The sequence below is a fragment of the Nocardiopsis sp. NPDC049922 genome (assembly GCF_040660275.1).
Taxonomy (GTDB): Bacteria; Actinomycetota; Actinomycetes; order Streptosporangiales; family Streptosporangiaceae; genus Nocardiopsis.
Genome location: NZ_JBFAME010000007.1, coordinates 278,806 through 327,298, shown reverse-complemented (window position 1 = coordinate 327,298; position 48,493 = coordinate 278,806). Strand labels below are relative to the sequence as shown.

At 72.9% G+C, this 48,493-nt stretch carries 34 protein-coding genes (1 of these 34 cut by a window edge); 17 read left to right on the top strand and 17 right to left on the bottom strand.

What is annotated here, in order from left to right; all coding sequences use genetic code 11:
• Positions 1-158: 158 nt before the first annotated feature.
• Together AB0I72_RS16065 and AB0I72_RS16060 are read left to right on the top strand one after the other, a co-directional pair.
• Entirely contained in the window at positions 159-938 is a 780-nt protein-coding gene (locus AB0I72_RS16065; RefSeq protein ID WP_358568452.1) for an FCD domain-containing protein, read from the top strand.
• Positions 939-1,277: 339 nt separating this feature from the next.
• Positions 1,278-3,038 (top strand): TIGR03767 family metallophosphoesterase, encoded by a 1,761-nt coding sequence (locus tag AB0I72_RS16060; protein WP_358568449.1) that lies wholly within the window; start codon positions 1,278-1,280, stop codon positions 3,036-3,038.
• 105 nt (positions 3,039-3,143) lie between these two features.
• On the opposite strand, the gene AB0I72_RS16055 is transcribed toward AB0I72_RS16060, so the two are convergent.
• Complete coding sequence (locus tag AB0I72_RS16055; protein WP_358568446.1) at positions 3,144-5,333, bottom strand: hypothetical protein; 2,190 nt, start codon at positions 5,331-5,333, stop codon at positions 3,144-3,146.
• 409 nt (positions 5,334-5,742) lie between these two features.
• Here AB0I72_RS16055 and AB0I72_RS16050 point away from each other — a divergent pair, with 409 nt between their 5' ends.
• Positions 5,743-6,168: a CBS domain-containing protein gene (locus tag AB0I72_RS16050; RefSeq protein WP_358568443.1), complete on the top strand. Its 426-nt coding sequence runs from the start codon at positions 5,743-5,745 to the stop codon at positions 6,166-6,168.
• Here AB0I72_RS16050 and AB0I72_RS16045 read toward each other — a convergent pair.
• Entirely contained in the window at positions 6,122-7,618 is a 1,497-nt protein-coding gene (locus AB0I72_RS16045) for an MFS transporter (RefSeq protein ID WP_358568440.1), read from the bottom strand. The two genes, AB0I72_RS16050 and AB0I72_RS16045, sit on opposite strands and share 47 nt — an antisense overlap.
• Positions 7,619-7,687: 69 nt before the next feature.
• On the opposite strand from AB0I72_RS16045, the gene AB0I72_RS16040 reads away from it, so the two are divergent.
• The gene (locus AB0I72_RS16040) at positions 7,688-8,275 is read left to right on the top strand and encodes a TetR/AcrR family transcriptional regulator (RefSeq protein ID WP_358568437.1); all 588 of its coding nucleotides are present in this window, start codon (positions 7,688-7,690) and stop codon (positions 8,273-8,275) included.
• Positions 8,276-8,510: 235 nt separating this feature from the next.
• Here AB0I72_RS16040 and AB0I72_RS16035 read toward each other — a convergent pair whose 3' ends face one another.
• From AB0I72_RS16035 to AB0I72_RS16025, 3 genes are all read right to left on the bottom strand, one after another.
• Positions 8,511-8,831 (bottom strand): nuclear transport factor 2 family protein, encoded by a 321-nt coding sequence (locus AB0I72_RS16035; protein WP_358568434.1) that lies wholly within the window; start codon positions 8,829-8,831, stop codon positions 8,511-8,513.
• 332 nt (positions 8,832-9,163) lie between these two features.
• Positions 9,164-9,415 (bottom strand): hypothetical protein, encoded by a 252-nt coding sequence (locus AB0I72_RS16030; protein ID WP_358568431.1) that lies wholly within the window; start codon positions 9,413-9,415, stop codon positions 9,164-9,166.
• The gene (locus AB0I72_RS16025; RefSeq protein ID WP_358568428.1) at positions 9,412-9,699 is read right to left on the bottom strand and encodes a hypothetical protein; all 288 of its coding nucleotides are present in this window, start codon (positions 9,697-9,699) and stop codon (positions 9,412-9,414) included. The genes AB0I72_RS16030 and AB0I72_RS16025 overlap by 4 nt, the downstream gene beginning before the upstream one ends.
• Positions 9,700-9,875: 176 nt before the next feature.
• Here AB0I72_RS16025 and AB0I72_RS16020 point away from each other — a divergent pair, with 176 nt between their 5' ends.
• On the top strand, positions 9,876-10,709 hold the full coding sequence (locus AB0I72_RS16020) for a helix-turn-helix transcriptional regulator (RefSeq protein WP_358568425.1): 834 nt from the start codon (positions 9,876-9,878) through the stop codon (positions 10,707-10,709).
• A gap of 46 nt (positions 10,710-10,755) precedes the next feature.
• Entirely contained in the window at positions 10,756-11,160 is a 405-nt protein-coding gene (locus AB0I72_RS16015) for a DUF397 domain-containing protein (protein WP_358568472.1), read from the top strand.
• Positions 11,161-11,397: 237 nt separating this feature from the next.
• On the opposite strand, the gene AB0I72_RS16010 is transcribed toward AB0I72_RS16015, so the two are convergent.
• From AB0I72_RS16010 to AB0I72_RS16000, 3 genes are all read right to left on the bottom strand, one after another.
• Positions 11,398-12,264 (bottom strand): LLM class F420-dependent oxidoreductase, encoded by an 867-nt coding sequence (locus AB0I72_RS16010; RefSeq protein WP_358568422.1) that lies wholly within the window; start codon positions 12,262-12,264, stop codon positions 11,398-11,400.
• Between the two features lie 76 nt (positions 12,265-12,340).
• Positions 12,341-13,189 carry an SDR family NAD(P)-dependent oxidoreductase gene (locus AB0I72_RS16005; RefSeq protein ID WP_358568419.1) on the bottom strand — a complete coding sequence of 283 codons (849 nt, stop codon included), beginning with the start codon at positions 13,187-13,189 and terminating at the stop codon, positions 12,341-12,343.
• A 209-nt stretch (positions 13,190-13,398) separates the two neighbouring features.
• The gene (locus AB0I72_RS16000; protein WP_358568417.1) at positions 13,399-14,856 is read right to left on the bottom strand and encodes an FAD-binding protein; all 1,458 of its coding nucleotides are present in this window, start codon (positions 14,854-14,856) and stop codon (positions 13,399-13,401) included.
• A gap of 306 nt (positions 14,857-15,162) precedes the next feature.
• On the opposite strand from AB0I72_RS16000, the gene AB0I72_RS15995 reads away from it, so the two are divergent.
• Positions 15,163-16,818: an FAD-dependent monooxygenase gene (locus AB0I72_RS15995; protein ID WP_358568414.1), complete on the top strand. Its 1,656-nt coding sequence runs from the start codon at positions 15,163-15,165 to the stop codon at positions 16,816-16,818.
• Between the two features lie 28 nt (positions 16,819-16,846).
• On the opposite strand, the gene AB0I72_RS15990 is transcribed toward AB0I72_RS15995, so the two are convergent.
• Positions 16,847-17,299 carry an Lrp/AsnC family transcriptional regulator gene (locus AB0I72_RS15990; protein WP_358568411.1) on the bottom strand — a complete coding sequence of 151 codons (453 nt, stop codon included), beginning with the start codon at positions 17,297-17,299 and terminating at the stop codon, positions 16,847-16,849.
• 111 nt (positions 17,300-17,410) lie between these two features.
• Here AB0I72_RS15990 and AB0I72_RS15985 point away from each other — a divergent pair, with 111 nt between their 5' ends.
• The gene (locus tag AB0I72_RS15985; RefSeq protein WP_358568408.1) at positions 17,411-18,031 is read left to right on the top strand and encodes a LysE family transporter; all 621 of its coding nucleotides are present in this window, start codon (positions 17,411-17,413) and stop codon (positions 18,029-18,031) included.
• A 182-nt stretch (positions 18,032-18,213) separates the two neighbouring features.
• On the top strand, positions 18,214-19,719 hold the full coding sequence (locus tag AB0I72_RS15980; RefSeq protein ID WP_358568405.1) for an endonuclease/exonuclease/phosphatase family protein: 1,506 nt from the start codon (positions 18,214-18,216) through the stop codon (positions 19,717-19,719).
• A 590-nt stretch (positions 19,720-20,309) separates the two neighbouring features.
• Here the strand turns inward: AB0I72_RS15980 and AB0I72_RS15975 are convergent.
• From AB0I72_RS15975 to AB0I72_RS15965, 3 genes are all read right to left on the bottom strand, one after another.
• The gene (locus tag AB0I72_RS15975; RefSeq protein WP_358568402.1) at positions 20,310-24,203 is read right to left on the bottom strand and encodes a hydantoinase B/oxoprolinase family protein; all 3,894 of its coding nucleotides are present in this window, start codon (positions 24,201-24,203) and stop codon (positions 20,310-20,312) included.
• A 112-nt stretch (positions 24,204-24,315) separates the two neighbouring features.
• Complete coding sequence (locus AB0I72_RS15970) at positions 24,316-24,765, bottom strand: GNAT family N-acetyltransferase (protein ID WP_358568399.1); 450 nt, start codon at positions 24,763-24,765, stop codon at positions 24,316-24,318.
• 10 nt (positions 24,766-24,775) lie between these two features.
• Positions 24,776-26,110, bottom strand: a complete 1,335-nt coding sequence (locus AB0I72_RS15965) for an isochorismate synthase (RefSeq protein ID WP_358568396.1) — start codon at positions 26,108-26,110, stop codon at positions 24,776-24,778.
• Between the two features lie 229 nt (positions 26,111-26,339).
• On the opposite strand from AB0I72_RS15965, the gene AB0I72_RS15960 reads away from it, so the two are divergent.
• Entirely contained in the window at positions 26,340-28,043 is a 1,704-nt protein-coding gene (locus AB0I72_RS15960) for a family 10 glycosylhydrolase (protein ID WP_358568393.1), read from the top strand.
• A 154-nt stretch (positions 28,044-28,197) separates the two neighbouring features.
• On the opposite strand, the gene AB0I72_RS15955 is transcribed toward AB0I72_RS15960, so the two are convergent.
• Positions 28,198-29,553 carry an NAD(P)-binding protein gene (locus tag AB0I72_RS15955; RefSeq protein WP_358568390.1) on the bottom strand — a complete coding sequence of 452 codons (1,356 nt, stop codon included), beginning with the start codon at positions 29,551-29,553 and terminating at the stop codon, positions 28,198-28,200.
• 942 nt (positions 29,554-30,495) lie between these two features.
• Between AB0I72_RS15955 and AB0I72_RS15950 the strand changes: the two genes are divergently transcribed.
• The 6 genes from AB0I72_RS15950 to AB0I72_RS15925 are packed head-to-tail and all read left to right on the top strand — an operon-like array spanning position 30,496 to position 41,910.
• Positions 30,496-32,967 (top strand): vWA domain-containing protein, encoded by a 2,472-nt coding sequence (locus AB0I72_RS15950; protein ID WP_358568388.1) that lies wholly within the window; start codon positions 30,496-30,498, stop codon positions 32,965-32,967.
• A gap of 34 nt (positions 32,968-33,001) precedes the next feature.
• Entirely contained in the window at positions 33,002-36,157 is a 3,156-nt protein-coding gene (locus AB0I72_RS15945) for a tubulin-like doman-containing protein (protein ID WP_358568385.1), read from the top strand.
• Positions 36,158-36,167: 10 nt separating this feature from the next.
• Complete coding sequence (locus AB0I72_RS15940; protein ID WP_358568382.1) at positions 36,168-38,417, top strand: hypothetical protein; 2,250 nt, start codon at positions 36,168-36,170, stop codon at positions 38,415-38,417.
• Positions 38,410-39,462, top strand: a complete 1,053-nt coding sequence (locus AB0I72_RS15935) for a protein kinase (protein ID WP_358568379.1) — start codon at positions 38,410-38,412, stop codon at positions 39,460-39,462. The genes AB0I72_RS15940 and AB0I72_RS15935 overlap by 8 nt, the downstream gene beginning before the upstream one ends.
• Position 39,463: 1 nt before the next feature.
• Positions 39,464-40,501, top strand: coding sequence for a hypothetical protein (locus AB0I72_RS15930; RefSeq protein ID WP_358568376.1), 1,038 nt, complete (start codon positions 39,464-39,466; stop codon positions 40,499-40,501).
• The gene (locus tag AB0I72_RS15925) at positions 40,498-41,910 is read left to right on the top strand and encodes a hypothetical protein (protein WP_358568373.1); all 1,413 of its coding nucleotides are present in this window, start codon (positions 40,498-40,500) and stop codon (positions 41,908-41,910) included. The genes AB0I72_RS15930 and AB0I72_RS15925 overlap by 4 nt, the downstream gene beginning before the upstream one ends.
• Positions 41,911-41,923: 13 nt before the next feature.
• Here the strand turns inward: AB0I72_RS15925 and AB0I72_RS15920 are convergent, their stop codons facing one another.
• Both AB0I72_RS15920 and AB0I72_RS15915 read right to left on the bottom strand, forming a co-directional pair.
• Positions 41,924-43,009, bottom strand: a complete 1,086-nt coding sequence (locus tag AB0I72_RS15920) for an S-(hydroxymethyl)mycothiol dehydrogenase (RefSeq protein ID WP_358568370.1) — start codon at positions 43,007-43,009, stop codon at positions 41,924-41,926.
• A 117-nt stretch (positions 43,010-43,126) separates the two neighbouring features.
• Positions 43,127-43,888, bottom strand: coding sequence for an SDR family oxidoreductase (locus tag AB0I72_RS15915; protein WP_358568368.1), 762 nt, complete (start codon positions 43,886-43,888; stop codon positions 43,127-43,129).
• A 148-nt stretch (positions 43,889-44,036) separates the two neighbouring features.
• Between AB0I72_RS15915 and AB0I72_RS15910 the strand changes: the two genes are divergently transcribed.
• Positions 44,037-47,120, top strand: a complete 3,084-nt coding sequence (locus AB0I72_RS15910; RefSeq protein WP_358568365.1) for a BTAD domain-containing putative transcriptional regulator — start codon at positions 44,037-44,039, stop codon at positions 47,118-47,120.
• Between the two features lie 91 nt (positions 47,121-47,211).
• Here the strand turns inward: AB0I72_RS15910 and AB0I72_RS15905 are convergent, their stop codons facing one another.
• Together AB0I72_RS15905 and AB0I72_RS15900 are read right to left on the bottom strand one after the other, a co-directional pair.
• Entirely contained in the window at positions 47,212-47,559 is a 348-nt protein-coding gene (locus tag AB0I72_RS15905; protein WP_358568362.1) for a DUF3817 domain-containing protein, read from the bottom strand.
• Positions 47,560-47,628: 69 nt separating this feature from the next.
• Positions 47,629-48,493, bottom strand: the 3' portion of a protein-coding gene (locus AB0I72_RS15900) for a GNAT family N-acetyltransferase (RefSeq protein ID WP_358568360.1). It continues 104 nt past the right edge of the window; only the last 865 of its 969 coding nucleotides appear in the window; its start codon lies beyond the right edge, outside the window; it ends in the stop codon at positions 47,629-47,631.

Genomic DNA, 48,493 nt, shown 5'->3' with positions numbered 1-48,493 from the left:
GCGGGGTTTTTGTGGGGGGGGGTGCCCCAACACATTTCGCCGCTTTTGGGGGGGTTGGGGGGTGGGGCGGGCGGGGGGGGGGGGGGCCGCGCCCCGGCGGCCCTACCCTGGGTGCACGAGATCGAACCTTCGGACAGCACGCGAACAGGAGGAGCGGCATGGCCGACACCGGGGTCGACGGCGTCGACGGCGGGGCCGGGGACGCCGTCGACACGCTCCCCGCCGAACCCGCGGCCGACGCCGTGTTCCGCCCGGTCCGGGCGGGCAACGCCTTCGAGGAGACGGTCGAGCGGCTGCTGTCGGCGATCAAGCTGGGCGTGGTCGCCCGGGGCGAGCGCTTCCCCGCCGAACGCGACCTGGCCACCCGCCTGGGCGTCAGCCGGATCACCCTGCGCGAGGCGATCCGCGCCCTCCAGGAGGCCGGGTACGTCGAGTCCCGACGCGGTCGCTCCGGAGGCACCTTCGTCACCTACGTGCCCCCGCCCCCCAGCCGCGCCGAGGCCCGCCGGGTGCTCGCCGACATGGGCGGCGACCTGGACGACCTGTTCACCCTCCGCCGCGCCCTGGAGGTCGGCGCCGCCGTGCTGCTGGCCGAGCGCGGACTCACCCCCGACCAGGACGCGCTGCTGACCGAGCGGCTGGCCGCCGTGGACGGGGCGGTCGTGGACGACTACCGCCGACTCGACACGGTCTTCCACCTGACCCTGGCCGAACTGACCGGGTCGCGCTCGCTCAGCTCGGCGCTGACCGACGCCCGGATGCGCCTGAACAGCCTGCTCGACGCCATGCCGATGCTCGTGAAGAACCTGGAGCACAGCGGCGCCCAGCACCACGCCGTCGTCGACGCGATCCGCGCCCGCGACCCCGAGGCGGCCCGGCTCGCGGTCAACGAGCATCTGGAGGGCAGCGAGGCGCTGCTGCGCGGCTTCCTGGCCTGACACGGCGCTCCGGGCGCGGAAAATGGCCGGATCCGGCCAAACGTGAAATCCCCTCACCTTCGTGACCGCACCGCCACGCCCGGGCGAACACGACGGGAAAAGCCGACGGCCGACGGGCGGACATCGCCTGATCACCGTGTGTGACGCATCGGTCGCGGGGCTTCCGATGGCGGGGGCGAAACCCGTCACCCTATCCCGGACCGCTCCGGATGCCTACCGGCGGGTAGCGGCCGGCTCCTCCAGCACCCGTTGCCCCCGACCGCTCCGCCGGTCTTCAATGACGACGCCCCACCCCCCACCGGCCGCCCCCGGCCGGGGCCGAAAGGACGTCGCACACCCATGGCTCCCCTCAACCGGCGCGGATTCCTCACGACCTCCACGGCAGGACTGGGTATCGCCCTCGGGTTGCCCGCCCTGCCCGCCTCCGCCGCCGTGCACGACCGACTCCTGCGCCAGACCATGTCCCGGGTCGCCCAGCCCGACGGGACCACGCTCGCCCAGGTCGCCACGCCCGTCGGCGACGGATACCGCCTCCTCACCGCCGGCCCCGGCTGGCCGATCGAGGTCCGCGAGGACCTGGTCCCCGCCCAGCCGGGCCGCGACGACCGGCGCACCGCGCTCGCGGCGTTCGTCCAGTTCACCGACCTGCACATCATGGACGCCCAGAGCCCGGTGCGCTTCGAGTACACCCACCCGGTGATCGGCTCCAGCGCCCACCGGCCCCAGGAGACGCTGTCGGCGCTCGGCGCGACCGCGCTCGTGCGCCGGGTCAACTCGCTGCGGGCCGGCCCCGTGACCGGGCGCCCGTTCGACTTCATGGTCACCACCGGGGACAACACCGACAACCACGAGACCATCGAACTCGCCTGGCTCATGGCGGTCCTCAACGGCGGGACCGTGACCCCCGACACCGGCGACCCCGCCCGGTACGAGGGCGTGCAGAACTGCGGCAACGAGCTGTACTGGCACCCGGACAGCGACCTGGCCGACCGGTACAAGACCCGGGGCGGGTTCCCGAGGATCCCCGGGTTCCTCGACGCCGCCACGGCCCCCTTCGAGAGCCCCGGCCTGGACGTGCCCTGGTACTGCACCATCGGCAACCACGACGACACCCCGGCGGGCAGCCTGCCCGCCGGGTCGCTGGACGAGGCCTACCTCGGCGACCGCAAGATCATGTTCGCCGACGACGACGTCCGCGACCAGGCCGCCGAGGCGATGACCGACGAGGACCGGCTCGGCCAGGTGCCCGACGAGGTGGAGTCGCCCGGGGACACCGTCTCCACGGCCGCCGTGACCTCACGGATCACCCCCGACGACCGCCGCGCCCCCTTCGACACCCGCGCCTTCGTCGCCGCGCACCTGGCGGAGGACAACACCGGCCCCGGGCCCGTCGGCCACGGCTTCACCGACGACAACGCCGACGGCGTGGACTGCTTCTACACCTTCCGCATCGCCGACGGCGTCACCGGCGTCAGCATGGACACCACCACGCTGGCCGGGCTGGCGGACGGGTCGATCGGCAAGTACCAGTACGACTGGCTGGAGCGGACGCTGCGCGCCGCCAGTTCGGTCTACTACGACTTCTGGGGGCGGCGGCGCACCCAGCAGGTGACCGACGAGCTGTTCGTCCTGTTCTCCCACCACACCAGCGGCACGATGGGCAACATCCTCCCCGACAGCCGCCGCCCCGGCGACCTGCGGCTGACCGGCGACATCCTCGTGCACATGCTCAAGCGGTACCCGAACGTGCTGGCCTGGGTGAACGGGCACACGCACTACAACCGGGTGCGCGCGCACACGCACCGCACCGCCGAGCGCGGGTTCTGGGAGATCAACACCGCCTCGCACATCGACCACCCGCAGATGGCGCGGGCGATCGAGATCGTGGACAACGAGGACGGGACGGTGTCGCTGTTCACGACCCTGCTGGAGGCGGACAGCCCGTACCGGGTCGACCACGGGGACTTCTCCGCCGACGGGCTCGCGTCGCTGTACCGGGAACTGTCGGTCAACGACCTGTACGCCGACCCGGCCGACTACGGCGGCCCGCGCGACCGGAACGTCGAGCTGCTGGTCGCCGCCCGCAACCCCGCGCGGTAGGGGCGTTGCCGTTGGAACCCCGGGGGCGGAGCAGCGCCCCCGGGGCTCCCCGGCCGGGGACGTTCGCGCGGACACCGACTCAGGTGTTCCCGGCGCGTCGCACGCTCAGCGTAGCGCGGCCAGCCTCGTGCCGAGGGCTTTCCCGAAGTCGGGTTTGACCTGCCAGTCGCGGTCGTACTGTTCGCGGAGCAGGGCGATGAATCCCTCCTCCTTCTGCATGCATTCCAGGTCGGGGTCGGACGCCATGAGTTCGGAGGGGCGGTAGTGTTCGCACGCCGAAGGGTTCAGCGCCTCGCGCAGTGACGTGATGACCTCGTCCACGGCTTCCGCTCTCTCCCCGGGGCTGAGCGGGATCCCGGACTCCACCTTCTGGGTGGCGATGAGGGAGGCCTTGCTGTAGGTGATCCCCCATAGTCCCCACCCAGGGTTGAGCTCCTTGAACTTCGCGATGTCCGTTTCTATTCTCTTGAGTGCCCTCGCCTGTTGGTGCCGCTGGAGCTGCTGGCCCTTTTCACCGCGGCGCTCTCCGTTCGCCGACGCGATCCTGCTCGCGATGCTGCTGTGCAGAAGGCGGAATCCGATATCGTAGTATTTCCGTCGTCGCCAAGCGGATTCCTGGGAGGTGACGCCGGGAGTCAGGACGCTGTAGGGGTTCTTCCTGTGCCACCTGACGTCCTCGCAGACCAGCCTTCGCCAGGAGAAGTGCCTGTCCATCGCGTAGGCCTCCAGCCTGGCTATGTGCAGGAGGGCGAGGCGGATCCTGTGCGGGTCCTCACCTGAGACGAAGTCCTTCTCGCCGAGGTCGTCGAACAGGTCCGGCCTCGCCACCCGCAGTCTCGACAGCAGACCGGCCAGGTTCAGAGCGTGGAAGATGTCACGACGGTCCTGCGGATCCGACATTCTCCACACCTCGGCGAACCTGTGGTTCGCGATCATCTTCAGGAGCACGATCATCCGGTATCGGCTTCTCTGGAAGATCCTGTTCCGGTTGCTCTCCGAGGAATAGTGCGCCCGATTCATCGTGTGCAGGCACAGTGCCTCGACATGCCTTCCGGTCTGCTCGTACAGGGAGGCGAGCTCATAGCGCACTATTCCTGAGACGCGGCGGGACCTCACCGCCCCCTGGAGGATTCTGATGCGCTCCTCCTGCATGGCGTGAAACTCTTCGTAGTCATGATCCGGGCCGGCGGAACCTTCCCGCCATCCCCTTCCGTCGAGTCTCGGAAGTTCCCTGATCCTCAGGTAGGCGGCCAGATCCTGCCCGTCGAAACTTCCTTTCGCCCATTCCGGTATCAGGGGATTGTCCGTGAACACGCGGGAGGCGACGAAGCCGGCCGCCCGTATGGCCGCCAGATCCCAACGAAGCGGCGGCAGCGTGATCTGGTGCAGGCTCTTGCCGGATATGCGATCGTGTACGTCGACGGTGGCCGACACGTACTCGGCGTCCTTGGGATCGCTTCCTTCCGGGACGTTGGCCCGCACCCGGACGGAGTAGGACGGGGGAACGGGAAGCACGAGAGCGAGGACGCGCATGAGCGCGGCCGCGAACCTGCTTCCCTGGATGTCGCCGCTCTCGACCATGGCGGCGACGGCGTGTCCCGGCGGCGCCCCCGGCTTCCACGCGGGCGCGAGGACCTCGATCGCGGGAAGCCTCCACCGCACCTCCTGATTGAGTCTCCTGGTCGCCTCGTTGTCCTGTTCCCCGGGCTCGGAGATGTTCACACTGGGTTCGCGTCGGACCGCGGTGGTCTCCAGCCACAGGTACCCCCCGCCGAGCAGGATCAGGAGCGCGGCCGCCCAGCCTCCGCGGATCGGATCGGGCCAGTCGGGGAACTGTTCGAGGCTCTCGGGAAACCGGCTCCACGCCACCCAGACGGTGGCGGTCGCCGCCATCGCCAGGGCGGTCAGACGTAGACCGCGCTGGCCGAAGACGTGCGCCACCCCCCGGAGGAAGAGGAACGCGGTGGCCAGGGTGATGACGTTGAGCGCGACGACGATGACGAGGTGGGGGAGCCGCGGATCCGCGGCCAGGGTGGGGAACATGACCGCCAGCACCTGGTGGAACCCGTCGCCGCCGAGGAAGCCGCACAGGCACGGGTGGCCTGGACCCGCACCCCCCGCACCGGGGGTCCCCGCGCAGCACGCCGTGCCCACCAGGTCGAGGATCGTCAGGATCGCGACGCTGGAGAAGAGGGGGAGGGCGGCTACGGCTCCCCGAAGGGCGGTGTCGCCGAGTTCCTCCCGTATCTCCCTGCGGCAGGTCCAGACGAGTACCGCCAGGGTCAGGAAGACCACGATGTAGGCGAGGAACGGTAACGGGGCGACCCGCCAGGTCGACGCCGCGACGACGAGCAGCACGGCACTGGTGCCGACGAGAGCACCGAGCACGATGGTCGTAGCGTTCATGCGACGTATCCCCAAAGCCCGGTCGCGGATCTGCGTGACTTCGGGACTCCGGCACCCCGTGCGCCCACGGGTGTCGCCACCCCTCCACTGTCCCACCGCCTCCGCGCGGACGCGGGCGCAGTGTCACGCGGTTGACAGTGTCCCGACCCGGACCGGTCCCCGGGTCGGAGGGCGTACCACCACGACCCGCTCAACTCTTCGCCACCGAGTCCCATGTTCGGGCATGTTCCGCCGTCGTCGGCGACCGCGATGGGGACGATGGGGGCGCAACCACCCGGAAGACTGACAGGAGAACACGATGACCACCGCAGCCGACATCATGCACTCGGGAGTCAAGTGGGTTTCGGCCACGGACACCCTGGACCAGGTCGCCCAGCTGATGAGCGAACTGAACGTGGGCGCGATCCCGGTCGCCGACCCCGGCACCTCCAACCAGCGCATGTGCGGCATCATCACCGACCGGGACATCGTCGTCGGCTGTATCGCCGCTGGACGCGACCCCTTCCAGCTCACCGCCGGGGAGCTGTGCAAGGGCACCCCGCGCTGGGTCTCCACCAAGGCCGGTGTCGACGAGGTCCTCCGCGAGATGGAGTCGCACCAGATCCGCCGCCTGCCCGTGATCGACGAGAACAAGCGGCTGGTCGGCATGATCAGCGAGGCCGACCTGGCCCACCACCTCACGGACGACCAGATCGCCGAGTTCGTCGAACGCGTCTACGCCTGATCGACCGCACGCGGTGCGGAGCGGGCTCCCGCGTCCGCATCCGCGTCACCGCCGACGACACCGCGTCCCCGGCCAGCCGGTCGGGGGCGGCGGTCCTCCTCCGGTCCCGCTGGCGGGACCGGAGGCTCACGAGCACGGCGGCGGCGACCGTGCCGACGAGGCCGCCCATGAGGAGGAAGGCGGCCCGGTCGGTGCCCGCGAGCGTGGTGGCGGCGGTCGCGGCGGCCAGGCCCAGGGCTCCGCCGAACTGTTTGGCGGTGTTCATCAGCCCCGACGCCGCCCCCGCCTCGTCGGCCGCGACACCGGTGGTCACCATCGTGGCCAGCGGCGTGTTGAGCAGGCCGCCGCCCACCCCGATCACCGTGCTCGGCCCGAGGACGGTGACCACGTAGCTCCCCCCACCGGCGAAGGCCTGCCAGACCAGGCCGAGGGCGGCGGTCGCGGCGCCGAGCACGACGAGGGTTCGGGGCGGGACGCCGGTCATCAGCCGTGGGGTGACCCAGGTGTTGACCACGAGCATGGCGAGGGTCAACGGCAGGAAGCCGAGGCCCGCCTGGATCGGGGTGAAGTCCATCGACCCCTGCATCCGGTAGGTGAGGAAGTACCACAGCCCCACCTGGAAGCAGGCGGCGGTGAGCGCGGTGGCGAGGTTGCCCCACACCACGGATCGGTTGCGCAGCAGACCCCGGGGAACCAGGCGGTGTGCGGCCCGGCGCTGCTGTCCGCCGAGCAGGAGGAACAGCGCGGCACTCGTGATCGCGGCCGACCCCGCGGCCAGGGCGTTCGCGTCACCACCGGCCGCGGACAGGGCGTAGGTGGCGCAGGTGAACGCGCCGGTGGCCAGCACCGCGCCGACCAGGTCCAGCCGTCCCCGTCCGGGGGCGGAGGGTGAGCGCCGGTGCAGGACGGCCGCCCCGGCGAGGACGGTGACGCCGACCGGCAGGTTGACCAGCAACACCGCGCGCCAGGAGACCAGTTCGGTGAGCACACCGCCGAGGGTGGTGCCGACACCGCCTCCCGCCAGGCTCACCGCCGTCCACGCGGCGATGGCGCGCGTGCGGTCCGGACCCTCCGGGTGGGTGGTGGTGAGCAGGGTGAAGGTGGCGGGGGAGACCACGGCCGCGCACAGCCCCTGGGCCGCCCGCGCCCCGATGAGCACCCACCCCTCCGTCGCGAGACCGCCCACGGTGCTGGCCAGCGTGAACGCCGCGAGCCCCCACAGCAGGACCCGACCGGTGCCGACGACGTCGGCCAGTCGCGCGCCGACCAGCAGCGCACCGGCGAAACCGAGGCCGTAGGCGAGCGCCACCCAGGACGCGCGGGTCGGGCTCATCCCGAGTGCGGACTGGATCGACGGCAGCGCGACGTTGACCACCGAGATGTCCAGCACGACCAGGAGTTGGGCCACGCACGCGACCCACAGCGCGAGCGTTCGGGGAGTGGTGGTCACACGTCCTCCTTGATACGCGTGTATCAACTTGATACGAGCGTATCATCGAGGTGTCGGAGGGAGTCGTCGGTGTCGGAGACACAGCGTCGGGAGCAGATCCTGGACGCCGTCGGGCGTCTGCTCGGCCGGGAGGGCCTGCACGCGGTCACCATGCGCGCGGTCGCGGCGGAGGCGGGGGTGTCGCTGCGCCTGGTGCAGTACTACGGGGAGTCCAAGGAACGGTTGCTCACCGCGGCGCTCGAACGCCTCGCGGACCGGAGCCTCCAGCGGTGGCGCACCCGGATGGCCGTGCGGGGGGAGGGCGACGTCTCGGAGGCGATCCGGGCGTTCTTCGACGAGGCGTTGCCCACCGACGAGGACGGGCGTGCGTTCCACCGGGTCGGTGTCTCGCTCGAACTGCTGGCGATCACGCGACCCGACGCCGCCACCGCCGCCTACCAGGACCATCTGCGCGGGCTCGCCGACCACCTGGCCGAGGTCGTCGGCGCGGACCCGCGGGTGGGTGGAGCGCGGGCGCGGCTGATCGCCACGCAGGTCATGTCCCTCGCCCACGGGCTCGGCTCCCTGCTGATGGCCGGGAACGTCACCCGGGCCCAGGCCGAGGAGGTCGTGCGCGACTACCTGGACCGGCTGGGGCCAGGGGGGACGGAACGCTGATCGCCAGGGGTCCGTCCCCGGTGCCGGTCGCGCGCCCGAACGTCGACCGGCGCCGACGCGGCGACCTTGGTGCACTCGATCGTGGCGGACCCCTCGCGGTCCAGCTCGCCCCCGCGCGACCAGCCGCATGCCTCGTGGAACGCGTCGGCCACGGAGTCGCCGACGAAGCTCTCCGGGCGGAGGGTCGGGTACCGGGCGAAGGGCGTCTCCTCCGTGTGGTTCAGCAGGTGACGGCTCAGGCCTGACCGGTGTCGAACCTGGAGACCTTCCCGTTGGCGATGGTGAAGTCCCAGCGCGTTCGCATGGCGCCCCAGGTGTCGTTGCGGTAGTCCGCGATCAGCGACCGCCCCTCGTCGCTCGCGGAGACGACGTCCATCCGCCCGTTGGACGCGAAGATCTCCTTCTCCGCCCACGGGAAGAGATCGCGCTCCGATCCGTCGTCGGACATCGTGGCGTCGGGGGTCAGCGCCTCGGCGAAGGCTTCGCGGTCGTTCGCGTTGATCGCGTCGATCAGGGCGCGCACGGCCCGGTCGGTGACGTCGGGGTGGTGGGGCATGGCGGTGTGTCTCTCGTGTCGGGCCCGGCGTCGTCGACGGCCGGACGTGGTGTCCCCGCCTTCCTACCGCGCGTTTCGCACCTGTTCCAGGGGACGTCATCCCCTCCCGTCGAGTCCTTGCCGATCCGTTCCCCAGGCTTGGTGGTGGATCCGCGTCGGGCTGACGCGGGCAACGGGCTCGTCGTGTCAGTGCCGGGGAATGGGGGCGATGACCTCACAGGTAAGGGGATGTGTTCACCACCGGACCACGCTCGTGTCTGTCTTCCGCACACGCGACGTCCGCCCTCGGTCTGCGGACCGGGGGCGGACGTGGTCTCGGGGGGATGCGGGCGTTACACGTGGGTCTTCGGCAGGTCACCGTGTCCCAGCTTCGCGAAGGTGATCATCTGTCCGTTGCGCACCACGACCGCGCCCCTGGGGCAGCGGAAGAGCGTGCCGCGCTCGGACAGGTGGAGGAGGCCGACCGCCGAGCAGAGGATCCGGCCAGGGAGCAGCTGGGTGACGCCCTCCAGGGCCGAGAGCGCCTCACCGAGCTCGGGGGGCACGTCACCGACGTAGCGCGGGGTGTGGTTGACGGCGCTCATCGCAGGTCCGCCTTCGGGATCGACAGGACGCCGGAGATGCGCCGGGCGAACTCGCGCTCCTGGCCGACGGGCAGCGCGCGGTCGTACTCGTAGGGTTCGGCGTCGGTCCGGTAGGAGTCCCACACCCAGTACCAGTAGAGGCCCTCGCCGGTCTCGCGCAGGAGAACCATCTGGCTCTGGTCTCCCTTGTGCACCTCGATCACCATTCCCTTGCTCGGGAGTGGCTTGAGGTGGTGTTTGTCCAGCTCAAGGCAGAGTGCCTTGGCCGCCTCTCGTGGAGTCATATTTTCCCCTTTGTCCGGGTTGAACTCATTGGCCCTCTTGTAGAGCCGGTAGAGAAGAGTTCTTCTCCAGTGTGGGGAAGGGAAAAGTGGCTGAATAGACATACAACAGCACTGCGGATTACTGCTTACATGGAGTATGAGTCTGTGCTCGCTCGGTAGAGAGAGGTAGAGCCTTGGTGAAGCGTCCGGTCCGGCCGCATGCCCTTCGTTGGGGGACTGAGCTGCGCAAGTACCGAACCACGCGCGGGAAGACTCAGGTCCAGGTCGCGAGGCACATCAGGGTCTCCGGTGGACTGGTTAGTGGATTCGAGGTGGGTACGCACTGGCCAAGTCTGGACAAGGTAGAGGCTACCGACACATATCTTCGGGCTGGTGGGAAGCTTCTGGAGCTTTGGGTGGAGTTGACCAACAGTCAGGCCTATCCGGATTGGCTCGGAGTGCTAGTCAAGGCAGAGAAGGTGACGACCAGGATCAGGTCCTTTGAGGCGCTGGCGGTTCCAGGGTTGGTCCAGACCGAGAGTTACGCCAAGGCTCTCGTGAGGGCATCGAATCCTTTGGAGACCTCGGAGAAAGTCACAGAGATGGTTGCTGGAAGGCTCAAGCGGCAGAGGCTTTGGGACATGCCAGAAGCGCCGCAGATGTTGACCGTCATCAATGAGTGGGTCCTGCTGAGTCCGACAGGTGGTGCTCAGGTGATGGTAGAGCAGATAGATCGACTGATAGAGCTAGTGGAGTCTCATAAGATCGCTCTGCAGGTCGTGCCTTTGGATACCCGGTTCCATCCTGGCTCTACGGGGAGCTTCGTGTTGTTGTCGTTCCGAGATAGGCCAGATGCGCTCTACGTGGAGGACGCCTTCACCGGTCGCATGGTGCATGAAGCTGGCAAGGTGGAGCAAGCTCAAGATGCGTTCGGACACCTTCAGGGCGTCGCGCATTCCCTGGACCGCTCCCTCAAACGGTTGTACGAGGTGAAGAGGAGTCACCAAGATGGTTCGTTGGACATGGGGTAAGTCGTCCTACAGCGGTGGTAACGGTGGAGACTGTGTGGAGGCTCGCTTGGAGCTGACGTCTACCTGGAGCAAGTCCACGTATAGCGGTGGTAACGGTGGGAACTGTGTGGAGGCCAAGTTGGAGCTGCGTCCCGCCTGGCAGAAGTCCACGTACAGCGGTGGTAACGGTGGACACTGTGTGGAGGCCCGACTGGAGCTGGGCGAGGGCTGGGACAAGTCCACGTACTCGCACGGCAACGGCGGTAACTGTGTCGAGGCCCGGTTGAACCGCGAGGGTGAGTGGAGCACCTCCTCCTACTCCCACGGCAACGGTGGGCAGTGCGTGGAGGCCACACGCACGAGAATCGGCGCGGCGATGCGGGACACCCAGAACCGCGACCTCGGCCAGTTGGAGGCCACCCCCCGCGAGTGGTCCGCCCTGTTGAACGCGGTGAAGAGCACCTCCCACTAGAACATCCCGATCCCCTCTCGGCACGGCTGACCCCTGACTCACCTCGCGGAGGAGGGGCCAGCCGTTCTCGCTTCCGGCTGGGCCGCCAGCGTGTTCAACGCGACCGGGAAGCGTGTCCGCGACCTCCCGATCACGCTCGACACGCTGCCCCCGACCCGTACCGCGATCGGTCGCGCCCACCGGGACATGGTGTTTTCCTGTCGCTCGTCGTTCCTGGTCCACCCCAGTGCAACGGGGTCAGGCCTCGGCGACCTCGGGCAGGGCGGAGGCGACCAGGTCCACGGCCTCGCGCGGATCGTCGAAACCGCACCCGTAGACGTAGACCACCGTGAACCCGGTGGCGCGCAGGTCGAGCAGGCTCCTGACAAGCGCGTCGGTGGTGGTGTCGGGGGCCACGGACAGGATCGACGTCTTCTCGATCTCCTCGTGGTCGCGCCCCACGGCCTCGCAGTGCCGCTTGAGCACGTCCAGCTTGTGCCCCGCCTCGGGGCCGCCGAAGATGTTGCACGCGTCCGCGTACCGGGCGACCAGCGGCAGGGTCCGGCGTTCCCCCGATCCACCGATCATCAGGTACGGATGCGGCCTGCTGAGCGGACCGGGTGAGTTCAGCGGCCGTTCGAGTCGGTAGTACTCGCCCTCGAACGGCCGCTCGTCGCCCCTCCACATCTGCAGGACGACGCTCAGGGTCTCCTCCAACATGTCGAACCGCCGCGCCGCGGTCGGGAACGGCAGACCCAGCCCGCGCGCCTCGTCGGCGAACCATCCCGCGCCGATGCCGAGCCCGGCGCGACCGCCGGAGAGCACGTCCAGCGTGGTGACCTGCTTGGCCAGGACGCCGGGGTCGTGGTACACGGCCCCGGTGACCAGCGTGTGCAGCCGCACCCGCGAGGTGTGGGCGGCGAGGAAGCCCAGGGTGGTGTAGGCCTCCAGCATCGCGTTCTCGTACGGTCCCAGGTCGTGGCCGATCTGCCAGAAGTGGTCCATCACCGTGACCCGGGCGATCCCCGAGTCCTCGGCGTCGCCGACGGCCCATGCGAGGGCGCGGCCCAGCTCGGGGGTGCCGCCCGCCCACGTGAAGTCCGCGACGTGCAGACCGAGTTCCATGCGTTTCTCCCGTCTCGTGCGTCGTCCCCGCCCCGTCGCCGTCCGGCCCCGTCCGGCCGTTCCCCCGGTGCCTCGGTCAGTCGTCCGTGTGCGTGGCGGAGCCGATCGAAACCTGCTCCCGTCCCACCAGACGCAGGCTGCGGCGCCACAGTTCCGCCCGGATCCCGGGGTCGGCGGCCTGGGCGTTGACCGGGCTCTCGTGGAGGCGGTCGTAGAACCGGTCGGTCACCCCGGTCATGGCCGGGTCGGTGACCAGCCGGTACGTCGCGGCCACCCCCTCCTCCAGGGTGTCGACCGGGGCGATGCCGTGGAGGGTGACGATCTTGGTCGGCATGAACGTCGCCGGGTGCAGGCTGGTGAACGTCACCTCGTCGGCGGGCACGCGGGCGGCGAACTCGGTCGCCGACATGATCTGCGCGAGCTTGCTCCGCCGGTAGGCGTCCACCCCGTCGTAGTCGCGCTCGAACATGAGGTCGTCCAGGTCGAGGGGGGACTGGCCGAGGGAGGACACGTTGACCACCCGCGCGGGCGCGGAGGCGCGCAGCAGCGGCAGCAGGTCGAGGGTGAGGAGGAATCCGGCCAGGTAGTTCACGGTCAGGCGGAGCTCGTACCCGTCGGCGCCGACCCGCCGCTCCCGCCCGTCGGGTTCGCCGAACCCGATCCCCGCGTTGCTGACCAGGACGTCGAGCCGATCGGTGCGCTCGGACACCTCGGCGGCCAGGCGGGCCACCTGGCCGAGGTCGGACAGGTCGGCGACCAGGGGCTCGGGGGGCGGGGCGCCCTCCTTCTCGACCTCGGCGGCGAGGGCGGCGAGCTTGTCGGGGTCGCGGCCGTGCAGGAGCAGCCGTGTCCGGTCCCGGGCCAACCGCAGGGCCAGCGCGCGGCCGAGTCCGTCGGTCGATCCGGTGATGAGGATGGTGGTCATGGGGGGTCCGTTCCGGCTCGGTGCGTGTGTGCGGCGGGGGCGCGTCGCGACCGGTCGTGTGCCCTGGTTCGGGTGAGCGACCTCCGCGGCGGTGTCCGGTCCTTCGCACGGATGACAAGCCCTACCCCTCACGGGGCGGAAGGAACCGGGTGTGAGGGGAGTGTCACTCCGCAGCGGCGGTCCGGCGCGCCCCCGGTCGGGGAACCGCGTCAGGCGTCGCCCGGGTCCGCACGGCTCCGGTGGGCCGCGGCCTGTGCCATCGGGAAGCCGAAGACGCCGTCGGGGTCGTAGCGGACCCGGATCTCCTCCAGCCGGGCGTGGCGGGTGCCGTGGTACGCCCGGCGCCAGTCCTTCCGGTTCTCCGACGGATAGTTCGGGTGCGCGGTGCCCGCGGCCAGCGGCCGGAGCACGCCGTGCAACTCCCCCTGGGCGGTGCGGCATCCGGCGAGGCCGCCCGGGGCGGGACGGAACTCCGAGAGCGCCCCGAACAGGGCCCCGTGGTGCGCCAGCGCCGCCGCCTCCCGGCTCGACCGGTCGTAGGCTCCGCCCATGGCCTCCAGGCGGAGTCGGCGGGCCTCGCCGGGGCGGGTTCCCCGGTCCAGCGCGGCGGTGACCGCGTCCAGGGCCGCCGCGTCGAGCGGGCGGTCGAAGAACTCGTGCCGGCGCAGCACGACGCCCGGCCCGTTCGTCGCGTCGGGCCCGCCGTTCGCCAGGGGGCTCCCGCCCACCGCTGGGATCGGGGCCCCGTCGCCCCCGGTGCGCACGGTCCCCGTCCGGACCTTCGGCGGTCGGCCCACCGCCGCCAGGAGGTCGTCCACCAGGTGCTCCAGGCCGACCGGGTCGCCCAGCCAGGACCCGGTCACGGTCGCCGGAGACCGGCCGTCGCCGGGGGAGCGCACGGTGGCCCCGGCGATCGTGGCCGTCGTGGACAGCTCGTCCGGGGCGTGCGGGCCCCACGCCTGCCAGGCGGCGAGCACCCGGGCGCGGCAGTCGGCGGGCCAGCCCAGCACGAACTCGGTGACCGGACGGGCGGGCCGGGTACGGAAGCGCAGCCCGGTGACCACCCCGAAGGCGGCGTGGCCCGCGCCGCGCAGCGCCCAGAACAGGTCGGGGTGGTGGTCGGCGTCGCAGTCGACCACCCGTCCGTCGCCGAGGACCACGCGCGCCCCGGTCAGGCTGTCCAGGGTGAATCCGTACCTGCGCCCCGTCGGACCGGTACCGCCGCCCAGGGTGTGTCCGGCGACGCCGACCGTCGTGCACCGGCCGGTGGGCACCGTGCGGCCGTGGCCGTCGAGCGCCGCGGTGAAAGCCCCGGTGAGCGTTCCCCCGGCACACCACGCGGAGCCGCCGTCGACCACGGTCCGGGTGAGCGGAGACAGGTCGATGACCAGCCCGGGGCCGGTCGAGGACCCGATGGCGCAGTGCCCGCCCGCGCGGACGTGGGCGCGGATGCCCCAGCGGCGGGCGAAGTCCACGGCGTGGACGACGTCGTCCTCCACGGCGCAGCGCACGACCGCACGGGGGCTGGCCGCGTCGAAGCGCGGATCCGCGGTGCCCCGGACGGCGTCGTACTCGTCCTGGTCGGGCAGGACGATCTCCCCGGCGATGGAGCGCCCCAGCCGATGCCACACGCGGTGCGGGGCGCGCAGGCCCGATCTGGTGACCACGTCCCCGGGAACCCCGGGTGCGCCGCCCCGGGGCGGTACGTCCGTGCGCGTGCTGTCCCGACTCACCCGATCACCCCGTCTGTCCGTGGAAGCGTCCACCGGGCCCGGCCCGCGCGCATCGGTGGGGGAGGCGAGACGGGCGTCGCGGGGACGTGCTCGCTATTCCTACCAGAAGTAATTGCGTGATAACTCTCAGTCAGAATCTCGGAGGCGAATCCGTGTTTTAGAGAACGATCCGTTTCCTCTTGTGCGCGGCCCCTCGTCGTGCTTCCATGAAAGAACGAACGTTCGCTTTAGGAGGTTTCTGTGCGCGACGACGACGTTCTCATCGTGGGCGCGGGTCCCACCGGACTCGTGCTCGCCATCGAACTGGCCCGGCGCGGTGTGATCCCCCGGATCGTCGACGCCGGACCCGAGGAGGTCCGCGAGAGCCGGGCCGTGGCGGTCGCGGCGCGGTCCCTGGAGATGCTCGACGACATCGGCGTCGCCGAGGCCGCCGTCGACCAGGGCATCCCGCTGCGGGTGCTGAACTTCTACCAGCGCGACAGGCTCCTGGCCGACATGGACCTGTCATGCATCGACTCACCCTTCCCGATGGACCTGTGCATCCCCCAGTGGCGGACCGTGGGGCTGCTCCGCCGCCGCGCCGAGGAGCTGGGCGTCCGCCCGGAGTGGCGCACGCGGTTGGCCTCACACCGCTCGGACGGCGACGGCGTCACCGCCGAACTCGTGCACGCGGACGGCCGCGTCGAACACCACACGACCCGATGGCTGGTCGGCTGCGACGGCGCGCACAGCACCGTGCGCACCGGCGCCGGAATCGGCTGGCAGACGCTCGACCTGCGGCGCGGGTTCATCCTGGGCGACTTCGCCACCGACTGGGACCTGCCCCGGGACCGCTTCCACGCCTACCTCGCCCGGGACGGCGTGGTCGCCGTGTTCCCCATGGTCGGCGGCTACTGGCGGATCCTGGCCAACACCCCCGACGCCGACCCGCCCAAGCGCCCCGGGCCGGACGACTTCGCCCGCCACCTCGACGCACGCACGCCCCTGGCCCCCGTGCTGACCGACGCGCAGTGGACGTCGTCCTTCGTTGCGCGCGAAGGACTGGCCGACCGGTACGTCGACGGCCGGGTCCTGCTCGCGGGCGACGCGGCGCACAGCCACAGCCCCATCGGCGGCCAGGGCATGAACACGGGCATGCAGGACGCCTACAACCTGGGATGGAAGCTGGCCCTGGTGGTCCAGGGCGGCGCGCACGCCACCGTGCTGGGCGGTTACCAGGCCGAACGGCGCCCGGTGGCCCAGGCCGTGCTGGACACCACCTCGACCGCCACCCGGACCGTCACGGCCAGCGGCCTCGTCGCCACCAGGGCACGCCGCCACGCGCTCCGCCTCCTGGGTCGGCTCACCCCCGTCCAGCGGCGCATGGCCGACGCGGTCGGCGAGCACCTGGTCCACTACCGCGACAGCCCCCTCGTCTCCGAACGCTGGGCCGGGTCCCGACCCCCCGCCTGGAGCGACGGCGCCGGGGCGGGCCCGAAGGCGGGGGAGCTGGCCCCGGACGCCTACCTGGAGGGCGCCGCCGGCCTCGTGGCCCTACGGCACGTGTACCGCGAGCCGGGGCACCACCTGGTCGTGTTCGCGGCGGACGTGATCGACCCGCCGACCCTGAACGCGTGGGCGGCCGACGCCCGTGACGCCATCGGAGGGTACGGCCACGTCCACCTGGTCACGCGCGGCCACCTGCCGCCCGAGCCGAGGGAGGGGGTCCTCGCCGACGTGCGCAGCCGCGCCCACGGGCGCTACGGCGTACGCAGGCCGAGCCTGTACCTGGTGCGGCCGGACAAGTACGTCGCCCACCGCTCGGACACCGTCGACTTCGCACCCGTGAGTCGGTACTTCCGATCGCTGGAGACGGGGGTGGACCTGGCGGGCGTCGGCGGGGCGGCGGTCGGGTAGCCCGCCTACGCCCCGGTGGCGCGCCTGGTCACAACGGGAGCGGGCGCTCCTCGACGACGTGTTTCATGACCAGGGTGGAGCTCAGCCGCTGGACTCCGGGCAGGGTGGCGAGCCGGTCGTCGTAGAGGCGCTGGAAGGCGGGCAGGTCCGCGCCGACCACGCGCAGGAGGTAGTCCGGGTCGCCGAAGAGCCGCTCGGCGCGGACCACCTCGGGGATGCCGGTCAGCGCGCTCTCGAAGGCGGCGACCGTGTCGCGGTCCTCCTGGCGCATGGTGACGAAGACGAGCGCCTCGAAGGTCAGCCCGACGGTCCCCGCGTCCAGGATCGCGCGGTAGCCGCGGATGGCTCCGGAGCGTTCGAGTTCGCGCAGGCGGCGGTGGCAGGGGGACAGGCTCAGGCGTACGCGCGCGGCCAGTTCGGTGACCGTCAGGCGGCCGTCCTCCTGGAGTTCGGCAAGGATCTTCCTGTCTACGGCGTCCATGAAGAAGATCCTTCCACAACCTCTCGGTCATCAGTGAATCTTTGGCAACACCTTCGGGCGAATCACGACTAATCTCCCTCAGGCAGTCCGTAGAAGAGGGAGAAACACACCGTGGCCGCCAGCTCCATCACCGCCTTCTGGGCCGTCTCGGTCCTGCTCATCCTCGTCCCGGGGGCGGACTGGGCGCACACGATCACCGCCGGACTCCGCGACCGGTCGGTGCTCCCGGCGATCGGCGGGCTGCTGCTCGGCTACGTGGCGCTGACCGGGGTGGTCGCCGCGGGGGTGGCGGCCGTCGTGGCGAGCAGTCCGGTCGTGCTGACCGCCCTGACCGTGGCCGGGGCGGTCTACCTCATCGGGATCGGCGCCGTGACCGTGGCGCGGCCCGCCGTTCCGGGCGCCTCGGCCGAGGGCGGCGCGGGGGCGGCGTGGGGCGCGCGGCTCGCCCAGGGGATCGGCGTCAGCGGGCTCAACCCGAAGGCGCTGCTGCTCTTCACCGCGCTGCTGCCGCAGTTCACCGACCCGGCGGACGGCTGGCCGATGGGGGCGCAGATCGCGGCCCTCGGCCTGGTGCACACGGTCAGCTGCGCGGTGGTCTACCTGTGCGTGGGGCTGACCGCCCGCGCCGTGCTGGGCGCCCGGCCGGCGGCTGCGCGGGCGGTCAGCCGGGCGTCGGGGGCGGCGATGGTCGTCATCGGCGTCCTGCTGCTGGTCCAACGCCTCGCCGCCTGACCGGCCCCGGCGGGAGGCGGGCTCAGGTGCCCCGAACGCCCCCGGGCGGACGTCCACGACGCCGTCGCCGAGCCTTCGCGCGGTGGGAGGCGGTGGTTCAGGTGGCGGCCACGCCGGCGGTCGGCGCCCCTGATAGTCCTGGAACCCGTCATCGTCACCCCCACACGAGAGGCAGAACCCGGATGCGCGTCCGGCACCTGGTCCCCGCGGTCATCGCGGCGATCGTCCTGACCCTCGGCGCGGCCCCCGCGTCCGCTGACGGGCAGGGAACCCTGGAGGTGGTGGAGGGAGCCCCCGTCACCTTCGGCTACACCACCACGTCCCCCCACCGCACGAACTGGATCGGTCTCTACCACGCCTCCGGCGGCGGACCCGAGAACGAGGAGTACGTCTCGCCCTCCCTGGTCTGGAGGTACGCCCCCGGCCGCGAGGGAACCGTCACGCTGCCGACCGACTCCCTGGAGCCCGGCCACTACGTCGCCTACTTCCTCGCCCGCGACGGCTACACCTGGCTGACCGAGCCCATCGACGTGTACCTGCCCGCCGACGGACCCGTCACCTTCCCCGTCGACGAGGCCACCCTGCGCAACGCGCGGGTCGGCGACCCCTACGAGGCGCGGCTCGGCGGCCTGGCCTCGCGCGCGGACGCGGAGTTCGCCAAGGTCGACGGCGACGCGTGGGTGCGGGTCGCCCCGGACGGCACCCTGACCGGCACGCCGGACGGATCCGGCGGCTCCACCGCGCGGGTCACCGTCGAGGCGACCACGCCCGGCGGCGCCTCGGCGACGCTCACCGCGCTCATCCCGGTCCGGCCCAGCGGCGCGGCCCTGGTGCCCCAGCTGGACGTGCTCACCTTCAACACCTGGCACGCGGGCACCCGGATCGACGGCTACCACGACAAGCAGGTGCGCTTCCTGCTGGAGAGCGGTGCCGACGTGGTCGGCCTCCAGGAGACCGAGGGCGGCGCCGCGGCGCGGCTGGCCGACGCGCTGGGCTGGTACCACTGGCAGAGCGGCGGCAGCCTGGGTGTGATCAGCCGGTACCCGATCGCCGAGGAGTACGGGACGGTCAACGCCTCGGCCGGGGTGCGGATCGCGCTCGACGGCCAGGAGTCCCAGGTCAACCTGTGGACGGCGCACCTGGGCTACACGCCCTACGGGCCCTACGACGCGTGCTTCGACGGCCTGGACGTGGACACCGTCCTCGACCGCGAGGTGCAGTCGGGACGTACCGGGCAGATCACCGACACCCTGGCGGCGATGGAGGGGCAGATCGACGGCGCCGACGACGTGCCGGTCCTACTCGTGGGCGACTTCAACGCCCCCTCGCACCTGGACTGGACCGAGGAGCTGCGGGAGAAGAACTGCGGCTACGCGGACGTCCCCTGGCCGACCTCGGTGCTGCCGACCGAGGCGGGCCTGGTGGACTCGTTCCGGGTGGCCAACCCCGACCCGGTGGCCGTGCCGGGAACCACGTGGTCGCCGCTGTACCCGCGGCACAACGGGTCGACCGGCCCGGCCGAGCCGCAGGACCGGATCGACTTCGTCTACCACGCGGGCGACGACCTGAGCGTGCTGGACTCGCGCACGCTGGTCGTCGGTGATCCCGCACCGGTGCCGAACCACGCGGACAACGAGTGGACCACCGACCACGCGACGGTGCTGACCACCTACGCGCTGACCGGCTGACGGTCGCCGCGAAGCCCGGCGTGCGGCGGGAACGCCCCTTGGCCAACACCGGGTGCATCATCGCGAGCAGCGAAGCCCGGCGTGCGGCGGGAACGCCCCTTGGCCAACACCGGGTGCATCATCGCGAGCAGCGAAGCCCGGCGTGCGGCGGGGGCGCCCCGTCGCACGCCGGGTCCGTGACCGGTGTGCCCGGCCCGCTGGCGACGGCCCGCCGACCGCGGACGAAGCGACCGCCCGGGCGTGGGTCCCGGAGCGCGCACACGCCTCAGGGTCGTCAGCGGGCCGACGCAGGCGCGCTGCGTCCGTGCGATCGGGGCGACCCGACCGCCGCGCGGGCCCGCCCGGGGGCGCTGTGCGCCGTGGCGGTCGCACGATCGACCCTCCCAGCCCGGAGCGCGTCTCCCGGTCGACGGGCCGGTCGAAGAGGCCGCACGCCAGACACCGGTTCGACGTCTCGCGGGCAGGAGTCGGACTGCCGCCGCGTACGAAGGGGAGCGACGTCGCGGCGCCTTGACCTCTGGCGCGGCACTCGGCCCACGCGGTCGACCGCTGACGAGGGTGACGTACGGGGCGCGGGGTCGCGGCCACCGTCACTCCTGCGCGGGCGGACCGTACCCCCCTCCTCCCGGGGTTCGGATGACCAGCTCGTCCCCCGCGCCCATCCGCACCGAGTCGCACCCGCGCAGCCGCTCGACCTCCCCCGACGCGCGCCGGACGCTGTTCTCGCCCAGGGCGCCGGGCTCGCCGCCCGCCATCCCGTACGGCGGCACCCGGCGGTGCCCGGACAGGGTGGTCACCGTCATCGGCTCCCGGAACCGCAGCCGACGCACCGCGCCGTCCCCGCCGCGCCACGTGCCCGCGCCGCCGCTGCCGCGCCGGATCGCGAACTCCTCCAGCAGCACCGGGAACCGCCACTCCAGCACCTCGGGGTCGGTCATCCGGGAGTTGGTCATGTGCGTCTGGACCACGGAGGTTCCGTCGAACCCGTCTCCGGCTCCCGAACCGGAGGACACCGTCTCGTAGTACTGGTGCCGGTCGTCGCCGAAGGTCACGTTGTTCATCGTCCCCGACCCCTCGGCCTGCACCCCCAGCGCCTGGTACAGAGCCCCGGTGATCGCCTGGGAGGTCTCCACGTTGCCCGCGACGACCGCGGCCGGGTGCGTGGGGGAGAGCATCGTGTCCGGCGGGATGACGATCCGCAGCGGCACCAGACACCCGTCGTTGAGCGGGATGTCCGCGGCGACCAGGGTACGGAACACGTAGAGCACGGCCGCCGTGGCCACGGACGAGGGCGCGTTGAAGTTCGTGCCGAGCTGGGCTGACGTTCCGGTGAAGTCGACCACCGCCGACCGGTGCTCCCGGTCGACCCCGATCCGCACGGCCACCACCGCGCCCGAGTCCATCTCGTAGCGCGCCGAACCGTCGCGGAGGGAGTCGATGACCGTGCGGATCGCCTGCTCGGCGTTGTCGCGGACGTGCCCCATGTAGGCCTGCACGACGTCCAGGCCGAAGTGGTCGATCATCCGGCCGACCTCCTCCGCCCCCTTGGCGTTGGCCGCGATCTGGGCGCGCAGGTCGGCCAGGTTCACCTCGGGCGCGCGCGAGGGGTACGGGGCCCCGGTGAGCAGCCGCCGCGTCTCCTCCTCCAGGAACCGTCCCCCGCGCACGAGCAACCAGTTGTCGAGGAGCACCCCCTCCTCGTCCACGTGCCGACTGGTCGCGGGCATCGACCCCGGGGTGATCCCGCCGATCTCGGCGTGGTGGCCGCGCGAGGCGACGAAGAAGACCGGCCGGTCGCCCCCGGCGCCGAACACCGGCGTCACCACCGTCACGTCCGGCAGGTGCGTGCCCCCGTGGTAGGGGTCGTTGATCGCGTACACGTCGCCCCGCCGCACGGTGCCGGCGTTGCGCCGGATCACCTCACGGATGGTGGACCCCATCGACCCCAGGTGCACCGGCATGTGCGGAGCGTTGGCCACCAGGTACCCGTCCGGGTCGAACAGCGCGCAGGAGAAGTCGAGCCGCTCCCGGATGTTGACCGACTGCGCGGTGGCCTCCAGCCGGGCGCCCATCTGCTCGGCGATCGACATGAACAGGTTGTTGAACACCTCCAACAGCACGGGGTCGACGCCGGTGTCGGCCGCGCCCTCCGCACGGGCCGCCGTCCGCTCCAGCACCAGGTGTCCGGTGCGCCGGGCCACCGCCCGCCACCCGGCGTCGACGACGGTGGTGGCGTTGGCCTCGGTGATGATCGCGGGTCCCGACACCCGCGCTCCCGGTCGCAGCCCGTCGCGCCGGTACAGGGGGGCGTCCCGCCAGGCGCCCGCCGTGTACACGCGCACGGTCTCGTCGGGGGGAGCGTCCGTCTCCCGGCCCCCCTCCGGCCCCTCCACACCGGGGGTGCCCTGTGTCCCCTCACCACCGGGGGTCCCGTCCGGCGTGTTCGCGTCGGAGGAGTCCTCCCGGTCCTCCGCGCGTGCAGAACGCTCCGGTACGTCGATGTCGGGGAGTCCCCTCGGCGCGTTCGCGTCCGAAGAGTCCTCCCCGACCCGCCCGTCCGGGGGACCCTTCCGGTCCTTCGCGTCAGGGAGACCCTCGGGCGCTTCCGTGCCCGCCCCGTCCTCCGGCGCGTCGGCCGTGCCCAGGCCCGACAGGTCGGGCTGCTCGGTGGCCCCGACCGCCTCCACCGCCACGGCCTCCGCCACCAGGGGGCGGTCCATGGTGAAGGAGTAGATCCGCTGATGGGCGGCGGTGAAGTCGCGGGACATCTCCTCGACCCCGGCCAGGTCGACCGGCACGGCGGTGTCGGTGCCCTCGTACCGCAGGTGGACCTGGCGCGACACGCTGATCCGCGACTCCGGGACCCCCTCGTCGACCAGCTCTCCGCGCGTTCTCGCCGCCAGGTCGTCGGCGACCTCGCCCAGCCGGTCCAGCAGGTCGGGCGCCAACCGGGCCTCCACCGACTGCTGCCGCATCGCCGTGGTGTCGGCCAGCCCGATCCCCAGCGCCGACAGCACCCCGGCCATCGGCGGGACGAGCACCGTGCGCACACCCAGGGAGTCGGCCACCGCGCACGCGTGCTGGCCGCCCGCGCCGCCGAACGTGGTCAGGGCGTACTCGGTGACGTCGTGGCCCTTACGCACGGAGATCCGCTTGACGGCGTTGGCCATGTTCTCCACGGCCACCCGCAGGAACCCCTCGGCGACCTCCTCGACGGGGCGTTCGTCCCCCGTCTCGTCCCGGATGCGGGCCGCCAGGTCGGCGAAGGCCCGCCGCACCCCGGCGGTGTCGATCGGCTGGTCTCCCCCGGGCCCGAAGACCGACGGGAAGTGGTGCGGTTGGATCCGCCCGAGCAACACGTTGGCGTCGGTCACCGTCAGCGGGCCGCCGTGCCGGTAGCAGCACGGGCCGGGGTCGGCGCCCGCCGAGTCGGGGCCCGCCTGGTACCGGCCGCCCGCGAACCGCAGGACGGACCCGCCGCCCGCCGCGACCGTGTGGATGTCCAGCATCGGAGCGCGCAGCCGCACCCCCGCCACCCGCGTGTGGAAGACGCGTTCCAGCTCGCCCGTGTGGTGCGAGACGTCGGTGGAGGTACCGCCCATGTCGAAGCCGATCACCCGGTCGTAGCCCGCCATCCGGGACAGCCGCGCCATCCCGACGATCCCGCCCGCCGGCCCGGACAGGATCGCGTCCTTGCCCCGGAAGTGTCCGGCCTCGGCCAACCCCCCGTTGGACTGCATGAACATGAGCCGCACACCGCTGAGCCGCCCGGCGACCCCGCGCACGTAGCGGCGCAGCACCGGTGACAGGTAGGCGTCCACCACCGTGGTGTCCCCGCGCGGGACGAGCTTCATCAGCGGGCTGACCTCGCTGGACAGCGACACCTGACCGAACCCCAGCCGTCGGGCCAGCGCGCCGATCCGCCGTTCGTGCTCGGGGTACAGGTGGCTGTGCAGGCAGACGACGGCCACGGCGCCGACGCCGTCCTCACGGACCCGTTCCAGGGCGGCGGCGAGCCGCTCCAGGTCGGGTTCGCGCAGCACCTCGCCCTGGGCGGTGACCCGCTCGTCCACCTCCACGACCCTGGCGTAGAGCTGGTCGGGCAGCACGATGTGCCGGTCGAAGATCCGCGGCCGGTCCTGGTAGCCGATCCGCAACGCGTCCCCGAACCCGCGCGTGACCACCAGCGCCGTCCGCTCTCCGGCGCGTTCCAGGAGGGCGTTGGTGGCCACGGTGGTGCCCATCCGGATCGCGTCGATCCCGGTGCGGTCGACGGCGGCGGGACCCTGACCGGCCTCCCCGCTCCTCCCGGTGAGCAGTGCCTCGATCCCCGCGACGGCGGCGTCCTCGTAGCGGCGCGGGTCCTCGGACAGCAGCTTGTGCGTGAGCAGGCGTCCGTCCGGGCGTCTGGCGACGACGTCGGTGAACGTGCCACCGCGGTCCACCCAGAACTGCCAGCCCCCGCCCCGGTCGGCTCCGCCCATGCGATCCTCCTCGGTCCACACCCTCGGCGGCGCGTCGAGCGCCCCCGATTCATGATGACCCGAGAGGGACGGCCGGTGACAGACCGATCACGCGGCTGTGGACAACCGGGGGCTAGAGGACCTTCTCGAAGCAGAGGGAGGACGCGCAGTCGACGTAGGCGCCGAACCTCGGAATGGGCTCGTACCCCGAACGGGCGTAGAAGCGCACGGCGTCCGGCTGGCGGTCGCCCGTCTCCAGCCGGAGCCGCTTCCACCCCCGCTCGCGCGCCCACTCCTCCAGGGCCGCCAGCACCAGCGGCGCCGCGCCCGACCCCCGCCGCTCGGGGAGGACGAACATCCGCTTGACCTCGCCGCTGCCGTCGCCGAGGTCGCGCAGGCCTCCGCAGCCCACGGCCGTGCCGTCGCCGTCGCGCGCCAGGACGAACACCGCGATGTCCTCGGCGGACGGAGGAGTGCCCGGTTCGGAGTCGGGGGTGCCGTACCGCTCGGCGATCTCGGTCCGCTGGAGGGCTCGCAGGCGGGTGGCGTCGGGATCGTCCCAGGAGACAACGTCGGTGCGCATGGGACGCAGGTTAGTGCTGTCGTGTTACGCGCGCGTGTCCCGGGACTGACGCGACCAGCCCCTCCTCGGCGGGGTCGGTGAGGGCCTCGCGCATCACCCGGAACTTGGACTCGGTCTCGGCCAGCTCGGAGGCGGGATCCGACCCGGCGACGATCCCGCACCCCGCGAACAGCCGGGCGCGGGAGCCCTCCACGCGGGCCGAACGCAGCGCGATCCCCCACTCCGCGTTGCCCGCGCCGTCCAGCCAGCCCACGGGACCCGCGTATCCGCCCCGGTCCATGCCCTCGACCTCGGCGATCAGGCGCATGGCCGCCGCCGTGGGGGTCCCGCCGACGGCGGCGGTCGGGTGCAGGGCAGCCGCCGCGTCCAGAGCCGACACCCCGGCCGCCAGGCGGGCGTGGGCGCGCGTGGCCAGGTGCTGGACGTTGGCGAGGGCGAGCAGCTCGGGGGTGGAGGGGACGGACAGTTCCCGCGAGAGCGGCTCCAGAGCGGTGCGCAGGGAGTCCACCGCCAGGCCGTGCTCCTCGACGTCCTTGGCCGAGGCCAGGAGTTCCTCTCCCAGTCGGCGGTCCTCGGCGGCGTTGCGTCCGCGCGGTCGGGTTCCGGCCAGCACCAGGGAGGTCAGCCGGTCGCCCTCGCGGCGCAGCAGCAGCTCCGGGGTGGCGCCGACCATGCCGTCGACGGAGAAGGTGAAGCAGCTCGGATAGCGCAGGCGCAGGCGCTCCAGGAGGGTGCGCACGTCGATGGGCGCCTCGGCCTCGGCGACGGCGTCGCGCGCCAGCACCGCCTTGTCGAGCGGGCCGGAGCGGATGCGGTCGACGGTGTCGGCGACGGCGTCCATCCACTCCCGGCCGCTGAGGGACCCGGGGGTCCAGGAGACGGGGCCGATCGGGAGCGGGGCCGGGGTGGGGGAGAGGAGGTCTTCGGGGCGGGCGTCCGGTTCGTCGGTCACGGTGGTCACCCACGCGCGACCGCCGCGTCTGCCCACCAGCACGCGGGGCACGACCAGCGCCGATCCGTCCGAGGTGGGCGCGAAGGTGAACGTGCCGAAGGTGACCGGCCCGGTCCCGGGCAGGCCGACCCCGTCCTCCACGACGGCGTGCTCGCACAGCTCCCCGAACCAGCGCGCGGCCCGCGTGAAGCGGTCGGTGTCGGTGGGCTCCGTGTGGGCGGGAGCGCCGTCGACGTCCAGCCGTGCGGCGGCGCCCCAGCCCACGATGCCGTCCTCACCGGTCAGCCAGGCCAGGGGGGCCTCGGCGGGCAGGCGGCGCACCAGGCTTCCGGTGCCGTCGCGCAGCGGCACGGTGCGGACGAACAGTTTCGGAGGGCTCAGGAGGGCGTTCACGGACACCGAGTCTAGGAGGTCGTCCGGAACCCCGTGCCGGGGTCGGTCGTACGTCGCGGGGGTCCGGGGGCGGCGCCGCACCGGCGGGGACGGAGCGCTCATATCCTGAGGGGTTGCCCGGTTGTCCACAGCTTGGTCGGATCGTGTCCGAACCTTGACGATTTCCCCTACTCTGATGTCCGGCGCGCCGCGGACGGCGGTGTGGCACGGGGCGTGGAGGAGCGTGGACATGGGCGTGCGGGCACGGGTGGCGGCCGCGCCGCGTGCGGCGACGCGGTGGGTCGCGGCGGTCGTGGCGACCGCCGTGCTGCTGTCGGGATGCTCACCCTCCGCAGACACCGTGGACGGTACGGGTCGGGCCGGGTCCGTCCCGCCGTCCGGTCCCTCGCCCTCGGACGCCTCCTCCGCCACGGCGGGCGGGACCGAGCCCGGTGCGACGGACCCGGCGGAGTCGCCCTCCGCCGCGCCCCAGGTGTGCGAGGCGGACCAGGGGGAGCGCCGGATGCGCGGCGCCTGGCTCACCACCGTCCGCAACATCGACTGGCCCTCCGAACCGGGCCTGTCCGCCGAGGAACAGCGCGAGGAGCTGGACGCCTACCTGGACGACGCCGCCGACCTGGGGCTCAACGCGGTGTTCCTGCACGTGCGCCCCACCGCCGACGCCGTCTACGAGTCCGACCTGGAGCCGTGGGCGCGCTACCTGACCGGGGAACAGGGCGGCGATCCCGGTTACGACCCGTTGGAGTACGCGGTGGAGGGGGCCCACCGGCGCGGCCTGGAGCTGCACGCCTGGTTCAACCCCTACCGGGTGGGCTTCCTCGATCCGGACCTGGCCAACCTGGCCGAGGGGCACCCGGCCGAGGAGAACCCCGACTGGGTGGTCGAGCACGGCGAGGAGGCCTACCTCGACCCCGGCGAACCCGAGGTCCGCGCCTGGGTCACCGACGTCGTCCTGGACGTCGTGGAACGCTACGACGTCGACGGCGTGCACTTCGACGACTACTTCTACCCCTACCCCCAGCAGGGCGAGGTCTTCGACGACGACGCCACGTGGGAGGAGTACGGCGACGGCTTCGACGACCGCGCCGACTGGCGCCGCGACAACGTCAACCGGCTGGTCGCCGACGTGCACGAGGGCATCCAGGCGGCCAAGCCCTGGGTGAGCTTCGGCATCTCGCCGTTCGGGATCTGGCGGAACCGGGACAGCGACGCCTCCGGCTCGCGGACGTCGGGACTGGAGTCCTACGACGCCCAGTACGCGGACACCCGCACCTGGATCCAGGACGGCACGATCGACTACGTCGCCCCGCAGCTGTACTGGGACCGGGGGTTCGACACCGCGGACTACGAGACCCTGACCGACTGGTGGGCGGACGAGGTCGAGGGCACCGGGGTGGACCTGTACATCGGGCAGGCCGCCTACCGGGTGGGCGACGACGGCTGGCGCGACGAGGACGCGCTGAGCACGCAGCTCGACTACTCCGGGGAGAACACCCAGGTCGGCGGGGACATCTACTTCTCCGTCAAGAGCCTGAGAGAGAACGCGGCCGAGGCCTACGCCCACCTGGCCGAGACCCACTACCCCCACCCGGCGCTCCCGCCGGGGACGGCGCCGGAGGGCCACGAACCGCTGACCGGGCGGGTCGGGGCCGTGGTCGCCGGGGCCGACGGCGACCGGGTCGACGTGGAGTGGGAGCCGGTCGAGGGCGCCCGCTTCTACGCGGTGTACCGGGTCGCGCCGGGCGGTGCGGGCTCCGCCGACGACCCCGGGGCGTGCCCGAGCCTGGAGCCCGGGGACCTCGTGGGCGTCACCGGCGGGACATCGCTGACCGACGCCGCCCCGGTCGAGGACGGGGAGGGGTACGTGGTCACCGCCCTCGACGTCTTCCGCAGCGAGGGGCCGGTCAGCGAGATCGCCCGCGTGCGGGGGTAGCGGCGTCCGTCGGGCACGGGCGTCGCAAGGGAGATCGGCGCCGACGACCACGGGTCCCGGCTGTTCGGCGTCCGGGAGGCGGTCGCGCCGAAACAGGGCCGTGCTGCGGCGCGTGAACGCCACGGAGGCCGACTCCCCCGAACGGGTGCCGCCCCTACACCGAGACCGCGGCGTCCACGTGCGCGCATCCCCGGCGCGCGGCGAGCGGCCAGAGGGCGAAGGTGCCGTCGGGCAGGCGCACGAACACCTCGTGTTGGCGCGCGACGACGCCGGTGGCCCGCCCGCGCAGGAGCCGCTCCAGGACGTAGGCGGAGGACAGACTGGTCACGTCGCGGATCGTGCCCAGGGGCAGGAGCGAGCGGGTCTCGGCGATCGCCTCGTGCTCGCCCGCCCGCAGGACGACCCTGGTCCCCGGGGAGATGCCCTGTGCGGCGATGGCGACGGCGATGTTGTCGAGGTCGTCGGAGCCGACGGCGGCCAGGGCCCGGGCGCGGCGCAGATGCAGTCGCTCCAGGACGGCACGGTCACCTCCGTGTCCGGCCACCACCGGGATGCCCAGGGACCGGGCGAGGCGTACGTTCGGCGCGTGCGGGTCCCGTTCCACACCGACGACGGGGACGCCCAGGCGCCGCAGTTCGCAGCACAGGCGGAGCCCGACCTGGCCCATGCCGACGACGATCACGTGTCCGAAGCGGGGCACGGTACGGGACCCGATCAGCCCGACCAGTCGGGGGCCGAGCATGCGCTCGATGAGACCGGCGGTGAACATGGCGGTGAACACGATCGTGCCGAGCATGAGAGCGCTGGCCACCAGCTGGTAGGCGGTCGAGTGCTCCGCGGCGGTCGCCGGTCCGACGGCGGCGACGACGCGGGCGGCGTCGAAGAGGGCCTGGGCGGGCGGGTGGCCGAGGCTGAGCAGCCACACCCAGTCGCAGAGCAGCGACGCGACGATTCCGGTCAGGCCTCCGAGCATGAGGCGGGTGCCCGGATCGTACGAACGCAACTGCCCGGCCACCCGCCCCCACCAGGAGCGCAAACCCGTGCGTCCGCCCGTCCACTCCTCGGCGGTCGGCGTGCCCTCGTCGGTCATCCGGACCGCCCGCGCGGAGCCGGCCGCGCCGTACAGCGCGACGAGTCCGGCGTCCGCGCACGGTCCGGCCAGGGCGGGAGCCACCAGATCAGCCGGAGACGTGACGTGGCACCGCGGGAGCAGCCGGAGGAGTTCGTCGGCCACGGTCCGGTCGAAGATGGTCACGACGATCGGAACGTCGGAAGAGATGTGCGCGACCGCCAGCGCGTACCGCAGGGCGGCGGCGTCGTCGTGCAGCAGTACCGCGACGGCGTCGTGGGGCGTCGCCATCGCCGCACGCAGTTCCCCGTCACCGGGCTGGACGAGGTGCTGGACGGCGTGGTCCTCCTTCTGGAGAGACGCGCACACCCCGCGCGCCAGGTTGGTGTCGCCGACGATGACGAACGAGCGGTGCTGGACGGAGGCGTGCTCCTGGCTCATGGGTCGGTTCATCCCTGGTGGGGCGGTCGGACGGTCTGTCCCACCGGTGTCGTGGTGATCGGGTGATGCGTGACGGCCCGCGCGTCGGTGTCGGAGTGCGCGTCGGCCCGGGGTGGGATTCGTGATCGGCGCACCCGGATGGCGTGAACGTCGCGCGGCGGCCGGAAGGGAGGGGAGATAACCACCGAATTCCGGACAAACCAGGATAAGGTCGCTGCCTGAGGCCACAGTGTAGACGTCGGTGTCGTCGGCGACCCGCTCGGGGTCGTGCCAGGGGTGTCCCCGGCCCGCGGGACGTCGTTCCAGGTGGGAGGGCCACGATGATCGCTCCCGACCGGTCTTGCGCGCTCGCCGCCCGCACCGGAGTCACACGGCCGACGGCTCTGGGACGGTCCTTGGCCGGGGTGGCCGCGTCGGGGTCCGACGAAGCCGCGAGGACTCGGTCCCGCCAGCACGGCGGCTCCTTCGGGGGCCGGGGGACACGTACGTGTGCCGTTGTCGGCGTCGTGCGGGTCGGGAAGACGCGGCCGTTCGGGGATGAGTCCTCGTTCGGTCGGGCGTCGGTTCGAGATCCCGGACACGGAGCCCGGGTGCGCATGGCGCCGTGCGGCGAGGGCGCCATCCACCCGGTGGTTCTGGGATGAACCACCTGCGCACGGTCCCCGGCCCCTCCCATGGGTCGGTGCCCGGGTTTCACGTACGCCCCGGAATTCCCAGAGTCGCCATTATAGTCGCTTCTAGGCATGAAGTATCCCGATGTTCGTTATCGGGATACTCGTCTGAAAACGTGGAACACGTGATTTTCAGTCGCAATGACTGACTTCCTTCACACACGTATCTCTGGAAACTTTCTTGATTTGATGGGATATGGCGGAAACCGTAAAATATCCCTCTGTGCGAGAAAGCGCGCGGAAGGACATTCCGTTCCTGAGGAGGGGCTGATTGGATTCGGTTCGGCAGGCACGCCAGGCGTGCTCCCACGGGATCGCCGCGATCGCCCGCCGCGTCGCCCCCCTCACCGCCGCCGTTCTCGTCCTCACGACCAGTGGGTTCGCGCCAGCCCCGTTCGCACCCCACGCACACGTCCCGGCGTCCGCGGCCGCCACCGAGGAGGGCGACCAGGAAACCGAGGACGAGCCCGCCGACCCAGCCCCCGATCCGGAGGACCCCGAGACCGCCGTGCCCTCGGACACCCCGGAGGGCTCCGACGCCGACCGCCCCCTGGACGTGGTCGTCCTGGTCGACGAGTCCGGCAGCCTGAGCGACGCCGACGTCGAGGAGGAGACCCAGGCCGCCTCCACCATCGCCCAGAGCATCAACAACCCCGGCTCCCGCATCACCGTGGTCGGCTTCGGTAGCGATATCGAGGGCGGCAGCACGCTCCGCGCGGCCCGCGACGTGTGCCAACCCACCGTCGTGGACGAGGGCACCGGCCGCCAATACCTCGCCGACTGTGTCTCCGACCTGCGTCGACGCGAGTCCGAGGAGGGCAACGACACCGACCACGCCGAGGCGCTGCGCGTGGCCCTGGAGCACCTGGCCGACGGTCCCGACGGCGCCATGCGCATCGTCTTCCTCCTGACCGACGGCACCCTGGACGTCCCCCGCAACGACCAGTACGGCGACACCCCCGCCGAACGCCGCGAGGGGGCCGAGGACGCGCTCGACGACCGCCTCGCCCAAGCCCGCGACGAGCAGGTGCAGATCTGGCCGCTCGGCTTCGGCTCCCGGATCGACCGCGACCGCTTGGACGACATGGCCGCCTCCGGCCACGACCGCTCCTGCGAGAGTCAGGAGGTCGCCCGCCCCACCGCACGGGTCGCCGAATCCTCCGAGGACGTCGTCCGCTCACTCCAGGAGGCCCTGGCCGCAGCCTCCTGCTCCGGCCTCGGCGAACCCGACAGCGACATCCTCGGCCCCGGCGACGGGCTCGACCTGACCGTGGACATCCCGGTCATCGCCACCGAGGGCACGTTGATCGTCAACAAGAACGACCCCGCCATCACCGTCGAGTACGTCGACCCCGCGGGCGTCACCGTCCCCCTCGACGAGGACGAGGACGAGTACGACGGGTCCACCATCAGCCACAGCGGACGCAACAGCGCCGTCGAGGTCCTCCACATCGGCTACCCGCGCCCGGGTGCCTGGACCGTCCGGCTCACCTCCCCGCCCGGCGGCGGAGAAGAACTGGTGACCGCCACCGCCCAGTGGCAGGGCCGCATCCGCGCCACCCTCACCCACGGCGGCGACCAGGCCCCCGGCAGCGATCTCGACGTCCATCTGACCCTGCGCACCCGCGACGACGACGTCATCACCGACCCCGAGGCCTTCGAGGCGCTCGACTTCGACCTGACCGCCGACGGGTTGGGCCTGGACGGGGGCTCCGTCGAGGTCCGCGACGACGGCACGGGCGCCGACCCCGACTCCGGCGACGGCGAGTTCAGCGGGGTGCTCACCCTCCCCGACCAGGAGGGCACCCTCCACCTGACCGGCACGGTCCGCGGCCCGGGTGTGGCCGCCGACCAGCGAACCCTCTCGCTGAGCATCGCCCGGGGCGGACCCCCGCTCAGCGCGGCGGTCGCCTTCGACGACGTCCCCGGTGAGCTGTGGACGGGCATGAGCGGGGCCGGTGAGGTGACCGTCACCAACAACGGAACGGAGGCCGAGGAGGTCGCCCTCACCCTCAACGCCCCGGCCGGAGTCGACGCTCGGCTCACCCCGGCCACCGTGACGGCGGAGCCCGGCGGAACGGGCGACCCCGTGGCCTTCACCTATGAGATCGTCGAGGTCGGATCCCCCGGAGAGGGCACCCTCGAGGTCGTCGCCACGGACGTGGCCGGGACCTGGATCGGCGCCACCCAACCCCTCCACGTGCAGGTCCGTGAACCTCCCAGCCTCCTGGAGCGGTACTGGTGGGTGTGGACAGCCCTGCTGGTGTTCGCCGTCATCTGCGCCGTGTCCCTGTTCGTCTGGCGCGACCTGCGGCTCAGAGCGGCCGAGGTCCGCGGGCTCGTCGTCGAACTCCGGCGGAGCGACGGTGAGCCGGTCGGGAACGGCCTGCGTGCCCTCAGCGGCGGTCGGTTCACCGAGTTCCCCTTCGTGATCAGGGCCGACGGCGTCGACCCTCGCCTGGAGCACCCCGCGGGTCCTCGCGAGCCGCACTTCACCGTGACCCGTGACGGCCCCGAGCGTGTGCGCCTGCGCTCCCCCGACGGCCGCGTGCTGCCCCTGCGGATCGGTGAGCTGAGTGAGGCCGTCCACGACCACCTGGGGATCCACGTGAGCGACTCCCGCCGGGGGGCGGGACGCGGCCCCAAACCCGACGAACACCGCGTGAGGCCCGCCCGGGACGGGCGTCCGCCGGGCCCCGGCGACGACGGCCCCCGCTCGTCCGAGAAGGACGTGTGGATCTGACAGCCCCGACCCCCGACATCCGAAGGGCCCACCCATGACGATGAAGCTCTATCAGCCGATGCTCTACGTCGGTCTCGGCGGGACCGGCTGCCTCATCGGCGCCGAGCTCGAACGTCGTCTGCGTGACGAGCTGTGCGGACCCGACGGCACCGAGTTCCAGCAACGGCGACCGGGCGGGAACCTGCTGCCCTACCAGCTGCCCTCGTGCGTCCAGTTCGTCTACGCCGACGTCAACCACTCCGAGCTGGACCGGATCCCGGAGAAGGTGGTGCCTGGCAGCCAGCACCTCCAGGCCGTCGAGGCCACCGCCCACTACGTCCACGACCTCGTCCCCAGCGCGCACACCTACCCCGAGGTCGCCCGCTCGCTGCGGTTGAGCGCTGGCGAGACTGTCGCCCCCTGGCTGCCGCCCGCGGACGGCGAACCCCGGGTCGCGCCCCTGAGCAAGGGCGCCGGACAGTTCCCCACCGTGGGGCGGGCGGCGCTCTTCGAGACCTTCCGCGGCGGCACCCGCCACGCGGTGGCCGCGATCGGCGAGGCCATCAACCGGCTGGCCACGTCCGCGGGCGACCTCAACGTCCTGGGCGGCGGCCTGCCCCGGTCATGCGACGTGTTCGTGGCCTTCTCCGTGGCGGGGGGGACCGGCGCGGGCATCTACTACGACTACCTGCACTTGATCGCCGACACCTTCGCCCGCTCCGACCTGCACGTCAAGATCTACCCCCTGATCCTCATGCCCTCGGCCTTCGACGAGGGCATGGGCGGCGGCCGACACGCGCGCCTCAACGCCGGGCGCGCGCTGCTGGACATCTTCCGACTGGTCGACCACCAGAACGGCGGCACCGTCGGGCGCACCATCACCACCGACACCCGACCCTCCTCGCGTACCCGCGACGAGGTCCACGTCCATTACCCGGTGGAGGGCCGCGTCCGGATCCGACCGTCCACCGTGGAGACCGCTTTCCTGTTCAGCCGCCCCGTGGGCGCCCGCCGCGAGGACCTCCACCGGTCCGTGGTCTCGCTCGTGCTCTCCCTGGCCGGAACCGTGATGGAACACCGCGGGGACACCGCCGGGAGCGCCGAGACCCACCAGTCGTTCGCCGACAGCTTCATCAACGGTGCCGCCTTCCGCCACGAACGCGCCGAGTCCGGGATCGGCAACCGGGGCGTGTCGACCGCGTTGGTCGCCTCCATGACCGTCCCCGTCGACGAACTCTCCGACATCATCGCCTCCCGCCTGTTGCGCGCCGCCGTGCAGGACATGCGCGCGCCGACGCACGACGTCGAGGGCGACCGCCACCTGATCGAGAGCTTCTTCAGTGCCGCCAACATCCACCCCCTGCTGATCCGCCCGGCGGGCAACTTCTCCGACCCCGGACCCGCCACCGGAGCCAAGGACATCGGACACTCCCTCTTCGACCGCCTCGACTCCATGCAGCGCAGCCTGGCCGCGCGACGGACCCGCCTCGCCCGGGAGGTCACGGAACTCGCCCAGAACCTCGACCACCGCGCAGGCATCCGTGCCCTCCTGACGGCCGTCGACCCCTTCCACGCCCGCCGCGTCGTGGTCGGGCAACCCGGCACCGCCAACGAGGTCGTGCGGCTCGGCGTCTTCGGCCTCCTCAACAACCGGCGCAACGGCCCCCCGCCCCCGGACGGCGTCACCCAGGTGCCCCCGACCGTCCCGCCGCTGGCCGACAGGATGGGCGGTCTGGTCAAGGCCAAGTACAACGACCCCCTGCCCGTGCAGGCGCGCGCCGACCAGGACCGCTGGTTCGAGTGGCAGAACCAGGTGCTCTGGCACGAGGCCTGGGCCAACAACGCGCCGCGCTGGACCCGGGCGACCACGCGGCTGAGCGGTGACCTGACCGCCCTGACCGAGGCGCTGGAGGGCCACGCCCAGCGCGATCCCCAGTACTTCGAACGCAAGGCCCAACAGCTCTACCAGCGGCGCACCGGGGTGTCCTACCTCCTGCCGCCGGTCGGCGGGAACCTCGAACCCTTCTACCGACGGGTCCGCGACCGCCTCGCCGCGGCCCGCCAGGAGGAGGGCGTGCTGCCCGCCAACGCCGGAGACGCCGAACTCGTTCGTGTGCTCGTCGGCGCCGAGGCCTGGCGCACGGCCTACGACATCAGCGTCGACCGGTCCCCGGAGGAGGCCGTCGGCCACCTGCGCGAGACCCTCAAGTCCGCCGTCAAGCAGTTCCTGCGCGACCCAGGACCCACCCAGCAGCCCCTGCTGCCGCGCCTTGCCGACCTCCTCTCCCGGGCCGCCCAGCAGGGCGACGCCCCCGTCGCGGAGGAGGACCTGGCGCAGTTCCGCGCACAGTTGGCCGGGCTCCTGCCCGCCGGGTTCGTCCCACAGGGCGGCGGCCCGCTGCGCGTCCTCATCACCTACCACGCTCCCGGCCGCAACGGGCAGATCGAGAACCACCTCATGGAGTCGCTCGCCCTGCCGCGCGGTCCCGGTATCACCTACGAGCTCCGGGCGGTCAGCGCCGAGTCGCTCAGCGTCGTGCTCTTCCGCACCAGCATGAGCGTCACCGAGGTCCAGGAGGTCCGCGACGTCCTCCGGAACTGGTCGGATGCCGTGTACCACCCCCAACCCGGGGACCATCTGCGGTGGCGCCAGCGCCTCGGCTACGACTTCGACTACCTGGCCACCACCGAGGAGCACCGGGTGTACATCCTGCACCGGCTGCTCAACGCCATGTGGAACGGTCGTGCCAGCGTCGTCGGCGACCCGCGCTCCCCGGAGGAGGTCCACTTCACCCTCGGCGGCGGCGTCACCATGCAGCTGCGCCTGACACCCCTGGAGGAGGCGTCGTCCTGGGGCAGTCTGCTGCGCGCCTACGAGCTGTGGGCCTTCAACGGGGAGGACGCCATCACCCGCCAGTTCTGCGCCCAGCTCATGAACGAGTTGCCCACCGGGGTCGAGGGCAGACCCGAGGATCCGCACGAGGTCTACCAGGTCCTCCGGGAGACGACCGACGCCGAGGCCAAGCGGCTCGACGCGCTCGTCCAGGAACTGCACAGCTCCCACCGAGGCCGCGTCCGGCAGTACCGGGAGTTCTGGGCCGACCTCCTGCCCGCCGCCCTGGCGATGGAGTTCCACGGCACGGCCGCGCCGCTGCGCGCCAACCTCGCCGCCCTGGAACAGGCCGTGGCCCGGCGGAACGAGGGGCGGTGACCCCGCGACGATGAGCGTGCATCACCTCGACCTGCGCGGGGCCACGCTCGCCGAGGCCCGTGACAGGGTCCGCGAACGGTTCGGTCCCGGAAGCCCGCTGACCCACTCCACCCGCCTCCTGCTCCTGGACGACACCGACCGCCTGGTCGACCACGCCGACGCCTATGAGGACGCCCTCGTCAGCGGGCGTGTGTCGACCGTGGTGTGCGTCGCGGTGGGGGCACTGGTCCACGGCTCCGACGGCGCGCACCTGGACCGGTCCGAGCTGCTGCGCGGCGGTCGGGACATCACCACCCTGTGGGTCGACGACGAGACCGGCGTGGACTGGGCGGCGCACCGGTCCCGTATGGCCCGGCCGCACCCCGGAGCCCCGCCCGGTTCCAGGACCGGTCTGTACACGCTCATCGACGTCCTGCACCTGCCCGAGGTCTTCGACCACGTGGTCTCCCTCGGACAGTCCATGCCCGAGTCGACCGCCTCGCCCGGCCTGCTGTGGGTGGGATCGGAGATCGGCGCGGGCGCCGTCGACGCCGCCCTGGCCAGCGCCGCGCGCGACCTCACCTCCCGCGAACGCTCGGTCGCCGTGCCGGGACCGCCCGCACCGACCGGAGCACACTTGGTCGACCTCGTCGAGGGCGTCGGTGACGGCACGGCGGTCGCCGGCCCCTCCGGCGGCGAAGGACCGCACCTCAACGACCAGGACCTGCGCGCGTGGATCGCGCACACGGACACGACCCTGGACGCGCTCACCCGCTGGACCGGCCCGTGGGCCGCCACCACGCCGCGGCGGCTGGTCGAGGAGGACCTGCCGGGCCTGGCCGACGCCCTCGCCGCCCACCGCGACGAGGCCGAAGCCGTGTTGAAGGACGTCGTCGCCCCGAGACCAGGCCGGACCGGCGCCGAGCCCCCCGGCTCCGGCGGCGCGGGCGCGGTGGACGAGGAGCACGGGAAGGCCCTCCGGGCCCTCGCCGACCGGCCCCGCCGCGTCCTCGACGACCGAGGAACCCTGGCCGACGCGGCGGCCGACCTGGACCGGACCGCCGCGCGGTTGCGACCTCCGGTCCGGCACGCGGCCCTGGCCGGGGTCGGCCGAGCCGTGCCCGACGACCTGGTGGACGCCTTCCGGCGGCCCCCGCCCGTGCCCGTGGCCGCCCCGGTCCCGGAACTCCTCCCGGTGGCCTTCGCCGCGCCGCTGCTGCCCGCCGTGGCAGGGGGAGGGGCGGGCGTGGCCGTCGCGCTGGTGGTCGCCGCGACCTGGGTCGCCCTGCTGGCCCTGACACTGCACCGGCTGCGCGGACTCGGCGGCCACGCGGCCACCCTGGGGGCGCACGCCGTCGCCGCGGTGGTCGGAACGCTGGCGGGAACAGGGGTGGCCGCCCTCCTCGGGCCGGCCGCACCGATCGGCGGGCCGGTCGCGGCCGTGGTCGGTGGCCTGCTCGGCGGCGGACTGGGGCTGGCGGCGACGGCCGTCTCCTGGTCGTGGCGGCTGCGTCGATGGCGCGCCGAGCTCGGCGCCGAACGCGCCGGAGCGGCCGCCGCGGAGCTGTCCCGGCTGGTGGACCGAGTGGTCCGAGAGGAGGGACGGCTGCGTACGGCCCGTACCCGCCTGTCCGACGCGGCGGTCGCGGCGGCCAGCGCGACGCGCGCCGTCGGCCGGGTCCTGGTCGAACTGGTCGACCGTCTCACCCCACCGCCGGGACAGGAGAGTGAAGACCAACTGGAGTCGGTGCTGCGCGCAGACCTGGTGGACCTGACCACCTCCGCGCTCGGCCCCGTCTGGGACGAGTCGCGCACCGGCCCTGGCCGTGTCGTCGACCGGCACGATCAGGTCTTCCGGTCCGCCACCGACCTGGTCGACGACCTCCTCGACCACCTGCGCGGTTCCGGTCCGCACGAACCGCCGCCCTTCGCCGACCCCGGCCGGGAACGCGCGACGCTCGGCGAGGTGACCCGCGAACGGGTCGCGCGGGTGCTCGACCACGACGTGTCCGGGCACATGCTCCAGCTCTGCGACCCCGCCCACCTGGCGTTGCTCGACACCGGCCCCGCCGCTCCCCGGTGCGTCCGGTTCGTCCCCCGCGCCCTCACAACGTCCACGCGGTCCGACACAGACGAGGACACGGTGCGAACCGACGCGCACGGGGACACCGTGTGGACGGCGGGCGCGCACCTGGCCGGTGTGCTCCGCCTGGTCCCCCTCCGCCCAGGTGTGGTGCGCGACAACGGGCTCTCCGGACACGCGGGCGGCGCCCATGAGTGACACCGAGGACGCCGTCTACCGGACCCCGGACGGTCGCGAGGTCCGCTGTCGGATCACGCCCGAGCGCGACCTGCCGCCGTCGGCCCCGAACGTCCCGCTCACACGCCAGCTCGTCCGCGTCGAGACCGCGGACGAGGAGAGCGTCCTCCTGCGTCTGGCCGTCGGCCACGCCGGAAGCGCCCGCGACCGGGGCCGCGCCTTCACCCAGCTCGACGACGCGATCCTGGCCGGGGTCCGGATCGCCCGGTGCGCCCGGGGCGTCCACCCACCGGAGATCACCCGGCTCGTCGGACACCACGACGACCCGGTGACGCCGTTCGCACTCGTCCAGCCCCACACCGGCCAGCCCATCGGCGAACTGTTGGGACGCCGACAGCTCTTCGACGAGGAGCGCGCCGCCTTCAGGGACGGGCTGCTCAACGCCCTCAGCTGGCTCTCCGCGGCCGAGGTCGTCCACCGCGATCTCCGCCCCGGGACCGTCCTCTGGGACCCCGAGCGCCGGACCGTGCAGGTGTGCGACCTGACCTCCGCCACCGTCGTCGGTGTGCCGCGCGCCGTGGCGGGAACCCCGCCCTGGGCCTCGCCCGAACAGCGCGAGGGCACCGGCTGGTGCGACCCCCGCGACGACGTGTGGTCCGCCGGGCTCCTCCTCTTCCAGGTCCTGACCGGTCACGACGTGGAGGCCGAGGCACGCCTGCCCCTGGAGGACTTCGGGAGTCTGGCCGCCGAACTCGGCGGCGTGTTCGAGTACCGCGCCGAGCTGCGCCCCTCCGCCGACGACCTGCTGGAGCGGTTCACCGGCCGCGCCCCGCGCCGACGCCCCGTCGACACCGAGCTGTCCGCCGGACACCGCGCCTTCGACGAGCGCCTGCGGCGCAGACGCGCGGCGGCGGAGACCGACCCCGGCGGCCGGATGAGCCCGGACTGGCTCATCGCCCCCGAGCCGGACCCGCCCCCGGCACGCCGGTACTGGGTCCTCGGCGCGGTGGCGGGCGTCGCACTGGTCGTGGTCCTGGTGGCCCTGACGTTCTTCCTCGGAGGGTGAGATGAGTGACGCCGACGGCCCCACGACGCGCTGCCCCGTGTGCCTGAGCAGAGTCGGCCTGGACCGGGACGACCTGTGGGTGTGGGAGGACGGTGAGTACCGCGAACTGTGGATGCCCGAGGACGCACCTCCCGACCTGCGCGCCCGGTGGCTGCGGGGCGCCCACGTGCGCTGCCCCAACCACGGGTCCCGACTCCCCGTCCACTACCTGCCCCACCGCTACGTGGACAGCGACCCGGTGGTCGTCGCGATCATCGGCGCGCCGCGATCGGGCAAGACCCACCTGCTGGCGTCCGTCATCGGTGCCGTTCAGGCCCAGGGGCTGGACGGGTTCGGGCTGCTCGCCACCGCCCTGGACACCGGCCGCTACGAGCGGTTCCTCAACACCCGGGTACGGCCGCTGTTCGACCGGGGCCAGATCCTCGACCGCACCGCCGAGAACATCTGGGAGTTCGAGGTGGGGTTGCTGGTGACCGATCAGGACGCCCCGGACGGCCAGCCGCGCGCCGTCGCGTTCTTCGACGTGGCCGGGGACGAACTGTCGGTCCTGAGCCAGGCCGAGAACAAGGTCTTTCTCGACGCGGCGGACGCGTTCGTGTTCGTCATCGACGCCGAACAGCTGGCCAGAGGTGTGCCGGACGCCGCGTTCAGCGCCATCCTCAACCTCGTGCCGAACAGTCGGGACAAGGCCGCCGTGCTGGTGCTGTCCAAGGCGGACCGGTTCCGGTTCGACCCGCCGGTGGACAGGTGGTTGCGCGCCGGGCCGCCCGACGCGGACCCGGCCCGGATCGAGGCCGAGACACGCGACCTGTACGCGTTCGTCACACGCTTCGACGAGGCCGACGGGTGGCTGCGCCCCTGGGCGGAGTTCGGCAGGTCCGCCATCCACGCGGTCTCGGCCACCGGGGGCCCCGACGCACCCGGGCAGAAGCTCTTCGCCCGGCCGGTGCGGCCCCAACGCGTCCTCAGCCCGTTCGTGACCCTGATGGCGATGACCGGCGTGATCGATACCGACGAGGCACGGAGGGTGGGGCTGTGACGTCGGCGGGAGACGCGGGCGGTCCCGTGGCGCACCAGATCCACTTCGGGTGGCGGGAGAACAACCTGATGGGGCAGGGCCTGGGGCCCACGTCCACCTCACTGCGCCGCGACGTCGACTACGAGCGGCTCCGCTACTGGTACGGTCGGCTCGCCAAGGTCGCCATCCCGGAGTTCGCCCCCGGCGAGGCCGAGCCCAGCTTCTGGTTCCGCCGCTTCGAGGACGGGCAGGGCGCTCTGCTGTACCGCGTTCCCGAGTCGGTGGACCGCGACCGCCGCGGCGGCGTCGCCCGGGCCATGGTCGGCCCGGGCGTGGGGCCGACCTGGGCTCTGCTGTGCGCCGCGCGCAACGGGCTGGGCGGGGCCGCCCCCGCCCACGAGGACTGGGGGATGCTGCCGCCCCTGCCCCTCCCGAACCGCCGGACCGAGAACCTGCGGAGAATGCACAGCGAGCTGGACCGGGACGCGCTGTCCCACCCGGGCCTGGTCAACCTGGTGGCGGCAGTGCTGGCCAACCCCTTCGCCCGTGTCGACGTTCGCTCCACCTACGGTGCCAGGACGATGGACCACAAGGACCGTCTCGTCCTGCTGTGGGGGCTGTACCGCGCGCTCTTCCGGGTCCTGGGGCGGAGCAACGATCCGCTCTTCGACGGTGTGGACTGGTCCTTCAGCACCAGTGAACCCTGGTCGGACCGCATCGGACACCCCGCGGACCCGCCCCGGTTCGCCTTCCGGCCACCCGGCTCGGGTGACGGACCGGTCGACCTGGCGGCGCCTCCGCCGCAGGATCACCCCCGCCTCGTCGCCCAGTGGTTGACCAACCGGCTCGACAAGGAGGACGACCCGCTCACCCCGGACGAACGTGCCCGGATCCAGCGGCTCGGGGAGTGGGGCGACGACGGCTACGGGTGGATGATGCGGCGGTTGCACGAGCGGGCCGCGCGGGAGGGGACGACCGTGCCCGCGCCCCCGCGAGCCGCGGCCATGCGCCGCTCGCCCGCGGACGCGCCGCCGTGGTCGCCGATCCGTGAGGAGGAACCCGCCACCCGGACCCGGCCCGACACGGCCGACGAGGAGGCCACGGAGGAGATCGCCCCGCGCCCAGGCGTCGCCGAGGAGGCCACGGAGGAACTCTCGCCCGCGAGCACGGGAACCGGGCGAACGGATCCGGAACTGGCGTCGCTGACGACGCGGATCAGGCACGCACGCGACGGGGACGAGCTGGCACAGGCCGTGAACGAGCTGGTGCGCCGGCTCAACCCCACGGTTCCGGACGCTCTGGCACTCCGGGGGCGGCCCCGGGACCTGCGGATCTCGCTCACCGCGCCCCTCCACCTCCTCGTCGCGGCGGGTGCGGCGCTGCTCCTGCTCGTGGTCTGTCTCGTCCTGGTGACGCTCCTGGTCACCTGACCGGCGGCGGACCTCAGAGCCGCACCACCGACCGCAGCACCTCGCCCCGCCGCATCCGCGCGAAGGCCTCCTCCACGTCCTCCAGCCCGATCTCCTCGCTGACGAACGCGTCCAGGTCCAGACGGCCCTGGCGGTACAGGTCGACGAGCACGGGGAAGTCGCGGGAGGGCAGACAGTCGCCGTACCAGGAGGACTTCAGCGCGCCGCCGCGGGCGAACACGTCCAGCAGCGGCAGCTCCAGCCGCATCTCCGGGGTGGGCACCCCGACCAGGACGACCGTGCCCGCCAGGTCGCGCGCGTAGAACGCCTGCTCGTAGGTCTGGGGCGTGCCGACCGCCTCGATGACCACGTCCGCGCCGAACCCGCCGGTGAGGCCGCGGACGGCGGTGACCGGGTCGTCGTCCCGGGCGTTGACGGTGTGGGTGGCGCCGAGCCCGCGGGCCCGGTCGAGCTTGCGGTCGTCCAGATCCACCGCGATGATCCGCGCCGCACCGGCCAGGCGCGCCCCGGCGACGGCGGCGCAGCCCACGCCGCCGCAGCCGATCACCGCCACCGAGTCGCCCCGCTCCACGCCGCCGGTGTTGACGGCGGCGCCGATGCCCGCCATGACCCCGCAGCCGAGCAGCCCCACCGCGGCGGGGGACGCGTCCGGGTCCACCGGGGTGCACTGGCCCGCGGCCACGAGCGTCCGTTCGGCGAACGCGCCGATGCCCAGGGCGGGGGAGAGCGGGGTGCCGTCCTCCAGGGTCATGGCCCGCGTCGCATTGCGGGTGGCGAAGCAGTACTGCGGACGCCCCCGCCGACAGGCACGGCAGTCCCCGCACACCGCGCGCCAGTTGAGCACGACGTGGTCCCCGGGCGCCACGGTCGTCACGTCCGCGCCGACCGACTCCACCACCCCCGCCGCCTCGTGGCCGAGGAGGAAGGGGAAGTCGTCGGAGATGCCGCCCTCGCGGTAGTGCAGGTCGGTGTGGCACACCCCGCACGTGCGGACCGCGACCACGGCCTCGCCCGGACCGGGATCGGGGACCAGGACCGTGGTGAGCTCGACGGGCGATCCCTGGGAGCGGGCGACCACTCCGCGTACGCGCTGGACCATCGGGAGTACCTCCAACGGGGCCGGGGCGCGGCGCACGCCGCGTCTTCAGCATCCCCCGGGGGCGCGGCGGCCGAAACCGTCCGCCGGTCGGCGCTCCGCGCCCGTGGTCCACGCGGATCAGAACTGGGAGCTCAGCCCCAGTCCCAGTCCGCCGTCGACCAGGATCTCCTGCCCCGAGGTGAAGGTCGCCTCGAACCCGAGGAAGAGCACGGCGCGGGCGACCTCGGCGATGGTGCCGTGGCGGCCCATGGGGGTCGTCGCGTCACCGACGCGCATGAACTCCTCGCGCTGCTCCTCGGTGAGACCGGGGACGCCCATGCTCGGGGTGTCGATGAACCCGGGGGCCACCGCGTTCACCCGGATCCCGCGCGGCAGCAGCTCCGAGGCCAGCACGCGGCCGAAACCGAGCACGGCCGCCTTGGTGCCGGTGTACACGCTCATGCCCGCGGAGCCCGTCACGTTGGTCACGGCGGTGGTGAACACGATCGACCCGTGGTCGGAGATGAGGGGGAGCAGGCGCTGGACGGTGAAGAACGCGCCCTTGGTGTTGACGTCGAACATCCAGTCGTAGGCCTCCTCGGTGACCTCGGCGACCGGTGCGAGGCCGGACACCCCCACGTTGACGTGGAGGAAGTCGATCCCGCCGAGCTCCTCGCGCACCGTGGCGGCGAGGGCGTCGACGTCGGCCAGGTCCGCCGCGTCCGCGCGCACCACGTGCGCGTCCGGGCCGAGCTTGGCGCGCGCCTCCTCCAGGTTCCTCTCGTTGCGGCCGGTCAGCAGCACCCGCGCGCCGCCCGCGACGAGTTCCTCGACCACACCCATGCCCATGCCGTGCGTCCCGCCGACCACCACGGCCCGCTTGCCCGCGTAAGCACCCATCGACTTCTCTCCTTCGTCGTCCGTGCGGCCGTGCGGCCGCTGGCTGATGACCCCACGATGGCCGCGGCCGCCACGGATCCACCACGGGCCCGCCACGGCCCGGCCGCCACCCCGCCACGGGTGCGCCGTGGGCGGCTACGTTGGGGGCATGCGATTCGGAGTGCTGGGGCCACTGGCCGTGTGGACCGACGACGGCGAGCCCGTCCGCGTCCGCGACACCAAGGTCCGCGCCCTGCTCGCGGCGCTCCTGCTGGCCGAGGGGCGGATGGTCACGGTCGACCACCTCGTCGACGCCCTGTGGGGAGACACCCCGCCCGCGCGGCCCGCCGCCGTGCTCCAGGCCCGCGTCTCCCAGCTGCGCGGGGTGCTGGACCGCGCCGAACCCGGCGCCCGCGCCCTGGTGCGGTACCGCGCCCCCGGCTACCTTCTCCCGGCCGACGACGTGGACGCCGTGCGCTCCACCTCGCTCGTGCGGGAATCCCGCGACGGTGTCGACCCCCGCACGCGCGTCGACCTGCTCACCCGCGCCCTGGACCTGTGGCGGGGACCGGCCCTGGCCGAGTTCGCCGACGGCGAGACCGCGCGGCCGGTGGTGGCCCGGTGGGAGGAGGAACGGGTCGCGGCCGTGGAGGAGCGCGCCGAGGCCCTGATCGACCTGGGCGAGTACGCGGCCGTGGCCGCCGAACTCGCCGACGTCGTCGACCGCCACCCCTTCCGGGAACGGCTGCACGCCGCCCGCATCCGCGCGCTGTACGGCGCGGGCCGCCAGGGCGAGGCGCTGACGGCCTACGAGCGGCTGCGCGCCCGCCTCGCCGACGAGCTGGGCGTCGACCCGGGGCCCGACCTGGTCGCCCTGCACCGCGCCCTCCTGGACCAGGACCCCGCCCTGGACCGCGTGACGGTCGCGGACGCGCCGCCCGGCAACCTGCCCGCGCCCGGGGACGGCCTGATGGGGCGCGAGGAACGGCTCACGCGCCTGGTCGCCCTGGGCGGGGAGCGCCGCCTGGTCACCCTGACCGGACCCGGCGGGGTCGGCAAGACGCGGTTGGCGCTGGCGGCGGCCGAACGGCTGGCGACGACGGCGGGACCGGACGGCGCCTGGCTCGTCGAACTCGCTCCCCTCGCCGAGGGCGGTGACGCGGTCGGCGTGCTCGCCGCCGTGCTGGGGGTGCGCGACGACGGGGGCGGCCCCGGCCCGTTCGACCGGACCGTGGAGCTGCTGCGCGGGCGGCGGGCCCTGATCGTGCTGGACAACTGCGAACACGTCGTCGCGTCCGCGGCCGACACCGTCGCCCGCCTGCTGCGGGCGCTGCCCGACCTGACCGTCCTGGCCACCAGCCAGGTGCCGCTGGACGTGGCGGAGGAACGGCTGTTCGCCGTCCCGCCGCTGGACCTGCCCCCGGAGACCGACGACCCCGAGGCACTCGCCCGCTCCGGAGCGGCCCAGCTCCTGGTCGCGCGGGCCAGCGCGGCCGAGCCGTCCTTCACGCTCGACCAGGACACGGCCGCCGCCGTCGCCGTGATCTGCCGACGTCTGGACGGCATCCCGCTGGCCCTCGAACTGGCCGCCACGCGACTGCGCCACATGAGCGCGGACGAACTGGCCGCCCGGCTCGACGACCGCTTCGCCGTGCTGGGCGTGGGCCGCCGCGACGCCCCCGCGCGACAGCGCACCCTGCGCGCGATGATCGACTGGAGCTGGGAACCGCTCGGCGCCGTCGAACGCCAGGTCCTGGCCCACCTGTCCGTCCTCTCCGACGGCGGCGACCTGGCCGCCGCCGAGGCCGTGTGCACCGCCTCCGCGGCCGTGACCCACGCCCAGGTCCTGGACGCCGTCGGCGCGCTCGTCGACCGCTCCCTGGTGGTCGTCGGGCGCCACCCGACCGGGACCCGCTACCACCTGTTGGAGTCGGTGGCCGCCTACGCGCTGGACCGCCTGGCCGAGTCGGGCGCCACGGGTCGGGCCCGCCTGCGCCACGCCCGCCACTTCGCGGACCTGGCCGAACGCGCCGACGCGGGCGTGCGCGGACGTGACCAGCGCCGGTGGCTGGAGCGCCTGGACTGCGAGGCCGCCAACCTGCGCGCCGCCCTGGACACGGCCGTGCGCGAGGCCGACACCGACCTGGCACTGCGCCTGGCCAACGCCCTGTGCTGGTACCGCCACCTGCGGGGGAGGTCCGGTGAGTCGCGTGAGGCGCTCGACCGGGCACTGGCGTTGCCGGGCGGACGGCCCGGGGCGCGGGCGTGCGCCCGGGTGTGGCGGGCCGCGCTCGCCGACCCGAAGGACGCGCGGCTGCGTGAGGAGGCTCGGCGGACGCTGCCCATGGTTCCGGACACCCCCACCCGCGCGCGGCTGGCCTGGTTCCTGGAACTGTCCCGGTGGGGGCTCGGCGACACCGAGCAGGCCGAGCGACGCGTGCGGGACGCGCACGAGGAGGCCCTCGCGGCCCAGGACCGGTGGTGCGCCGCGGTCAGCCGGGTCCTGCTCGCGGACGCCGCCCACCGGAGGGGCGAGTTGGACGCGGCGCTGACCTGGGCCAGGGAGAGCGAACGCGAGCTGCGCGCCCTCGGCGACCGCTGGGGGGTTCTCCAGGCCGCCAACGCGGCCGCGGAGGTCCTGGAGGCGCTCGGTGACCTGGAGGGGATGGCCGCCCACCACGAGGAGGGGCTGCGCATCGCCGAGGACCTGCGGCTGTGGACGGTGGTCGCGCGCACGCTCTCGGGACTGGGACGCGTGTCGATGCTCCACGGCGACCTGGAGCGGGCGGGCGACCTGCTCGAACGGGCGCGGGGGATCGCGGCCGAACACGCGGACACGCTGGGCGAACAGTTCGCCGACGCAGGACTGGCCCTGGTGGCGCGCCGCTCGGGCGACCTGGAGCGGGCCGAACGGCTGCTCCTGCGGTGGTTGGACTGGAACCGCGGCGCCGCCGGACGGATCGGGTTGGCGTTCATCCTCACACAGCTGGGCTACGTCGCCGAACAGCGCGGCGACGCCGGGCTCGCCCTCGCGCGGCACGAGGAGGCGTGCGAGGCCGCCGAGGCCAGCGGCGACCCCCGCGCGGTCGCGCTCGCGCTGGAGGGCCAGGCGGGCGCGTACGCGCTGATGGGGGACGGGGAGCGGGCGAGGAAGCTCGTGGCCGAGGCCGCCGGGCTGCGGGAGCGGGCCGGTGCGCCGCTGACGGAGGCCGAACGGGTGGACGTGGACCGGATCGCGCGGCGGCCGGGGTGATCCGGTCCTCCCGCACCGCCAGCCGCACGGGGCCAGCAGCCCATCCCACCCCGGCAGGCCTTGGGGCACGCGCCTCAGCGGCCGTCGGTGGTCAGGCGACCGGTTCGGGTGTCCGCGCGGCCTCGCGCGGTCGGCCGAGGCGTCCGGTGCGGCGCAGCCACCACTCCGCGGGCAGCGTCCCCAGGGGAGGCACGGAGGCGGCCAACGCGACCAGGGTCGGCCAGATCCCCCAGCGCAGGTGCAGCGCGGCGGCCACGGTCAACGCCACGTAGAGCATGAACGCGCCGCCGTGCAGCGGCCCGAACACGTGCACGCCGACCTCGCTGCCGTCGCCCAGGTACTTGAATCCCATGCCGACCAGCAGTCCGGCCCAGGTCACGGCCTCGATCACCGCCACCACGCGGAAGGCCGTCGCTGTCGTACGCGGTTGGATGCTCACTCTGTTCCCCGGGGTCGTCTTCGCTGGACACACGAGGTCCCGGCGGGCGACGCCGGGACCGGTCCCAGGCTAGGCCACCCCCGTGGGAACGGCGTCGCGGGTCCTGATGAGCGGAGCGTCCCGGGCCAACTCCCGGAACCCGACGCCGTGGTACAGCCCGCGCGCCTCGGGATGCCCCGGTGCACCCAGGCAGGCGACGGTCGTGTGCGTGGCCCCGGCCGCCCGCGCCAGACGCATGCAGTGCAGGAGCATCGCCCGCGCCAGCCCCAGACGCCGGTAGTCGGGATGCGTCCCGACCGGCTCGAACTCGACGGTCCCGTTCGCTTCGTCGAGCCACATGATCGTCGAGGACGCCATCGTTCCGTCCGGCGCCTCCACCAGGACGTGCAGGTCGCCGCGGTACCCCGCCGTCCGCCGGACGCCCTGGTAGCCCTCGGCCGTGTACGCCGTGGGAGCCCAGGCGTCCAGGTGGGCCTGGACCGCGGCCTCAGGTCCGGCCTCGTCGGCGGTGCGGAACCGGAATCCCTCCGGCAGGACCGGCTGCTCCACGTCGGCGAGGTCCCGCTCGTTGAGCTGGGTCCAGTGACCGGCGTCGCCGAGCGAGGCCGGGTCGGTCTCGTATCCGTGCGCCGCCCATCGCCGCAGAGCGAACTCGTCGGCGGCGCTCGGCCGCACCGTGCGCTCGATGCCCGCGGCCGTGCCGTCGTACCAGTCGATCACCTCGTCGATCAGCCCGGCGTGGTCGGGGTGGACCTGGTACGCGAGATAGGCGTCGGTGAGGTCCCTCACCGACCCGTCGCTCAGCCGCACCGTGCGCGGAAGCTGGGCCCAGCTCCACGCCACCAGATCGTCGCCGGAGAACCACAGCCGACGCGGCCAGTGCGCGCCGGCGCCGGCGTGCCCCCTGCCCCAGTTCCAGGCCAGCTCGCCGAAG

Excerpts from the sequence above, each read along its gene's own strand:
- AB0I72_RS16065 (WP_358568452.1), top strand. The coding sequence starts at position 159 with ATGGCCGACACCGGGGTCGACGGCGTCGACGGCGGGGCCGGGGACGCC.
- AB0I72_RS16060 (WP_358568449.1), top strand. The coding sequence starts at position 1,278 with ATGGCTCCCCTCAACCGGCGCGGATTCCTCACGACCTCCACGGCAGGA.
- AB0I72_RS16050 (WP_358568443.1), top strand. The coding sequence starts at position 5,743 with ATGACCACCGCAGCCGACATCATGCACTCGGGAGTCAAGTGGGTTTCG.
- AB0I72_RS16035 (WP_358568434.1), bottom strand. The coding sequence starts at position 8,831 with ATGCCCCACCACCCCGACGTCACCGACCGGGCCGTGCGCGCCCTGATC.
- AB0I72_RS16030 (WP_358568431.1), bottom strand. The coding sequence starts at position 9,415 with ATGAGCGCCGTCAACCACACCCCGCGCTACGTCGGTGACGTGCCCCCC.
- AB0I72_RS16025 (WP_358568428.1), bottom strand. The coding sequence starts at position 9,699 with ATGACTCCACGAGAGGCGGCCAAGGCACTCTGCCTTGAGCTGGACAAA.
- AB0I72_RS16010 (WP_358568422.1), bottom strand. The coding sequence starts at position 12,264 with ATGGAACTCGGTCTGCACGTCGCGGACTTCACGTGGGCGGGCGGCACC.
- AB0I72_RS16005 (WP_358568419.1), bottom strand. The coding sequence starts at position 13,189 with ATGACCACCATCCTCATCACCGGATCGACCGACGGACTCGGCCGCGCG.
- AB0I72_RS15990 (WP_358568411.1), bottom strand. The coding sequence starts at position 17,299 with ATGGACGCCGTAGACAGGAAGATCCTTGCCGAACTCCAGGAGGACGGC.
- AB0I72_RS15980 (WP_358568405.1), top strand. The coding sequence starts at position 18,214 with ATGCGCGTCCGGCACCTGGTCCCCGCGGTCATCGCGGCGATCGTCCTG.
- AB0I72_RS15975 (WP_358568402.1), bottom strand. The coding sequence starts at position 24,203 with ATGGGCGGAGCCGACCGGGGCGGGGGCTGGCAGTTCTGGGTGGACCGC.
- AB0I72_RS15970 (WP_358568399.1), bottom strand. The coding sequence starts at position 24,765 with ATGCGCACCGACGTTGTCTCCTGGGACGATCCCGACGCCACCCGCCTG.
- AB0I72_RS15960 (WP_358568393.1), top strand. The coding sequence starts at position 26,340 with ATGGGCGTGCGGGCACGGGTGGCGGCCGCGCCGCGTGCGGCGACGCGG.
- AB0I72_RS15955 (WP_358568390.1), bottom strand. The coding sequence starts at position 29,553 with ATGAGCCAGGAGCACGCCTCCGTCCAGCACCGCTCGTTCGTCATCGTC.
- AB0I72_RS15945 (WP_358568385.1), top strand. The coding sequence starts at position 33,002 with ATGACGATGAAGCTCTATCAGCCGATGCTCTACGTCGGTCTCGGCGGG.
- AB0I72_RS15940 (WP_358568382.1), top strand. The coding sequence starts at position 36,168 with ATGAGCGTGCATCACCTCGACCTGCGCGGGGCCACGCTCGCCGAGGCC.
- AB0I72_RS15935 (WP_358568379.1), top strand. The coding sequence starts at position 38,410 with ATGAGTGACACCGAGGACGCCGTCTACCGGACCCCGGACGGTCGCGAG.
- AB0I72_RS15930 (WP_358568376.1), top strand. The coding sequence starts at position 39,464 with ATGAGTGACGCCGACGGCCCCACGACGCGCTGCCCCGTGTGCCTGAGC.
- AB0I72_RS15920 (WP_358568370.1), bottom strand. The coding sequence starts at position 43,009 with ATGGTCCAGCGCGTACGCGGAGTGGTCGCCCGCTCCCAGGGATCGCCC.
- AB0I72_RS15915 (WP_358568368.1), bottom strand. The coding sequence starts at position 43,888 with ATGGGTGCTTACGCGGGCAAGCGGGCCGTGGTGGTCGGCGGGACGCAC.
- AB0I72_RS15910 (WP_358568365.1), top strand. The coding sequence starts at position 44,037 with ATGCGATTCGGAGTGCTGGGGCCACTGGCCGTGTGGACCGACGACGGC.